The sequence below is a fragment of the uncultured Novosphingobium sp. genome, assembly GCF_964277725.1.
Classification (GTDB): domain Bacteria; phylum Pseudomonadota; class Alphaproteobacteria; order Sphingomonadales; family Sphingomonadaceae; genus Novosphingobium; species Novosphingobium fluoreni.
In genome coordinates, this window is sequence record NZ_CAXYKL010000286.1 from 1 (window position 1) to 43,367 (window position 43,367).

Consider the following 43,367-nt stretch of genomic DNA (forward strand, 5'->3'; position numbering starts at 1 on the left):
GACTTCTTGACGCCAGACGGGACCAGCTCATCGATCAGAACATCAGTGGCGGCATTACGAATGCCGTCCGTCTCAAGCGGCAACGCCTCCCCGCCTGCTTCCTCTGCCAGTCGGTACAGGCGTGACACACCCTCCTGTCCGGCATCGCGAAGTGCGCGAACGGCCTCTTTTACCTGTTGGCCGCGATCAGCGGCATTGCCTGCATCAGGCCCGAACGCGTTACGGAACCGCGTGATTGCGTTCTGAATCTGATCTTGCTGCTGACGGAAGAATCCGCGTGCTTGCTCACCCTCGTTCGTGGCGGACACACGCAGCGAATTTTCGTCATTCTGAATTTGGAAATCTTGCTCAGCTTGGCCGCGTGAGAGGTTGATGTCTTCACTAGCGGCTTCTGCATATCGACCTTGTGGCGTAGTCGGAGGGGGGGTATCTGCGGCCTGGGACAGGCGTTCGGCAATGCCCCCCATAATGGCATCGGTACGCGCGTTCAGGTCGGGTGCAACCGGCGCGTCCTGTTTCGGGCGGGCGGGCTGGGTAGCATCACCCTCAATATCTCGGGGGCGATTGCGGACAGCCTCACGCGCTGCCTGGCGCTCCGCTGGGCTGCGCGTGTCGCGATTCGCTGAGACCCGTGCCCGCGCATAGGCATCTAGAGCCTCACCCTCGCTCACGCCCGCACGCATCGCTAGTTCGTGCGCCTCAGGCGTCAAACGGCCGTCGCGACCAACTGCCACAGCGGCGGGGATGCGGGTGGCAAAAGCCCGCGCTGCTGCAAGCCCGCCGCCAAGCCCTCCTGCTAGGCCGCCGACGATCGCACCTGGCGTACCAGCCACGTCACGGCCACCTTCAGCACCAAGGCCGCTGGTCATGCCCGAAACGGCATCAACAGCCGGGCTTGAGGCCACTTGACGAGCGACGTAGCCCGTCATGCCGCCTGCGCCACCTGCGAGCGAGCCAACGCCAGCTCCAGCCAAGCCAGCGGCAGCGCCACGAGCGCCCGCACTTAGATAGCGCTCTGTATCAGTGATGGGATCAGGCGCGCCGGTCCAGTCGCGGAACGTCTCGCCGAGATCAGTGCTGAGATTACTGCCGGTGAGATAGTTGATGCCAGCATTCAGCGGATTGCCGATGATGCCCAGCAGGTCGCCCACGCCAGCCGCAACGTCACCAACCCCACGATAAAGCGCCTGTCCGGCAGTCTCTGGGGCTGCGGTGGCCTCTGGCGTTTCGTTGACGGTGCGCACGCCAAAATCCCGGCCCTGACGCGCAGCAGCCATGGCAGCATCCAGCCCGGTAACTGCCGCAGGGTCGATACCCTGGGATTGCAGAAACGCATCAATGTCCGCACGCGGGACCTTCTGCCGAATGAGTGCATCAATGCGACCACGAATATCGGCAGGAGACATTTGTGCGGGCTGCAATTGCGCATCGGCGGGCAGTTCTTCGAAGCCCTCCGGGATCGGGTCAATCTGCGCGTCAGCAGGGAGTTCCATGTAGCCCTGCATCAGCGAGCGACCACGCGCTTGCCGTTAGGCAGCTGGTAGACCGGTCGCCCCTGGTAGGTGCCAACGAGCTTGCCGCCTGCGGGGCCACCGGATGCCTTCGCGGGCTGACCTCCGCCTGCACCACTGATGTTGCCACGCAGTCGTGCGATCTGCTTATCAAGCGCAAGAACACGATTATGGCCGTCGATCTTCATCTGCTTGATAGCGGCCTGAAGCTGCGGCAGCGTCATGGCGTTGTTAAGGATTTCCATCGCCTCATGGCGGGCGCTGTCCGACGTAACGGCACCACCAGACGCACCGGAGGCGAGTTTGGCGTATTCGTTTGCAGCCGTGTTGACTGCGACGTTGAATGCCGAGACTGCGGGATCGCCTTTCAGGCTTTTGCGTCCGCCCTGGATCCAGCGATTGAAGACGGGCACGCTTCCACCAACACCCTGCGGTGCAAGGCGCAGCACTTGATCGACGTTGCGCTGGAAGGTGTCCTCAAACCCAACGGTCGCCGTGTACTGCTTCTGAGCCTGAAGCAGAGCAGAGCGGTTAGCTTTGACATCAGCTTGCGCGAGATTGCTATCGCCGCCAGAAATGCCGCGACCGCTCTGGATCTCCGCAGCCCGCTTCAGGATCGCACGACGCCATGCGGACGATTCTTTGCCACTCCCCAGCTGGGGCAGGTCCCCACCAGCCGCAATTTTTTCGGCGTAAAAGTCGACGCTGGCTTGGTCGACGGGGTTGGAAGCGTTAGGCTGAGACGTGAAAACTACGCGCGCGCCCGGCGCGCCAGAACTGACGTTCCCACCGCCACGGACTGCGCCGCCTTTGCCAGTCTGCCCGCTCTCGAACTCGCTCATGGCCTGCGCCAGCCGTGGCAACACGGCGGGGGTAAGCGCGTCATTCGGGTTGACGTTCAGCTTCTTGGCGACATAGCTGATGTAATTGTTGACCTGCGCGTCGGTGTTGTCGCCGCCATCGGCCTTGCGCGGCGCATAACCGTGCGTGCGACGCCCAGCCGGGCCAACGCCCTGAATGATTGACGCGATCGTGTTCTGCCCACGATCAAGATAGCGGGTCTTGAGCAAATTCGACTGCGCGGCCGCGCCGTTCTCGCGGCTGTCGAAGACCGCGTAACCTGCATCATCCGTGCTGACATAGCCAGGGAGCGAGCGCGTGTAGGCGGACCCTCGCAGATTGCCGGGGTTATTGTTACGGACGCTGCGGGGCTGACTGCTTCCACCAGTCGCCCCGGCACCGCCAGATGCTGGACCACCTCCTTTCGATACTTCGATGAGAGATTCCGAGCCGTCCGCGTTCTTCACGGTCCGATATTCAGCGCTTTCGGGGTCGCGATAATCGACCACGAATTGCCCCTTGTCGTCATAATGGCCAATGGCGCGGCCCACGACCTGACCCTTACGGTCGGTCGCGGTGCCATACTCGCCAAGCGTGCGAGCAGCCGTGTCAGGATTAGACGCAGCCACGATGGCATAAGCCATGCCCTTGGCGGCCTTGATCTGGTCAGGATCGCCACTGTCGAGCATCTGTATGATGGCGAGATCGTCGGGATCTGGTTGGTTGCCCGAGGCCTTGTCCGCGTCGATTGAGCGCTGGACGATAGCCTTCGCCAAGTCGGGCCGGTTGTTTGCCAGCGCCTGATTGATCTGGGCAGCCGTCCCGACGACCTGACGCCGCTGCTGATCGGTCAGTCCCTGGGCCGCATCAGCGATGCCCTTCAACTGCGGGTGCTTGGCTGCGAGACGCCAATATGCGTCAGGCGTAGCATTGCTACCCAGCCCTACCATGTCCCGCTTAAGCTCTTCCTGCGCTGCCTGCTGCTGGTCGAACACCGTCTGCTGCTGGCGCGCCTGTTGGGCAAGGATACCCTGACGCTGCTGCTCGCCTTGGATAGCGAGAGCATTCATGCGCAGTTGGTCGTAGCTGGGTAGCTGACCTAGCGCCCCAAGATAGCCATCAAGCTCCATCAGAAGATGGACCCCAGCGCTTTGCTGAGACTAAAGCCGCCGCCCCCTGCGCCGGGAAGGCCCGCAGAAATAGCGCTGTCAAGAAAGGAACCGGCGTTCTGCCAGCCCTGTGCGTTGATACGGCCGCGCGCGAGATAATTGTTCGCTTGCGCCTGCCCAATCTGAGTCGTCAGCCCGGCCGCGTTGTTCGCATTGTTGGCGCCAAAGCTGGCGACAGAGCCCGTTGCTCCCAGGCCAAGGCCAGCGACGCCGCTCAGGTTGGAAAGCTGGTTCTGATAGACGTTCGCCAGCACGTCGGAGCCGAAGTCGGCAAGCCCCCGCTGCGTGTTGCCGCCACGAATGCCACCGGTCGCTGCGGCGTTCTGAAGCAGGGCTTCTTCGCCATTGCGATAGAGCGATTGGTAAAGCGGACCTTGCGGCAACTGGGCAATTGCTTCAGCTTGGCGATCACGGCCAGCCTGCGTGGCGCCCAATTCGCTAAGGCCGCCGAGCCCCAGAAGGGCAGAGAGGTCGCCAATGGCAGCCGTACCCGCTTGGGTGTACGGCATGTAATCGCTACGAGTCTGTTGGAACTGCTGATTGCCGATATCAATGGCGCGGTTCAGGGCGGCCGTCTGCGCCTGCATTGCCTGGTTGGCGGCCTTCTTCTGAGCCCCGCCTCCAAACAATCCGCCAATGAACGAGAAAAGGCCCACTGAGACACCCCGGTTCAGTGACGCCACGGCCGCGTCATTTACTCGCGGGTCTACACTATGTTACGTGGGCTTCTCGTTCACGGGTGTCTTTTGGTGTCTTACCAGAGAACCTCAGTCGCAGTTATTGAGAAAGTTTTGCGCGAGGTACGCATTGCCAGCGCGTAAAGCTGTCAAGGCCAGCTCTTCGCAGGGCTGAATAGCCCTGGATGGAGCACGGCTCCTTTGTCGTTTCAATTCGCTTTCTTGATACGACGGTGTGACACCCAATGCTCCTGAATAGCCATCCAAGCGTGGCGACGAAGGGGTTATCGGCTTTGGTACTGGAAACGTTGTCGTGTCACAGACCACTTGATTGTAGACACGACGGCACGTTGTTGTTTGCTGCTGCTGTGCACTAAGAGCCAATGTCATCACGAGAGCCAACATAACCGCCTCCCTAAGCCACCCGCACCTTCAGCGCGGAAGCCGTGCGGTATATCCCACCAAGCGGGACCCCGCCAGTAGCTGCGGCAGCATCATCCGCAAACTCGCTAATGCCGTCCAGTCGCGGGGCGTATAGGGTTTTGTTCTGAAGCGTCTCGGTGCCCGACCGGGTTGCCAGCGTGCCGGTTAGCGGCAGAACAAGGCTGGTCCCGCCTTGCGCAGTAAGCTGAACGCGAAACCCGCCCTCAACATGCGCAACGGCGTCGCTTACCGATACGGTGAACTTACCGTCTGCATCTTGGACAACGATGCCGTCACCGGGCGTGAAAACCCGCTCGGCAGTGAGCGTCGAGTTAGGCGCGAGAACCAAGAAGGACGCATCCTGTAGGGCTGTCGTAGCTTCGGCATTAACTCCCGTCGCCTCCTGTGTCTCTGCGACTGCCAAGCTCTGCTGTTCGAAAGCGGCAACAAGGCGAGGATTGCCAAGCGCAGCCGCTAAGAGATCGCGCGGAAGGGTAGGCGCAGGCGTCATACCGACAGAGGCCTTGCCGTTACCTCGCACGCAGCAAAGCCGCCTAGTGCCCGTGAGAAGCCTCTGAAGCGAAACCCGCAATAGTTGCGCATCCGGAAGTGCGGGCGCCACTGGATACGCTTCGTACGCTCCCCACGAGCTCCGAGCGTCACAACGCGCTCTTGCGTGAACGTGCGACCATCGCGAGTGATCGACATAAACACGGCCGATCCTTCGCTTTCATCACCCCGGCCCGACAGGCTGACAAGCTCGACCTTATCAAGGATCGCCCCGCGCGCCTCGTTGTAGATCAAGCCCGCATCGAAAGACCATTGGGTCGTCTCGCCAAAATGCGAGCTGATAGAGGCGTCAAGGATGGCGATGGCAGGGCTATTCACATCGCCCACCATAGACTTGCCACCGATTTCAACGGCATTACGCAGCCTGTAACGCTTGCCCGCCCCGGATTGAGCGCGATACCAGATGCTCTCACCTGCGGCTTGCGATGCTTTGGCAAGAAACACCCATGTCTCTTTCGAAAGGTGGACAAACAGCCGCATTTCGTCACGCGATACGCGCCGTTCCAGAACAATGCCTGCTGGGTTCTGCTCGGCCGCCAAGGCATCATCAACCGACCGGGTGCTGATCTTGTCCGCCGTGCCTTGGCCAGCCACGTAGACGCCAAGCGCGTCCCCACGCGACGATCCTACGAAAGCGAACGTGTTGCCGAATAGGCACTTAGCGGATGCCGAGATGCAGCCGGTCTGGATCGTCGCGCCACGAATGGTCTGAAACGGGAACCCGTTGCCGCCTTGGTTGGCGAAAACCTGAATGGTGTTGCTGCCCAGCACGTAGGCCTCGCCACGCAGCTTGACCAAGCCCGTAATGGGGTCAGGATCTGCCTCTGCCGAGCCATATTTGAGCGGCTTAACTTGGTAGGGGTCGTTCAACTCGGTGACGACGACGACTTTGCCGTCCGTCGACATGGTGTAGCCGTCAATCCAAATGGCATCGACGCTAACGCCCAAATCCTCGTCCACGATCTGCGTGAGGTTCGAGCCATCCCAGTAGTAGATTTTACCCGACGATCGGAGGATCAGCCGGTCAAAGCTGTAATCCAGTCCGACCGGGCCAGCGCCGCCAACATCGCCAAGCTGCGCCACAATGCCAGCAGGCGTGACGGTGACCAGCTTCGTACCCATCACCCGGTAGCAGATACCGTTCCATTCAATGCCACCGCGATCAATTCCAGGCCCGGTGCCGATCTGTGAGGCGCCCGGCGCCGTCCGAAGCTGCCCCCGGCTAATGCGGCTGTTTACAATGATAGGTTCGAGGTTGACCGGATAGGCCAACTCAAATTCCGCCTGCTCGTTGGACGTGACGCCGGAGACAATCGACACCTCAGTCATCGGGCGCGGGTGCTCCACGGATACAAGCCGCGTGACCTGCTATCACCGCTACCCAAATTCGTGTTGCCCGGCACTTCCATGACCGGGATGACCGCGTATTGGGATTGCAGCGTCATCAGGCTACGTGACATGGCGCGCTTAGTCTCATCGCTCAGGCTATTGCCGATACCGGGCGCGATGCGCAGGGCAAGATACTGCGCCACCGCATTGATCGTGTCATCAGGCAAACCGCTCGGCTCTTCAGCCAGTCCCACGCCATACGCAGGCTGCGTGTAGCCCAGCTTGTTCCACGGATGCTCCAGCATCAGCGCGTTCAGCTTCCGCAGCGCGACTGTCTGCTCTTCGGGCGTCCGGTCGAACTCGTATCCCGCCAGCCCACAGTCATCAAACGCGAGTTCAATGATGTCGCGCTTCGGACGCCCAGAAGGAATGGAGATTGTGACGGTCATCAGCTGGCCTGCCAGTCGACCTTGACGCCACTGACGGCGGTCGCGTCATAAAGCTTCAGACCGGTCAGCGCGGTCACGATGGCGTTCACACCCGTGACGACCTGCGTGACCAGCGTGAGCGCGCCCGATAGCGGCGTGAGAGCGGGTAGGGCAGCCGTCATGCGGCCGCCCTTGATAGTCACACCCGTGTAGATGCCCGCCGAGCTGGTAGTAAAACTGCCATCCACGACATTGCATATCACCACGTTATCGCCGGTTGCGACACGCGGGGTAAGTTGCATGAACGGCTCGCGGTTCGCCTGCCCAGTCATGTCGATCGGCGGAGTGAACGTCAGCGTAACGCTGCCAGCCGCACCAAGCGATGCCTGCCCGCGCCGCTTGGGCGACCGTGCCTTCAGGTCGTTAAGACTGTCTTCCCCGGTATACATCAGCGCCCCCGGTGAACGCGCTGGACAAGCAGCGCCTTGTTGCTGAGCGTGACCGGCCCGTCAGCGGTCACGTAGATCGTTGCGCCATTGGCTGCGAAGGTCGAGCGGTTGAACGCGGGCAGCGGATAGGTGATCGGCATCGCCACCATAGCCCCATCGGTCAGCGGGAATTTGTGGCTGTCGAGCACGCCGATCGTCCCGCCGATGTCGAATTCAATCAGCAGCGACGAAGCCGTGGTATCCTGCGGCGTCACGGTCATCTTCAACCGAATGTTGATCGCATCGCCATCGCGGCCGGGAATCTTGCTCGTCGCGGGGTTCCAGAACGACCCGACCTCCGCAGGCACCTGCGTTTCGTCCTTGGTGGTAGCCGCATTCGTCCAGATCGTCCGAACGCCAGCCGCCAAAGTCTGCACAGCGCTGTCCGCGTAATTCGCCCAGCCAGGCGTGGCGTACAGAGGATCGGTCTGCGCCTTGATCGCATCCACAGCAGCTGCGCTGGCAGGAGGGGTGATGCCGATGCCGCTCACAGAAAGCCTCCGTTCGCCAGCTGCTGGCGGATGATCGGATACATGGCGTCATGGCCGATCTTTTCAGGGTGCGTGCCGTCCGTGGTGTATCCCGGCGCCTTCCAGATGTTGCCAGACGCCTCGATCGCTGCGCTGTCATCTAGATATAACCCGATCGTGCCGTCCGCGAGTGACGCTGCAGCCTTCGCGTCCATAGAGGCTCGCCAGCTCGGGAAACTGCCACGAGGGGTCTGATTGGTCGTGGTCGCGTAATTGTCCGTGCTGTTCGACTTCACATGCGCGCGAACGACAGCGGTACGCAGGATTCCAGCCGCTTTGAAATAGCCGTTGATCGTGAGGAAATTGGCCCACGTATCATCGGGCGACGCGCCGTTGGTAAAGTCGTTACCGCCGTAGCCATTCACCGCCACGCCACCAGCTGCATACTGAAGGTATGTGCGCCGACGCGTGCTGGCGGAGATGAATTGGTTGCTGGCCTCGCTGCCGACAGCCATATTGATCCACGGGTATTTGGTGCCGCCACCATCGGACAAGGCACGGCGCATATATGCGCCTGCACCGTTCGCGCCATCCCCCGTTGCGTCGTTGTTGGCGTATTCGATCGAAGCGCCGCAAATGATGAACGGCCGCGCCGCGCTGGGGGTGATGGGCTCGCCGAGCAGGACGGGCGGCGCGTAAAGGCTGTCGATCGCCGTCCAGCCAGTTCCGCCGGGCATTGGGCCAGCGACGCCGATCGCCGTCGCGCCAGAGCCATCGCCGCGATTATAGCCCTGCCCGCTGATGACGGGGGAGAACGTCGCGTTGTAGAGGTAATGCGGCGTCACGCCGACAGCATATTCACGGCGTCGGACGATCCACACCAGCGCCCCGGCCGGAATGTCAGGGCAGCCTGTATGCGGATCGGACTGAATATCGACAGCGCCAGCCGCTACTGTGCCCTTGGCCGCGCCTCCATATGTGCTGACGTACGCCACCCCGTTATATTCGATATGCGAGCGGACGAGATAGCTCGGCGCATCCGGCTCTGAGCCGGGCAGACCACGGAACGCGTGATTGCTGATCCGAGCCGTGCCCGCCTTCACGCCTCCTGGGCCGATGAAGGCTCGCGTTCGATGCTCATGGATCGCCGTCCCGGTCGTCACGGCGGAGCCTGTGAACAGGTAATTCACCTCGCCAGCGGTGCCAACGACACGCAGGGGGTTGGGCGGGGGAGGCGCAGGCGTGAATCCAAGCACCTGCCCAGGAGCAAGCGGCCAGCCCGCCGCGATCCCGTAGGATTTGGGGAGCACCATCTTACGACAGGTTCGAATAGACACCAGTCAGGCTGGTGCTGTTGGGGTTGTAGAGACGGACGGACGCGCCTTGACCGATGACGACGCCAGTGGTGCCCGAACTGGTCCGCATCGCCACATCTCGCCACGTCGATCCGTCAGAGCCGAGAGCTTGGAGCGTCACGCTGGTGCCCGTGAACTGCACGTCCCAAATGTAGCTGCCGCCCTGAACGCCGGTCACAGGCGTGGTGCCGGACGTTGCCGCGATCGTCGCGTTGTTGGCGAGGGTGTAGGTCGAAGCGGTTGCGCCACTCTTATCGGCAGCGACCGTCGCGACGTAAAAAGGATCCTTGGGGCTGTCGCCGATACCGCTGCGCATGGGCACCTCAAAAGGTAGGGCGGCACTAAGGCCGCCCGGAAGGTCAGAGCTTGGTCACGCTCGTCGTGTCGTTGGTGTAGGGCGGTCCTGCGTCCGTCACCTCATACGGGCTGTCGACGCCGATCTGCTTCATGAACAGCTTCACCCAGTCGGTGCGGTTCTGGCCTGCTCGCTCCAGCGAGAGAAGGCCGGCCACCTTGTCGTCGGGAACATCGCCGTTCTTGAACGCCTTCTTGAGGTCCTCGATCGACCAGTCGATCAGGTGCGCCCACTGCTGGATCTCGGACTTGCCCGGCCAGCGGTCGACGGCGGGCTCGCCCGGCTGGACGCCATCGGTCAGACCGATGTAACTGTCCTTCGCGGACTCCTTGACCGCTTCCTTTGCGCCTTCCTTGCGGGCCGCGATCTGCTCCTTGTCGGTCAGCGCCAGCCCCTCAGGCGCATTTGCCTCGAGGTTCGCAGGCGTCGTGTCTGCCTTGTTCGTTGCCATATCAGCCTCCATCACGCCTGGTTGAACATTTCAGCGCCCGCGAACTGCGGATTGAGCAGCGCCGTGCCGAAATCCACGTCCCAGCGACATTTGACGCCAAGATCGTTGATTTGCCCCTGGCGGGTATAAGTGATCGCAATCCCCAGCGTCGGGGTGGTTGCGCGCATCACCTCCCAGCCGTCAGCCGGATCGACCGAGAACGAACCCGGCAGCAGGAGCAGGCCAGAGCCTTGGAAGAAGGGGTTCAGTTCTGCGGTGGTGGTGTTCAGCCAGGTCAGCGCTGCACCGTTGGCGGGCGTTGCAGTGACGTTCTGATATTCGCGACCGCCGATGGTGTTGCCGCCGTTCGAGATGATCGCCGGAGCCACGGTCAGCGTGTTGTTCGATGTGTTCACCGCGATGACGCGGAAGGTCTGGAGCTGGCCAGTGTCCTTCTTCGAGATCATGTGGACGCTGTTGACGCCCGCGATCGTGAACGCATCACCCTTCTTGATTGCGGCGATGTTGGCGGCCGTGACGACCAGCTGCGAATAGCGATTGTCACGGTTCGTGACTTCGCCCGCCGATCCCTGAACGGCCGGAGCGCCTGCACCGTCCTGCGTCGCGGCAGGTTCCCAATACTGGTTAGCGCCATTGACAGTGGTCGTTCCGCCAGCAGCCGCAGCCAGACGAATGGGCTGATCGTCCTGATAGACACCGAAGGTCGCGACGTTCGAGTTGATGAGCGCCTTGCTGTAGGCGTCCTGCGAACGGCTCGTGCTTTCCGCACGATTGGCCAGGTTCGACACCATGCCGATGCTGGCGCGGATGCCGACCATGTAGCGGCGGTCGTCCAGCGGCACACCGACTTCGGTCATCGCTGCATTGGCCAGCGCCACGTCATCAAAGCCGGTCGGGGCAACAGTGCGCTTGACGAAGATAGAACCTTCCAGCGCGGCGCGATTGCGCAGTTCGCCGTTGATGTCAGCCGCCAGCTTGACCTTCGCGGCGTTGCCATACTGAGCCAGCGCCGTCTTGTTGCGCAGGTTCTTGGCACTCATGATCTTCGGGCTGGACTTGTGGAAGCCGACCGAGACGGGAACCGAAAGCTCAGTCAGGCCGTCGAAGTTGTTGGTCTGGTCGAAGCCGTCATACGACGATCCGATCATGGGAGCCGGGACCCAGACACGATCGCGGGTGTGAACCATCTCTTCGGGCGTCAGCGGCTCATACTTACGCGCCATCTTGGCGTAAGTCAGCTGGTCCTCGAAACCCTCGATCATGTCGTCGAACATAACCCGCTCTTCGCGGGTGAAACTGGTAGCCATGCAAACCTCCGGATGAGACGAATGGCGGTTGCCCGCCCTTGCACTCGTCTCTCCCGTCTCAGCCGGAGGTCGCTGGTTCGTGCCTGCCCACTATACGCCGCTAGACTGTCGCGACTTAGGGGGTCTTTTCGGTGTCTTTACGCCGATGCTTGACGCTTTTCGCGGCGGTACTGAATCAGCTTCGTGCGATCGCCCGTCCGGTCAGCCTCAGCCTCAAGCTGCTGTTCGTGCTTGTCCGTGGTGCTGGCGCTGATCGCGCTCCCTCGAACCGCCCGATCCGGCTGGGGAGGGCGTGCGCGCTTCGTGACCTTCATGGTTGCCTCCAGTTTGCCGATTTCCTTAGCCAGCTTCAGCGGGTCTTCGATGCCCGCCAGTGACGCCAGGCGCGTGGGGTTCTTGCCCGCCGCGTAGATGACCAGCGCCGGGTTATCCGCGATCTTGGCGATGACCGCCTGCTGGATTTCAGACAGGCTATCGAACGCGGTTGCTTCGGCCTGCTCCTTATCAGCGAACGGCAGTTTTGCCTTGGCGGTGGCATAGCCGGTCTTCACCTGCTCCCACTGCTGCGCCTGCTCGCGCTGTGCGGCCTCCAGCCGCTGGTCCTGCTGGCGGCGCTGTTCCTTGCGCTCTTCCCAGGCGTTAAACTCCTGGTCGAACCGATCGCTGTCATAGTCACAGCCCTCGAACGTCGGCTTCTCGCCGACCTCAATAAGCTGCTCGGCCTGAGGGGCCTTGCGGCTTGCGTGAAGCTGCTTGTCACGCTCACGGATCTGCTGGCGAAGGTGGCGAACGAGGTCCGTTTCCTGCTCGGGCTCAGCCTCGTCGCCAACGAATTGGAGGATTTCCTCTTCCTGCTGATCGTCATCGCCCTCGGCATCGTCCTGCTGCTGATCGTCCCCTTGCTCGACTTCCTGATCCTCGGTCAGATCCAGAATTTCGTCTTCCTGCTGCTGTTCGCTCATGCCTCGGGGTCCTCATGTTCATGGGGGGCGACCAACTCCAAAACACTTGCAAAGACGACTTCGACAGAGCAGCTGCGATAAAGTTCGCTCCGGGTGATCAGTTCAACTGCCACCCCGACAGCCCACGCGCGCCATTGCGTTTCATAGTCGGCGCTCTCCGGAGCCGGGATCATGCCTGGCGCTCCACTTGAAACCGCCAATCCCCCTCAGGTGGCTTGCCAATAGCAATGACGATAAACTCGCCATCTCGAGCGCCCTGAGAAAGAATGGACGAGATGCGATCCGGAATGATCGCGGGGTCTTGACCGCGCTTCAATGTCAGCGGCCACACCTTGATTTCGCTCATGCGGCGTTCGCCTTCTGCAAGGTCGCCTTGTGGTGCGGGACCGTCTTCCAGCCCTCAGCCTTGGCCGCTTCCTCAGCGTCGCGGCTATCGACCACACGCGTCTCATTCGCGAACTCGTTGCCGATCTTGACCGGCCCGTCGTGGATCATGTGGTCGTCGTAAGATCCGATGCGGTAGAGCATCTTGGGGTATTCGCTGTTCATGTCACCTCCTCACCCGTAAGCCGGTGGTCGCTATGCGGCGGGCTGCTGTTCGGCCTGTCGTTGCTCCTGCTCCCACGCCTGTATTTCCGCACCAGTTCGGATGCGCTGCGTGGTCGTGTTTTCCTGATCGTTTGCGACCTCCATCGGCCGCAGTCCGGCATCGACACGCTCACCAGCCGCCTTGGCCTGGTTAAGCGGGATACGGGATGCGATTTCCTGCGCAGCCGCCATGTCCTTAACGGCACCGGCCTTGAGCGCTCCAACCTGAGCTTCAGCCACCATTGCGGCAGGATCGGGCTGCTGCTGTTGATTCTGCTGCGCTTCAGCCATCTCTCGCTGCTCGTCCTCGGTGGGCTCGACCAGCCCGAGATTGAGCGCTCGCTTGCGCTGCCATTTCTGGAAGTCGCCAAGGCCCTCGCCATCCATATTCATGGATGCGGTAATAAGAGCAGCCTGAGCACCCTCCATGTCCTGCGCGCCAACGGCCATCTCAGCGAAGCCAAGCATTTGCTTGACCGTGCGGTCACGCCGGGTGGCGGTCGCCTCCGTGACGGTGGCGATGACCTTGTATTTGCCAGTGGCGAAGTCGTTGCGGGTCTTCAGCTCAGGGCCGTCGTAATATGGCTCTTGGAGGATCGCGGTGCCGTCGTCGCCATCCTCGGTCATCGTCTCGACCTCGCGGCCTTCCTCGACGTAGATTTCCCGCGCCATCGCCAGATACAGCTCACCCTCGCGCTGGACGGACTGCCGGTTATTGTCGAGCAGGACGCCGGACTTCGCATCTACGCGTGCAGCCGCAATATCCATCGCATCGGCGGACGTGTTGGCGCGGACTTCCTCAGCGCCGTCGTTGTCGTCCTCGGTCACGTCGCGGTTTGCGATCTCAAGCAGCGCTGCGAGCGTCTGAGGAACCTGGGGCGGCTCGACCTTACCAATCGGGCCGGCCGCCACGATGCCGCCCGTGTTCGGGTCGATGAGCGGCTGCACCAGCGCATAGGGGTGACGGTCAATGTGCGAGCGCGCCCATTGCTCAGCAAGGGCAGGGGGCATCTGCTCAGCCGCGAAGATCGGGCGCTCATGAGGTGCCAGCGCCTGGATTTCCGCCAGCCGCGACACCATCGCCGCATACAGCCGGGCGCTATCAATCTTGGCGCTGGTCAGCAGGCCCGTGAACCACTCGACGCCATCAACATAGGCGCGGTTGCCATAGACCGGTACGATCGGGATGTTGCCGCCCGCGATATGGCCGCGATCCTCCAGCACCTCGGCACCGGACAACACATATTTGCGACAGCGACGACGGGTGGCTTTGCGCTTCCGCTCGGTCCAGCCCAACGCCAGCAGATCCGCGCGATCCTCTGCGCTGATTTCCTTCTGCCAGTGGCGCTGTTCCTCGCCAGTCGCCTCAAGCTCGAAAATCAGGACGTATTCGTCCTTCTCCTCAATCTCGTAGTACTCGCAGACGGCAATGAAATCCGCCTGAAACCAGCCCATCCATGAGCGGTTCGGCACGCCGTTCGGCCAATCGACCATCTTAGCGTCTTCGTACTCTTCCTCGAACGCCTCACGGGTCATCTTGCGGATGACGAAGGCATAGCGCGCGTCCGACTTGTCATACTGAACCGCGCCCGGATCGAAGAACACGGACTGGTCCGCGTCCACGATCGTATCGGCGGGGTTGATACGCTGCTCGTCGCTGTCCTTGTCGAGCGGGTCAGCCCATTCGTTGCAGAGGCGATAGGCACCGAATCCACCCGTGCACGCCTCGCTGAATGCATTGTCGCGGCCCTGCTGCGCCTTGAAGTGCTGGCTGTCTGCACGGTGCATCCCGTCCAGCGTGTCAGCCGTGTCGTTGTCGCTCGATCCGCCAGCCGGGCGGAAGTCAGGAACGATGCGATTCTGCCGATAGTCCGTCTCAGCCTTCCGGATCGCCCGGTTGAGCTTGTGCACGTCGAGCTTGATGACCTGCTCGAACTGGTCCCCGAACGCGCCTTCCCATAGCGCGCCGGGAATGTTGGCGATGCGCCGCGCAAGCAGCGCCAACTCACGCACCGGAAACTGCGGCAGCACCGCCTCGTCGAAGCGCTGCATAGCGCGAGCGTGCACCTTGTCGTGCTCGTTGCCCTCAGGGGGTTCGCTCGGCTCTTCCTGCATCAGCGGGAAGATACGGCATCCCCCCTATGTACCGCGCGGTGTCTTTTGGTGTCCTATCGTCGGGCTATAGAGGGAATCGAAACCTTGGCGGGCGGCTCCTGACGCGGCCGTACGATCGCCGGGAACAGCTCAGCCAATGCCCAAATCAGCGCATCGGCTCGGTTGGGGCTGTCACCGCCCATGTACCCATAAGTGCTGAACGCCGTGAGCTCTTCTTCCATCTCCACGAACTGTCCGACGTGTCGCACCTTCCCCTGCTCGTAAAGCGAAGAGAACGGCTCAGCGCGAACCACCTTGCCGCGTGATGCTGTGACCTGCTTGAAAGGCGTCCGAGAGCGTGCGGCCTGGACAGTCGCATTGACCATTGCCCCACCGTAGTTGATCTCGCCAACTACCACGTCCGCCTGATGGCGATCGTACGCCGTCGTCGCCACACGCCCCCATGTCAGTGGCCCGGCTTTCACCGTGCAGTCCTCTAGCACATAGGCATTCCCATCTGTGCCAAGGCCCGCAACGACGATGCCGATCGCGTCGTTGTCAGCATTCGCCTCATCGCCAGATCCGCTGGGATCGACCGCTACGACCACGCGAACCATGTCTGGCACAACGCCATCACGAACCCGCCAGGTCTCTATCACCTCGTCTGTGAACAGCGCGCCCGGCGTGGCGTCCGCGAACTCCCCGTCAAGGAAACGCTTTCGCATTTTGGCGGACATTCCCTCAAGGGTTTCGAGGTAATCGTCTGCAATGTTCTCCCTGTTGTCCTTGGGATTGATGCGAAACCAAGCGTAATCGTCAGGCTTGGCCAAAGGTTCTTTTGTTTCAGGATCAACCTTCTGAATGAACTGTCGGAATGACCAATGCGCTTTGGAGGGCGGGTTTTCATCGTAGTATATGCGTGGCTTCAGCGGTCGAGCTGTCAAATGCTCTCCAACTTGCTCCACACTTTGCGCTAAGCGGGTCGTTACGAGATTAATACTGGGCAGGGGAATTTGGGAACACTCATTCAGGTAAAGGGTGACGAACTCCATGCCCAATATCTTTTCGGCACGTTCTTTGTCATCTAGCCCGCCAAACCAAATCTGAGCGCCGTTCTCAAACGTCGCGTACCAGTCGGTCTTGTCCATTTTAAACGTAACGCCGGGAAAAGCGATCTGCATGACTTTCGGGAAAGTGTCATTGATAATCGACGCTTTCACAGAGTTAAAGCGATACCGAAATATTCCATGCCGCGAGTTAGGCGCTTTCAACGCGCGTAGAACCACATTGCGGACAAGCAGGAATGTTTTGCCCGACCGCGAACCGCCAAGTAGCATGATATGCTTTGCTGGACCTGCACAGACCACCTGCGCTTCCGCCTGCTTTGCCGTCAGCCTAAATGTCGTCGTCATGAGCCTGCATCGGAATGAGAGCAACACCGCCCTTGTGCGTCACATCTGTCTTGTCGCGCCAGTCGTCAGGGAAGCGGGCAGCCATTGATTTTCCGTACACGGAAGCATTGAATTTCGGGTCAGCCAATCCGTCTTGGCCAGCATCCTCCCACCATCTCTGCGCCAGATCCCTCGCACGCGTCATGGCGTCCAGAAATTCAGGATGAGCCTCCTCCCAGTTGTGGAGCGTCTGGCGAACCACACCGATCTCTGATGCGATCCATGCCCGTGATTTGCCCGCACGACCCCACTCAAGCACTTTTGCGCAGTACGTGGGATCATACGCTGTCGGGCGCCCAACTTCACCCATTAGCCCGCTCCTTACGCCGCATCTTCTTCAACCGCTGCTTGACGCTTTCAGGCGTCCGCCCGAGCTTGTCCGCCACCTGGGGAATGCTTGACCGAAGCCGCAAGCGTTGCAGCGTGCGGTCCTCCTGCGCCGTCCAGCGACGCCGATTGTCCTTCCGGCTGTTCAGCGCTGTCAGCATGTTGATGTCCTCATCGCTTAGCAGACCAGCCCGGCTGAGCTTGTCCGCGAATACATGGGCTACCGTTCGCATGTTCATCACCTCACCCCTCCCTGCTGTCGCGCTCAAGGGCGCGGCCACGACGGAGACAAGTTACGGCAAGCCTTATCGACGAATTTCCCTCAACGGTGGCTTTTGAATAGTGGTTCGGCGCGCAGTCACCACCATTCCACCGCTTCATGCCCTGCGGTATGCTCAGGTCGTCGCTCATGCTGCGTCTCCAGGAAGCCAGCGAATGTCATTGACTGCGGAATGGCGTGCATCGCGCTTGACCCGGCCATCCTTTTCCAAGCGGCGTAGGGCGCGATTGGCTCGTGGCGTATCCCATCCCATTTTTTTTGCGATGTGGTGCGTGCGAGCGCCTGTCCCCAGCATCTGCATGATCTTGTCGTCTGTCGTGCTCACGCCCCCGCCTCCTCGCTGGTGGGGAGGGCTTTGGCGAGGGTCTTGCGAATGCAGGCGCACGTTGCCTCGGTGCCATCGAACGTCTCCAGCATGTCGAGAGCCTGTTGAAGTCTCATTGCCATGTCTGGGGCCGCAGCGATGAGCCGAGCATTCGCATCGCGATTGGGGCCGCCACAGGCCGCGATATTCTTTCGGACCTTCGGTTGGTCGGGAGCAACAACAATTCGACCTGTCGTGGTGCCGGGATGGTCGATCCAGGGACCCGGAATGTGGTTAGCCTTCACAGTCACTCTCCCATCATCTTGAGGTAAAATCCGACCGTCTCGGGCGAGAGGCCGTAGTGCTTGGCTGCAGCTTCGGGGCGCTGCATGGCGGCAAGGCGGATGTCCTTGCGCTTCATCGTGTCCAGGATGAGCTTCATGAGGCTCACGACCGCACCCCCGATTGGGTCCGCACCGCACTGGCAGCCGCGCTGGAGGGGTAGGGGGTCATCACGCCGCGATGCCCTTCTCAGAGCGTTTCTTCTCGGCTTCCTCAGCCTCGATCGCGTCGAGCACGTCAGCGCTAATCCCTATGGCAAGGTAGTCGGCGCGCGTCGGCTTGCGGCATGGACGGTTCGGATCCAGCGACATGGGCGCCGGGCGTCCGGTCGTGACATCCGCAGCCTTGGAATACCGGCCGACCGAGAATTTCTTGCAGATGGCGTCCACTTCGTCGGAGGTCGGGCGCTCGCCACCAGGTGCTGGCAGAACATTCGGAGCATTGTCCGCCCCTTCCCAAACCCGATTTGCCGCCGTGCGATTATGCGAGGCGCGCAGCCGATCAACTTCCTTGATGATCGCCGGGACGATCTTGGACGGGTGATCAGCCGTCGACATTGCCGCTTTGGCACCAGCGCGCAGCAGGTCGACCGGGATGTCAGCCAAGGCGATCGTGGCGCTTTCGAGCCAGATGTCCTGTGCGTCGCCAGTCATGCCGACCGGCGCGACTAGGCTGAAGCACGGCGTGATGATCGAAATAAATTCCTGCTCACTGGGCAGCACGGCGTGCGAGCCAGCGTTCAGCGGCGTCGAGCGTCGTACTTCTTCCGCCCGACGAGCCACCTGACCCACCGTTTCCGCCCATACGCTGGGACGTTCCGTTTCGTGATGGTACTCGGTCATTCGAGTTTTCCTTGATCGATGGGTAGATGGCCCCGTGTCCTCGCCTGGTCGCTGCTTCGAGCAGGCGGCCGGGCGGCCAGTCGGGTTCGGTGTTGCGGGCGATGTCTTCGAGGAAGCCCTTGTGGGCGGTGGCCGTGTTGGTCAGGCGCTTGCGCTTCCGGTTTTGCAGGAAGTCGGCCCAAACGGATGGGTCAGCCCAATCGGGACGCGGAAAGGCATCGGAACGAGCGCGAGCGGGGGCGGCCGCAGGCGCGCCCTCTCTCTCTTCTTTCTTCTTATATTCTTTATCTTCTTGTTCTGTGTCTTGCGTCTGTCTTGCGTCTGTCTCATCCGGTGTCTCGCCGGTTGTCTCGCCAGCATCGCTATAAGACTGAAATCTGTCGTAATTACAGATGGTTATGACCAGCACGCCGGTCTCGCTAACTGTCTCGACCATGGTCTCGGATTTGAGACGTTTCAAAAGCCGTTCTACCCAACCTTTGTCGCGGTCCATGGCGTCGGCGAGGTCGCGAACAGACATAGCCAGTTGCCCACGGTTGAGGCTCAAGGCCTTGCCCTTGTAACGGACGCGGGTCGGCTTCCAGGCGGCGCGCAGGACCATATAGGCGAAGGCCATGGCCTCTGCGTCATTGCGGAACGCTGGGTGCCCGATCAGGCTGCGGTGGAAGCGGGCGTAACCGATCATGCCGCCACCTCAACCGCATAGCGCTTCCACGTCTTGCGCAGAGCATTGACCCATTCCATCGCCGCAAGGCGCGCAGCGGCGCTATCAGCGTTGTCAGCGATCCATTGATAGGTATCGGCCATGTCCCGCAGCCAGCACTGCGCGAAGGCGACGGGCGGCTCCCCGTGCTGGTCTAGCCGGGCGTCAATGATAGCCGTGGTGTGGTCGAATTTCTCCGGCGTAAAGGCGTCCTCATCGGCATGACGTGCAACCGACAGGCGCGCGGTCATGATGATGGCCCAGGCCCCGAAGTGGGCAGCGTCGCCCTTCTCACGCAGCGCGTGAATTTCAGGCTGGACCCGCCAGTTATACGCCGGGACACTCATTTCTTCGCAGTCCGCTTCTTGCGCGTGCGAGGCGGATAGAGCGTAATTACGACGCCAGGGTGAGTGGCCTCGACCAGCTTCTTCTTCAGATTGAAGATGCGTGTGGTGACACCCTTAACGTCTTCGACGACACGCAGGTCATCTTGCCGCCAAGCGAAGTCGGCGAGGTATTTGCAGATCAGGTCGCCATTGATCCGCACATCAAACCGAGGCTGCAATTCGAGATCGCTGATGCGACCGGCCGCAACCAAGGCGTGCAGATCGTCACACCGCCGGGCTTCAATCTTGCTGTCATGCAAGTGCCCGGTGCCGCATTCGGTCTTAACCGCGCGATATTTGGCGCGTGCAGCGATCACAGCAGCGCGTACTGCATGCCGAGGGCAGACAGGTATGTCTCAAGGATCGCCTGCTCTTCCTGAACGTCCTCACGCTTTTTCTTGCGGATGGCTATCACCTTGCGGATGATCTTCGGGTCGTAACCGCGCGCCTTGCCCTCAGCGAACACATCCTTGATGTCGTCCGAGATGCCCTTCTTCTCTTCTTCCAGCCGCTCAGCACGCTCGATCAGAAGGCGCAGCTCATCGGCTGCGACGTTGGAAACGTTCGACATTACAGGCTCCCTGTGGCGACGCCGCCCAGCGTGAAGGCTGGCTCGGCTTTGGATTTGTGATGGATCTCGACCAGCTTGCTGCCGGAATTAAGCAGGGCCATCTGCCGCTCGAATGGGCTCAGTTCCCGGAGGCGACGGCGCTCTTGAGCCGCCATGTCGCGCTCGATGATGCCACGCGCTTCGTCAGCCGGAATGCCACCGCGACGCATACGACGGTACTCATCGCGACGCTCTTCAGGGAGCCATGCAAAGCGCTTCGCCAGACGCTGGGCAGCCTGTTGCTTTGCCCAGGTCGACCAGTCGCGATCAGTGGTTTTGTGCCAATCACTGAACTGCTTGGCGGCGCGCTTGCAATGCGCTTCCAGCATCTCGGGCTTTTCTTGGAACGCCCGCTTTTTGGCTTCGCTGACCGCTTGGCGTGCAGCCGGGTCCGCATAGCGATCTGTCATGATCTTCGACCGCAGCGCGCGGAACTCAGGGTCTTCCATCTTCGCGGCGAGGCCAGCGTGCCAGCGCGCTTTGTACGCCGGATCCGCGTAACGGCGCTTCGTGCCACAGGACCGGCAAAAACCGCTCTTGTTCTTAGGACCGAGCGGCGCGGTGCAATCGGTGCAAAAGCCGTTCATGCCTCAGCGCTCCGGTAACCCTTCGACCACTGACGCGAATATTCGGTGCCGAGCGGGTAAGGGTTCGACTGGAAAGGCTGGCCCTTGAAAGCGGCAACAGCGCCATCAAGGCGGGCCTGCTGGAAGGCGGGCTTCATGACCGCCACCCCATGCTGACGGTGCGCCCGGCCTCGACCTCACGGCGCAAAGCGTCAGTGGTGGCGCGCTGACGATCGCGGTTGATGCCCTGGCGAGCGCGCAGAATACGTGATGCATCCGATGCGGACGGCTCACGTGTGAAGAAGCGGAAGGGGTTCATGCCGCAGTCCCCCGCACCGAAGGCGACAGCGAGCGCAGCAGGCCGTCGATGGCGTCGCGTGCGTCTTCCAATGTCGCGCGATTATCCCGCACTTCCTTGGCACTGATCTCGCCGTCGTCTTCCAGCGCCTGGGCAATGGCAAATGCGGCCTTGACGACAGCCGACTGCACGTTGCGGCTACCGCGCTTGTTCGGGCGGCTGTCGTGACAGAGGCGGTCGAGCGCTCCATCAAAGCGCCCATTATACTCGCGGCGCAGACGGGCGTACGTGATCAGATCCATCGTCGCTGACCCGGCGCAATACTTTGCAGCCTGATCCGCGCTCTTGTTCATGACGGCGCCCATGTCGTCATAGGTCAACCCGTCTTCGCGGCGGATGACCATCAAGGCATCGCCAACAGTGTCCAAAATGGACGAAGCGGAAAACACGACGCGTTCCCGCTCGGTCTGTATACGGTTTGGCATTAGTTGGCCTCCCCATGAGTGAAATCGATGACAGGATCATTGGCGGACGGCGGGATGGCGCGGGCGATCGCGAGGATCAGCGCGCACGCCACGACCAGCCAGCCGGTGAGGAAAAGAGCGATGTCCATGTCTCAGCCTTTCCAGTGAGTGTCAGAGCAGCCGCACAGGACCGCGCCGCAGCGGGCGCAGGTCGGGGCTGGCGGGGCCTGATCGCACGTATCAATGGCCCAGGGCGTGAAGCGTGTGCCGGTCAGCGCTTTGCGGAAGCGGATCGGGCTCATGCGGCGCGGCCTTGGGCTTCAAGCTCGGCAAGCTTTTCAGAAGCGCGCGTGAGCGTGTCGACGCGAAGGCTTTTACCAGCCACCAGCTCCCCGAGCCGAAGCCCATTGCCAAGCAGCTTGCGGGATAGCGTGCTTGGGCTGACGGCCTCTCTCTCGCAGTACGAGTGAGCACGCGCTATGAACTGTGCTACGTCGGTCATGACCCAAATATGTAGAAAACTACACACTGGGTCAAGTATATATCTACACTCGCATTACACCCCTTTAACGGTGCACATGCGAGCCATGTCGTACGATTATGACGCCCTGCGCGAGCGCATCAAAGCGCGCATCGAAAGCACGGACGGCCTGAGCGTCCGAAGCGTGTCCCTGAGCGCTGGGGCAAGCGACTCTTTATTGAATAAATTTCTGACCAAGCAGACAAATTCCCTCAAACTTTCGTTTTTGGGGCGTGTCGCTGATATCCTTGAGATTACCCTTGAGGAGCTGGTTGCCGGTAAGCCGCTTACCTCACGGCTTACATGCGAGGAAATTGACGCCCTGGCAGCATCGGCAGCCGATGAGATTCAGCCGTCAATGTCGATCGCGGAGATTCGCTCCACTGTGACAGCAGCATTGCGTGACCGGCTAGAGCTCGTTCTAGTTGATCGCGAAGAGGCTGGTCATGAGGTGCCAGAGAAACTGACTGGCAAAGCTGGTCAACCAAAGCCGCCCACCAGCGCAGCCGTTTAGGCAACACCGCGCAGTCGACTGGGCAAGGGCTACAGCCACCCTTGCATGCAGGCCTATTAAGCATCAGCGGCTGACCGCTAGCCATAATCTCTCCTTGGGGACAAGCGCGCTCGCCCGATTCGGTTTGCGTTCTCATAATGTTCCGAATTTTCCAACATTCCTACAGATATTTATGCAGATCAGTCATTTTGTAGCTATCATTTTGTAGGTCCGTTTTCGGACCGATTAAGTAGAATCGATTGAACGCATGGCAATGTGTAAAAAAATACATATGCCTATTGACGTGTAGAAAACTACATAGCATTATCCCCTCCATCAACGGAGGTGGACATGCCCCAGGATAAAACTCTCGAAGCGCCAGACGGTCGGGCCACTAAGGTCCTAACGTTCAGTTCGTCATCCAACATCACCATCAGCGTTCCGGTGGCTCCGGTTGGCTTGAGCGAGGATGGCACCGAGGCTGAGCGTAAGCTGGTTGAGGCGCCGTTAGGTTCACACGCACTCTTCTGCCAAGCCCGCATGTGCGGCGACTGGTATGCGGAATTTACGGCTGGCAAGCGTATCGCTTGTGCTGTTGCTGAAACGCAGCCTGCTGCCATTCGGCTTGCAGCTTACAATCTGAGCGCTTCGGCATGACCGCCCTCACCACAATCACCGAAGCACTGTGGGATGGCGTGTCACGCTATGCCGAGATCGCTGACCTGTCGGACAAGCACTGGCATGTCCGGGTCCGCGACGGGATGCCTTTCGAGGTCCGCCGCTGGGGCTGTGGCGTCGACTGCGTGGCTATGGGTGGCGCGCATCATTTCAGCACGCTGGACGCTGCCAATCAGGCTGCTGCTCGCTGGGTGGGGGAGGGGCTGTGATGGCGACCGCAGTCTTCACCCTGACGCGCTCTTTGCCCGCGCTGGTCATGGATTTGGCCACCACTAAGCAGCGCCGGGCCACCCTGGACGCCGACATGTACGGCACCGACCCGACCAACGCGCAACTGTCGCTGGCTGACGAACTGGACGCCCGTGTCGAGGCACTGGAGCGCGAGTTCGACGCCGCTTTTTACAACATCGCCGGGGTGTCTTGGCACCTCGCAGAAGGAGCGCGGTCGTGATCCGCGCCGCCATCACCCTCGCCACCGGAAAGGACGCATGATGTTGAACTGGTTTCGCAAATCGTCTGACGCTGCCGTCGATCCCCGTGATGCGCGGATCAAGGAGCTAGAGGAAGACAACCGCTTCCTGCTGGACCGCGCAAAGACTGCCGAGGCCCTGCTTCAGACGCGTAACAGCCAGATCGCAGCGCTGGAGCAGATCAACGCGGATCAGTCTGCGCAGAACCGAAAGCTGTTCCAGCGCAACATGGAACTCGCCACGCAACTGGCGTCGTTCATCGCGCGTCGCAAAGGTGCTGGCGGTCGCTTCGTCAGCACGAAGCAGAAGCCGCAGGTGCTCGGCACGGTGGTGTCGGCATGAGCACGGTGGAGAACGTCGCGGACGTGCTGGATGCCGCTGCTGACATGATCGTCGAGTGCGGTTGGACGCAAGGCGCCTTCGAGGACAATGGTTGCTTCTGTCTGGATGGCGCAATCATGCGCGCGAAAGGCGTTTACGACACGTTGCTCGAGCTTGACTATGTTCGTCGGACAACCGGTTGGCCCAGCGCCATCATGTGGAACGACGCCCCCGAGCGCACCCAAGAAGAGGTCGTAGCCAAGCTTCGCGAAGCCGCCGCTCTTGCCCGCCAGGAGCAGGCAGCATGAGCATCGCCCGCACCATTCAGATCAATGATCTGACGCCAGACGAGTTAGCGATGCTGTTCACCGAAATGGACAGCGAGGATCAGGCCCGGTTCTTCGCGACTGTCTGGATAATAGCCAAGGACTGGCCCGGCGCAGGCTGGTGTCAGCAGTCGTGCGGCATCGTGCAGGCGAGCACTAGCGATGCCCGCGAAGCCATCCGCACGCTCGCCTCTCACCTTCCCGCCGATGATCTGGCGTGGATCGCAGCCGCAGGAGCAGACGCATGACCCTCGAACAGCAGCTTTCCACCCTGCTTGCCAAGCATGACCTGCTGAGCGTCGGCATTGATGCCATGACGGTCGGTGAAGACGTGCTGGTCCAAGCTAACGCCCAATGCATGGTCAAGGGTACTAGGACTGCCTTTGCAGAATCAAAGCGTGGCGGTGATGCCAGCGTCTTACTGGCTCAGGTTATCTCTCAAGCCAATGCAGCGCGCTTCGTGCCCGCCGAGGCTGAGCAGCTTTCTGGGCTAGCAGCATGATCGCCTCGAACCGCTCCTACGAGTCCGTGAGCAACGCGACCAAGCGCGGGTTCCTTCTGCCGGTCGTGGACGAACACGGCCGCCCGTGGACCGCGCGGCGTGTCATTGCCGAAGTCGCCACCGCTGTCCTGCTGTTCGGGGGGCTTGCTGTCCTTTGGTGTGTGCTGTGAAAAGGGAAGCAGTCTGCGCTTGGTGCAGCGCGTCCTTCATCGCTCGCAAAGACACCAGCAAGTTTTGCTCGAAGCACTGTGCGGCTTCTCGCCAAAACCAAGGTTATCGTGACGCCGGAGAACCTGAAGCCCGCTTCTGGGAAAAGGTCCAAGTGGCAGGTGACGATGACTGCTGGCCGTGGACGGCTGGTAAATTTCCGGCAGGCTACGGCATCATTCGTTACCGGGGCTATCACACAGGGGCGCATCGGGTCGCGTATCTGATTGCTAATGGCAATCTGCCTGAGGGCAAGCTGATTTGCCACCGGTGCGGCAACCCAGCGTGCTGCAATCCAGCTCATCTCTATGCGGGAAGTCACGCCGACAACACCAACGATGCGATCGCGCATGGGACATACAAGACGGTGTTCCAGCCAGGCGCGATGCACCCGAATTGGAAAGGTGCCAGCCATGATCGAGCCTAACGCGGACGATGTCTTCCGGGCGTCTGTGGTCGGAGCAGGGGAGGTTGCAGCTCTTTTTGATGCATCTCCCTGGCTCACAAAATTTGAGCTTTTTCATAGAAAAAAGGGCACGATCGCGACGCCGGAGTTCAACGCCGTCACCAATGGCGTGCCCGCTGACATGCGCATCTTCTGCGGCGTCATGCTTGAGCCCGTCGTGGTCGAGATCGCTTGCCGCCTGTGGGGTTATGAGCGCGTCGAGACGCCCAAGCGGCTGACCAACGGCAAGGGGCTTGGTGGCCATCCTGACCAGCTTGTACGCTGTTCTGAGCGCGGTGTGGGCGTGCTGGAGATCAAGACGGCTGACTGGCTGGTGGCAAAGGGCTGGGGGGACGAACCCCCGCTCAACTATCAGCTCCAAGCGCAGACCTATGCCGGCCTGGCTGGCGTCGAGTGGTGCGAGATCGTCACGCTGGTCAGTGGCAACGATCCCCGCCGCTTCCCGCTCCCGTTCAAGCCGAAGGTCTATGCCGAGATCGAGCGCCGCGTTGCCGAATTCTGGGCTGACGTGGAAGCCGATCGCGCGCCGCCCATCGATTATGCGCGGGACGGCAAGACGCTGGTCGAAGCGTTGGGTCAGCCGACCGACGAGGTGGCGGACCTTCGCGAGAGCCTGGATGCCGAGCAGGAGGCGATGGATTTCCTTGAGGCCAAGCGTCGTCGTGACGAAGCTGAAGCCGACATGGAAGTCGCCAAAACCCGGCTGATCGAGCGCATCGGCAAGGCTGGTGTTGCGCTGCTGCCCGGCCACCGTCTGACCGCAAACCGGACCAAGGACACGCCCGATCGCGAGGCGAAGCCGGGCGAAATCATCAAGGGGCGCCGTGGGTATCGGCGCTTCGATCTGAAGGAGATTGCGAAGTGAAACATGAGCTCAACGCGCATGGCCTTGGCTGTCTCACCATCATCATCATGGCTGGACTGGCTTTTTACGCCGTCCTCCACATCATTGGAGTCGCAAAGTAATGGCCACGCAACTCGCCACCCGCGACAATAACCCCGTCGCGATCATCCGCCAGAACCTCACGGCAATGGCACCCTCGTTTCGCGCTGCGCTCCCAGCCCATATCTCGGTCGAGAAGTTCACGCGCGTCGCTCAGACCGCCATCACCGGCAACCCTGACTTGCTGGAGGCTGATCGCTCGACGCTGTTCGCGGCATGCGTTCGACTGGCTCAGGATGGCTTGCTGCCCGATGGACGGGAAGCCGCGCTGGTCATTTTCAACGCCAAGGATCGGGCAACCGGCGGATGGACCAAGAAGGTCCAAGCCATGCCGATGATCGCTGGCATCCTCAAGAAGCTGCGCCAGTCTGGCGAGGTCGCGAAGATCAGTGCGCAGGTCGTCTACGAGAATGACGAATTTGTCGTCAGCTACGGCTTTGACGAGGATGTGACGCACAACCCACCCCGCCTTGACCAGCCGCGAGGGAAGCCGATCGGCGCATATGCCACGGCCATCCTCAAGGACGGCTCCAAGCTGCTGGAGGTGATGGGACTGGAGGAAATCGACAAGGTTCGCAACGTCAGCCGGTCGAAGGATAAGGGGCCCTGGGTCGACTGGTGGTCTGAGATGGCGCGCAAGACCGTGATGCGCCGCCTCGCCAAACGGCTGCCCATGTCGAGCGATCGCGATCAGGACATCTTCGAGCGCGATGAGACGATGGCTGTCGAGCATCAGCTGCATTCGCCAGTCCGAGAAATCCAGCCTGAGCCTGCACAGAACCTGTCGCGTCTGGATGCGCTCGAACAGGCCATCGACACCACCCCCCTTGACCCCAACGCTGGTGAGAAGCGCGGGGATGAGGACATGGGGGAGAACCTCAATGCCTAACCACGTCATCAACGAGTTGATCTTCCGCGACGTCGATGCAGCCGCACAGCAAGCCATCATCGCTGCGGCATGCGACGCGGAAGGCAATGTCGACTTTTCCGTGCTGGTCCCGTCTCCGCTGAATGTCTGGCAGGGTAATGTTGGCAGTCAGCACGAAAAGGCTTTCGGCAACACCGGCTTGGCTTGGAACCGCGCCAACTGGGGCACCAAGTGGAACGCATACAGCCATAAGCCGACGATCCAGACCGCTGATAGCCTTACGTTGATCTTCGAGACAGCTTGGTCGGCACCTTACCCATGGCTCGCTGCGGTCATGAACAAGCTGTCGCTGCCATTCGACCATAATTGGCTGGATGAAGGCGCAGAGTGGTCAGTCAGCGGTAGGTTCTGGTTTGAACCGCAATGGGGTCCTGAGTGGAAGGAAGAGAAGTCTTCTGAAGAGGATCATCGCCGCCTTCACAAGCTGCACTGGGGCGTCGAGCAATTCGAGGATGAGGCATGACCCACCTCTGCGCCGCCCGCCCGCCAATCCCCCCGCATGAATGTCCGGACTGCTGCGCCATCTTCGCGCCGGTCGAGAAGAAATGGAGTGATGCCCGTGGCTGACATACCCGAAAGCACGAAGAGCGGCCTTGAAATCGCTCATGATATCATCGCTACCGATCTGGCGGATGCTGAAGAGCATTGCGACCCTGATTGGATCGACCAAAGCAAGACGGCTCTTGATGCCATCATCAAATGTCTTGCCACCCGCGCCGCCCCGCCCGCGATGGATCGGGAGGCGGTAGCTCAGATTATCGATCCAACAAGCTTCTGTGACGTGCCCTACACCGATGATCCGATCATGATCGACATGGTAAAAACGTGGCAGGATACCGCGCTCGCAAAAGCCGACGCCATCCTCTCCACCCTCTCCGCAGACGCGATCCGCCAGGGGGAGGTGTTCATCCGCATGGTCAGTCGTCTGACGCACTCGGGTGACGATGGGTGGACGCCAGACGACGCAGATGATGCCACCCAGACACTAGATGGTCTGATTGCTAAGGCGCGGACCACCATAAGCGGTCACATGGTCGATTGCGCGTGGCATGTCGACCAGTATCCGCACGAATGCACCTGCGCTCTCGCCACCCCCGCCTCTCACGCCAGCGATGGGGGGAAGGCATGAGCCGGATCGTCGTGCGCTATTCGTGCGGAGCCGCGTCGGCTGTTGCTGCGAAGCTGACTCTAGCCAAGGGCGGTGACGTCGTGATCCACTATAGCGACACGCGGTCAGAGCACCCCGACAATGAGCGGTTCCTCGCAGATTGTGAGCGCTGGTTCGGTGCGCCTGTCACTCGCCTACACTCAGAGCGGTATCACGACGTCTGGGACGTGTGGACCCGCCGCAAGATGCTGGTGTCAGGGGCGTCGGGCTTCGCGCCCTGCACCGAAGAGCTAAAGCGGATGACGGCGGAGATGGCGCAACGCCCCGGCGACGTGATCGTAATGGGGTACACCGCCGAAGAGCAGCACCGCTTTGACCGGGTGCGTAAGCGCAACCCAGGAGAGCAGATCGTGGCGCCGCTTATCGACGCGAAGCTGACCAAGGCTGACTGCCTGGCAATCATCGAGCGCGCCGGGATCGAACTTCCCGCCATGTATAAGCTCGGGTTTCGCAACAATAACTGCATCGGCTGCCCCCGCGGCGGGATGGGTTATTGGAACCATATCCGCCGCCATTTTCCCGACGTTTTCGACCGCATGGCGCGGCTGGAGCGTGAATTGGGCCACGCGATGTTACCTGATGGGAAAACCGGCCGACGCGTCTTCCTTGACGAATTGGCCCCGGACCGTGGCCATCACCCGAGCGAGCCCGATATCGAGTGCTCGGTGATGTGCGCCCTTGCCGAACAGGAGATGGCCGCATGACCACCCAGACGCCGGATGCTGTGCGCGAGGCGGCAAATGTCGCAGCTTTCCACGCAATTTACGGCAATGGTGCCGATCCTTTTACCCGCCCGGAAGCCTTCGGTTATGCCAGCGAGGTGGCTGGCGCCATCCTCTCCGCCCTCGACAGCCGCGCGGGCGATGCGGGGGAGGAAATCGAGAACGGTTGCACCGCCGACGACGCCGTTGATTTTGTATTCAACCGGCTTGCGAGCAAGCTGGGGCTTGCCGAGTGGCAGGTGGTCGAGGGCAGCGAGGAATGGGAAGGTGATGTCTCCGCCACGTTGCACCGCCTACTTGTTGATGCCGGTATCATTGATGCCGAAACCGGCGCTGTAGCGACTCTCGCCACCCCCGCGCCCGCTGTCGATGCGGTCCCGGCGGGGGAGGTTGGAGAAGGTATTAAGCTGGCCAGCGATTGGCTTCGCGCCAACATCAACAATCCGATGATCCCACATTGGTGCGATGCCATGTTAGACAGTCTTGGCGTGACGAATGGGGTTGCCGATCTTCTCGCCGCCCTCTCGCACGGGGAGGGGCGGAAGTGAGGGGCTATCGAGCAGATCGGGTCACTGCGTCCGTGGCGGCCTGGTTCTTCGGGGTTGCGCTGTCCGGCGCCATCGGCGTCCCGTTCTGGCGGACTCAACCTTACGGTGACGGCTTCGACGTTTCTCTGACCGCAGCAGTCGCGATGTGGTTCCTGATCGGAGCCATAGCCAGGCCATACCGCGTCACCAACGTTGTGGTCGATCGAACCGGCATCACTGTCGTTGAACGGCCCGCATGACCGCCTCCGGTTTCGCGATGAGCGAGAAGCGGGCGGTTCGGTACGACGACGCCGGGTTCAGGGTCATACGGGCAGGCACGGAGCATGTTGCCACCGAATACCGCGCGCCGGACGGTCGCACGACGCAGATGGCGGGTGAGGGGGAAGACGTTCGCGAGATGTTGAGGGGAGGGAGGGATGGGTAGTGCATTGCTGACTGCGGAAGAAGCAGCCGCCCGCTTGGGCATCTGTGAACGGACCCTGCGCGAGCTGCGGAAAAAGGGTGACATAGGCTATGTCGCTGTGACGCCGAGCCGCTTCCGCTACACCGAAGAAGATTGCGACGCGTTCATTGAATCGCGGCGCCGGAAAGATGAGACATGTCCCTCCGCAAAGACCCCCGCTCGCCGTATTGGCAATACGACTTCCAGTTCAAGAAACGGCGGTTTCATGGCTCGACTGGCTGCACAGCGAAGCGGGACGCGCAGCGCTACGAAGACGAGGTAAGGCGGAAAGCGGCGCTTGGCGAGGATGAGCGGCCGGGCATCACGCTTGACGACGCGGCAGAGCGGTTCTGGCTGGACAAGGCTAGGCGGGACAAGAACGCCAATGACACGCAACGGATGCTCGGCAACGTCGTCGGCATGATCGGACCGAAGCGTATGGTGTCGTCCATCCGCAATCGCGACTTTGACGCGTTCATTGAGAAGCGGCTGAAGACCGGCGTGTCGAACGCGACCGTCAACCGGGAGGTCCAGCTTGCCCGCCGCATGTGGCGCTTCATCCTGTTGCGCGGGTACGATCTGCCAGTGCCAGGCACGGACAAGGCGGTCGACTTTGCAACGCTGATGCTGCCCGAGCCAAAGGAGCGCGTGCGCAGCCTGTCGGTGGAGGATGAGGCCAAGCTGCTTGCGGCACTCGGTGACGATCTGCGGGCCATGGTTGAGTTTGCCATTCTGTCTGGCCAGCGACGCGGTGCTCTGACCGGGCTGCGCTGGGACCGGATCGACTTCGCTGGCGCGCGTGCGGAGGTGCACACGAAAGGCGACCAGTGGCACAGCTTCCCGCTGACCGATCGCATGGTCGAGATCCTGCTGATGCAGCCGCGCGTCGATGGGTGCCCGTTCGTCTTTACCTACAAGTGCACCCGGCCGTCGCCAGCGCGCAAGGACAGGGCAGGGCGGCATAAGGGCGTTCGCTACCCGTACAGCGAAGAGGGCTGGTATCGCGAATGGAAGCGGGCCTTGAACGCGGCCGGTATCGAGGACTTCCGGTTTCATGACCTTCGCCATACCAGTGCTACGCGTGTCATGCGCGCAACCGGCAATCTCAAGGTCGTGCAGCGGATGCTCGGTCACACGGATATTTCGACCACGGCACGTTACGCCCACGTCAACGAAGACGATGTGCGCGCGGGCATGTCTGCCGCGAACTTACGGAATAGTAACGGAGTGGTATTGCCAGAGAGTGGCGAAAACGCTAGTATTTCAGACGATTTAAAGGGTGGTTGTTGACTGCTTTGGGAGCAGGATGTCGCAGGTTCGAATCCTGTCTCCCCGACCAGAATGGCTGTTTTCCGCCATTCTTGCGCTGACGAAAGCGTCGCCAGCCATCTGAAACCGGAACAGACCGGAGACAGGTGGAAATCATGGGAAATCGAAACCACGGAATAGTCCCGGAGCGGGTTGGCGATGACCTTCCCGAGTCGTGGAATGACACCCTCGCTCGTGCGGCCAAGCACGAGGATATCGCGCTTAGCCTTAGCCAGCATTTTGATCGCGTAAGCGTCACGAAAGCTGCCGCCCACTTCGCGGTTGCCGATGCACTGCGATGCCGGGCGTGGAAGAAGTGATGGCTCTCGTCTATCATGGTACGCCGCTGACGCCGCGCGAGGCCCTTCTGGCGGCTGGCCCGCGCGCATATTGCGTGAGCTATTTCCGACCCGACAGCGTGTCAGACGTGGAAGCGCAGGCGCCCTTCATCATGTACGACAATGGCGCGTTCTCTTTCTGGATGCAGGCACTCCGCGCCGGTGCTGACCCAATGGATGCAGGCCGCAACGATTGGAGAGACTATTATGCCTGGCTGGAAGATCGCCTGTTTGTTGCTGGTCGCTGGGCCATCATACCTGATCGGCCTGCGGCTCCTTCTCAGATCAATGACGGCTTTCTCAACGACTGGCCGTTTGGAAAGTCACGTGGAGCCCCGGTTTGGCATATGGACGGCCCTCTGGAACGTCTCGTTCGTCTGTGTGATCGCTATGATCGCGTTTGCCTTGGCTGGGTAGGCGACCCGAAGAAAGAGCCGGTCGGCTGCGATGCGTATCGCCGTCGCATGGATGATGTCGCGGCGTTGATGGGTAACGCTTGGCACCCGCTGCATATGTTGCGTGGTGTCGCGGTCGGTGGAGACTATCCTTTCGCGAGCTGTGACAGCACCAGCCTTGCGCAGAACCACCACAGATACCGCCTCCGCCTGTTCGCCGGGACGCCCGACGAATGGAGCGGTGTGCGCGCCTACGCCGACAGTCTTGAGAGGAAAGCAGCATGACCGACCTGACCGAGCGGCTGCGGAAGCTGCTGAATGATGCGACGCCGGGCGATTTGTCGACTGCCCAGCGCCACACCGAAAACGAAACCGTCGAATGCCCACTATGCCAAGAAGGCGAAGTGGAGGCGTCGGACTATTGCAATATTGATGGCAGGGCGCTGGGCGTCCAGTTCTATGGCATCGGCAAGGAGTTCGGGGCGCATGAGCGGCTATGGTCTGAAACCCTTGCCGCCCTCCCCGACCTTCTCACCACCCTCGAAACCCTCACGCAGGAAAACGCGCGGCTGAGGGAGGCGGGCTGGCGGGATATCGAGAGCGCGCCGAGAGACGGAACACGGATCATGCTTTGGCTACGCGAGCCGTGGGCATGCGTTGAAGTTGCCCGCTGGTACGAGTCTTGGGGTATCTGGCTGACCGATCGCTATTTCCCAAACGAGACAGACGATATGGGCGGCATTGGTGCCGATGTCCCCACCCACTGGATGCCGTTGCCGCCAGCCCCCGCCCGCAAAGCCCTCGGAGGCGGCGATGGGTGAGGATGGCTTTTACGACGATAGCGGGCGCTGGTGGCCCGCGAATGCCGAATGGTGCGACCGCTGCCAAGGTATGGGGACCGAGCAATGTGACTGTGGTGGCGACTTCTGCTGCTGCGGCGCATACGACAGCCTGCCTTGTCGCCAGTGCGATGGCGAAGGCTACTGGATACCAACCGCTCGCGATCTAGAAGCCCGGAAGCGGACGGCGGAATGGATGGCCAAGGTCTGGGCTGAAACCTCTGACAAGGAGCCCCACCCATGACCAACACCGACGCGAAGATCATGCGGGAGGCGGGGAGCGAGAAGCCATACTACTGGTATTGGCGCATCCTGCAGGATGTAGGCGATGAGCGGATGCCTGTCGCAAGCGGCTTCTGCCTAGATCGCAATACCATGCTCCGTGAGATGAGCCATTACGCGGCGCTTTATGTCGAGGATGGGCCGATCGAACTTCAAACCCGAGCAGGCAAGAACCGTTGGCGGAGGCATAACCCATGACCGACCCCACCGAAATCGCGCGCGTCGCGGCTGGGATGACGAGGGCGCAGAGGGCTATTGTTGGAGGCGAATGCCGAGACATTGGCAATCCAAAGACCTGGTTCTTGGTCTGGCCTGAGTATCGCGAGAAGCGCAATCAGCGGACTTTTGCGGCCCTTACAAGAGTGGGCGTGATCGAGCAGACGCGGTTCGGTCCTACGTCCTTGACCGAAACTGGCCTCGCCGTCCGCGACTACATCCTGCGGGAGAAGAGCGGTGGGTAGCATCATGGTAAACGGGGTCCGCATGGATCATGTGCGCCGCTGCCATTGCGGACGGAAGCCAAAGATCAGGACCGGCTATGAAGGGTATGACGATGGCACCGGGCCATTCATCATCCTGTGCGATCACGGCAGCCCGTTGGCGGATCAGCCGACAGACTGCCTTCACCTGACCCTCTCCAGAAGCTGGACCAAGACGCGCGCAACGACGAACTGGAACCGCTTGATAAGGGAACACGGCCATGACTGACGTGAAGGTCGAGCAGTGCGACGAAGACGAGGCTCACTACCTAGTTGGCAAGCTGGCGATGGATTTGGGTATTAATCTGACTGGGGATGCAGTCCGCGACTTGTTCTATGCGTCCTTCGCCCGCCACCGCCAAGCAGCCGAGAAGGCGCAACAGGAGCGGGATGCGGCGTATATCGAGGGCAAGGGCGGTGTCATCCCCGGCGCTACGGTATTCGTCTCGCTTATCACAGGCGAGAACATGCCGTGCATGAGTGGCGACGCCCGCGACAAGCTGAACCCGCACAAGCGCCGCCAGTTCGATGACGCAACCCGCGATCTCGCCACCGCCATCAGGAGCCAGGGCCATGAATAAGCTGGTAACGCTGAGTTTCGAGCAAGCTTTGCATCGCTTCACCAATCGGATGATTGAGCGGTCAACCGGGAGCGAAGCTGAAACCCGAGAACACGCCCGGCAAGAGGCGGGGTATTACGATGACATCGGTTGGTTGCGCACCGAGCCAGAAGCTTGTGCAGATGACGCCATGTCGTATTGGGGGGAAGGCTGATGACCATGAATAAACTGCTTGCGCTCGCGGATCGCGTGGAAAAGCTCACCGGGCCGGATCGGTCTATCGACGGCATGATCGCGGAGGCCACTGGCGAATATCCCTGCTGGGCTCCCATGCAGAATGTGCGGCAACCAGAGCTTTTTACAGATGGCAAGCCGGGTACGAGAGCGCGGGAATGGCTTGCTCCTAAGTTCACCGCCTCCCTCGACGCCGCCATGACGCTGGTGCCGGAGGGGTGGGGATGGACAGTAGGCGATAAGTCGCCTGATCCGTCGCTCGCATGGTGTGAAATTGACCACCTGCCATGGCACGAAGGCTACGGATGGGCGGTAGAGCGGAAGCTTATTGTGCAAGCCGCCACGCCCGCCCTAGCCCTGATCTGTGCCGCCCTCCGCGCCCGCGCGCATGGGGGAGGGGAGGGGTGATGGAAGCGTTTATCGGAATCTCTATCGTTCTCATGGTGGTGTCGTTCGTTTTTGCTCTGATATCTTTGCCATTTTGGTTCGGGTCAGCGTTGTCGCTTGCAGTTCGCAAAACGAAGGCGAGTGACGAATATACGCGCTTGGTCATTGATCTTCTGGCGATGGGCAAAGATTGGAAATGCGATGCGTTCTATGCGACCCATCCCTGCGGCGTCAGGCTCTGGATCGCGAGCGGGCGTAGTCATCTGAAATATGAGGATGGTAAAGGCCGCAAATTGAGCCGCCTTGATCGCTACCGCCTATGGCATGCCGTTGATGGCATCATGTCGGGGCGACTGAGCAACGATGCGCATGAGCTGGCTGAGGCAATCGTCAGGAGATACAATAAGGAGAAGCCAGCATGACCGATAACCCGCTGGTCGAGGCTGTGGGCGAGGCCATCTTCAACGTCGATGTTGGCAATACGAGCAGTGATGACGAACGCCATTATCATGTCACGCTGTACAATCATCAGACGAAAGAAGATGAGGTGATCGCGACTTATGATTATAGCTATGGCGTAGCCAACTCACTCGAATTGCACGTAAAGCACAAGAAGGAGCAGCGCGCTCTTGCCGCCCTCCGCGCGATCGAGGACGCGGGGTATGAGATAGTCGCGAAAGCCGGTAAGACCGCACAATGACCAGCCGCCCTCTTGTGATCGTCCAAGCCGACGAGGTTGCCGTGATGACGGCACCCTTGGCTATGGCCGCAGCGGCAAGGGGCTACGACGTATACGACGTGTCGCTTTCCCATCCGCGCACTTTCGATACCGAGGGGCGAGCACCGATCCTTATTTACGGTTCCGTCGCCTTGTTGCACCATTGGGCGGCAAAAACGGAAGCGTTGCGCAACTGGACTTTCTGGGATGAAGCGGCCCTATCGCCGGACACGTGGGCGAGCCGTCTGGGCAATCTATATCTGAACGCCGATGGCAGGCGGACGATAGCTTGCGAGGTCCCGGCAGGCTGGTACGCGCGCCCGATGCGCAATGCCAAGGCTTTCACAGGTGGTCTTTCCATCCCGGATAATGTCGCATCGGATACGCCGGTATGGGCCGCGCCGGCCAAGCGAATTGACGCCGAGGTGCGTGTCTTCATCGTTGGCGGCAAGCCTGTCGCGGCATCGACCTATCAGGTCGCCGGTCAGCATGTCCGCGTGACGACCGACGCTCATGTTGATGCAGCGGTACAGGCTGCAACTCACGCGCTGCGGGTATGGACGCCATTGCGTCACTGCGTTGCCGATTTAGCTCTGTCGGACGGCGTTTGGCGAATCATTGAGTTCAACTGCCTCAACACCTCTGCTTGGTATGCTGTCGATCCGGGTGTTGTGCTGGATGCTTTTGTGGAAGCTGAAGGTTGAGGGTGACACCGTAGCGCCACCCTCCTAGCCCGATGCCGAAGTAGAGCGGGGACGGCTTAACGTCGATGCGACGCGAAACCTCTGTAGTGGAATACTGAGAATCGCATGCCCCGGCGCTTAGGTCAACCTTGGGTTACTCCACCGGCTTAGTCGTAGCCGCCACAATGATCGGCGCGATCTTGCGCGTCAGGCCAGGCGCCACCAGCGTCCCCACGATGATGGCCGCTTGCGGGTTCTCCTTCACCACGCGCACGATGGATTTCAGGGCTTTGCCGAGGTTCATTGGTTCGTTCCTTTCTGTGCAGTCTGCTCAACGATCGCCGCGTTCTTCTCCGCCAGCTCGCCACCGCCCTTGGTGGCGGCATAGGCCCACGACACCACGTCCTTGATGAAGGCACCGACCACCAGCGTGCCGAGCGTCTTGAAATACTCGTTCTCGCGAAGGGCGGGGACAGCGGCGGTCATCACAAAAACCATGACGGTCAGCAGGAACACGCCAATGCCGATCCAGCCGCGTGCGTCGGGGAGGGGGAGGCGGTTCACATCACACCCCCATCCCGAAGCGCGCGCTCAAACGCCTGCGCATAATCCTCAATGTCGTCCGCCTTGTCCTGGATGTTCACCAGATAGCGGGCGTTGATATACTGCGCGCGGGTCGCCACGCCTTTCATCGGCAGACGCTGCGCCATCGTCTTGCCCTGCGCGTCGTACCAGCCTTCCTCCATGCCCCGGCGTAGCGCGAAGGCGGCGATGTCCGGCCGCATTGCAAGATCAGGGTTCGCCAGGATCTCGCCCGGCTTGATCATCCCGGCCGCAGCAGCTTCCGCGTCGAGCCGCGCGTAATTCTTCTGCCATGTCGTCTGGACGTAGCCCCGGCCGTACCAAGGCCAGTAGCGCAGGTTGCTCTTGCGCCACGCCTCCGACAGGTTGAACGCCTCTCGCACCGGCTGCATCGTCTTGGCGGTTTCGTGCCAGGCCGTCGCCAGCATGTACGCCTGATGGGAAAGCGGCGCGCTGTCGATCGCGTTTAGGATGTGCTCAAAGCCGTCGACTTGAGATTGGGTCAGTGGCCCGAGGCGGGCGCGAACGGTTTTATAGAAGGCGGCGCGGTTCATTCCTTCGCTCCTGTAACGCGGTCCAGCGACGCCACGGCAGCCGCGACCAATGGGCTTGCAGGCTGACCGTCCACCCGGATGGCACTGACCTGCACTTGGATAAGCTGCTTCTTCAGGCTCTCGATCGTGGCCTGCTGCTCTTGGACGCAGGTGTTCAGACGCTGCACTTCGGCCTGCATCTTCTCCTGCCCTTCCATACACGCTTCATGGCGCGCATCGGCCGCTGCGATCTCGCGCGTAAACCGGGCGGTGGCGTCCTCAAGGAGCTGGCCCATCCGCTCCTCTACCTTGGACTGGCGATTGGCGAGCGCCTCCAAGACGGCAGGCAGGCCTTTCCACCAGCCGATGAGGCTGATGGCGACCAGTACCCAAATGCCAGCGCCGCCAGGCGTCCAGCCCTTGGAGATGAGGGGAAGCAATTCCTCCATCACTTACGACCGCGTTTTTCCAAATGCTGCGCCAGACGGACGCAAAAGATCGCGGCAAACGCCATAAAGATGAGTGATCCTAAGCCAGACACCCGGTCCTCCCAAAGCATAGATGCAGGCCAGTTGCGCGAGGAACGTCAAGTCCAGCGCGCGGTCATACACCCCCCATTCGATCAGCCCAAAATCGCGGACGGTGTGGAAACATTGCTGGATCGCCAGCAGCGAGAAGATTGACCAGCCCCACCAGAAGCGGCGGAATGACCAGTCCAGCCGCCAGCCGCTGACCAGCACGAAAGCCCCAGCAGGGCATCAGTGATTGACCACAGATGCTCGCTTTCCAGCGGCAGCCCAATCGACCAGAGAAGCGATGCAGGAGGCCATGGGGACCATGCCAGCAGATAGAGCGCCCAAGCCCCCGCAATGGCCGTCATGACGCTGGTAGCCGCCCTGCGATGCTTGGGAGGAGCGTGCAAGGCAAAGGCATAAGCCAGAGCCACCAGCGCCATGAACAGCCACCTCATTACGGCAGCCGAGGCTTCGGGGGAGGGGTGTCGCCGCCACCACCGCCACTCAGGGGCTGGACCTGCCGCGCATCGTAGTTGTCGAGCACAGCCTTCAGTTCGCCCCAGCTTTGCGGGTCCGGCGCACTGCCCAAGGCGGCCTCAAGCATCTTGCGGAAATCGCCGCTTTTATGTGCACTCTGCTGATCGGGGTGCATTCTCATTCTCCTGCCGGGGTAGCGCCCGACTGCGCATCAGGTGGGACGGGCGCATCGGTGCCGGTGTCCTCGGGATCTTCAGCCCGGCTCAAAAGCGATGCGATGCCCGCCGCGATCTCCGTGTTGGGTGCCCGCACAAGCGCTTGGGCCAGCAGGCCCCGCCAGTCTGAGCTTTCCGAGAGAACTTGTTCTGCCTTGGCCATATTACGATCCTGCCATCAGTTTTGCGTTGACGAGCGCGGTGCGAATTTGCCCGATCGCGGTTCGCGCCTCTGCGTCCACGGTCGTGCCGCCAGTCGGGAGCGTGAAGCTCGCAGCCTGGATCGCACCGATGATGCCGAGAGGGGTGAACCGGCCAAAAACCGCGCCGTAGATGTTCACGTTCTTGGTGCCCGTGACGCCAGCGGGGTTATTCAGGATCAGCGTCAGGCCATTGCCGGAGACGGCGCGCAGGACCACGGCACCGACATCCTGAATGAACAGGCGCTGGCCTTCATAGAAGCCGTAATTCGTAGGCACGGTCGCCTGAACTGACCCGCTGGTGACGTTGATCGTCATGCTGCCGGGATCGGGATCCACCGAGCCAGCAGACTGCGTAATCCACCCCGCTACGCCGCCAATCGGCATCGTGTCGTTGACGCCAGACGACCCGGCGTTCACGACGAAATGGCCCTTCGGATAGGTGCCAGTCGATGGCGCAGTCACGCGCGCCGAGGTCAGGTAGCAGATGCGGCTATCCGACTGCTGCCAGCAGCGAAGCGTCGCTGCCGTCACGTCCGAGCGGCTGGCGATGCTGTAGATCACCACCGAATGGTCCGGCCCCATGTTCGACCAGTCGATCACCGAACGATCGGCAATATCGCAGCCCAGATTGATGCCGGTCCGCGTTTGGCTCAGCGGTGCGCCGGGACGGAACTCGCATTGCTGGAGGACCAGCACGCTGGACGGGTTCGAGCGGTCATAGTCGAGGAACGACCCCAGCTCGGTCACGTCAACGCTGTTGCGGTCAACAATGCCCTTCAGAAAGACCGCTGCGCCGCCCGTGTCGACCGAATAGCGAGAGCTAATCTGTCCCTCGAAATGGCAGCCGTCGAACTCGGTCCCGCCGCCCATGATCGAGCCTACGGGGTCACAGAAATGCACATGCGACCGGGCCGCCGCGATCCAGCCGCAACGGTCGAAATGGATCGAATGACCGGCCGACAGGATGACGGTATGCGCGTCGCCTACCTGGTCGTTATAGAACTCGCAGTTGGTAACGCGGATGTCGGTATTGGCGTTGCGCGGCGTCAGGTTGGTGACGCCGGGGACCACCAGCTGGACGTTCGGGGCGTTGGTGTCAGAACCCCAGATCGCCGCGATGCCGGACGATCCACCACCTGGCCGGAAGCGGCAATTGTGCCACTCCGCGCTCTCCGCTGCGATCGAGACAAGCGTAGCCTTGCCGTAATTGCCCTGAATTTCGAGGTCGCGGAACTTGTTGTTGTTGCAGTTGTCGCTCGTCGTGGTGCGTGCCAGGACGATGCCGGCATAGGCCTGATATTCGTCGCCAGCAACCAGCGATAGACTGCGCACGGTGGCCGTGTTGCGACCCACCATGTTCAGGATGATGGCACCCGAGCCGTTGGGCCACAGCTGCGTTGCACCGCGACCGGCGCCCTCGACGGTGATGCGCTTCTCGAAGTCCGGCACCTGCTTCATGAGGCTGAACGCGCCCCGGAAAATGCCCATCGGGATCGTCAGCTTGCCGCCGCGCGGGTTGGCCTCCAGATCGGCAATCGCGGACGCCCAGGCCGTGGTCCAGTCGGGCTTGCCGTCAGCATTCAGCGTGACGAAGCGCACATAGTCGCGCAGGCTCACCACCTCCGCCGCAGAGGTCCGCTTCAGCGCGCCCGTCGTCAGCGGTACGCCATTCAGCGCCACCACATCCTTGTCATCGGCCGTCGCGGTGAAGTTGCCGCTCACATAGGCGTACGTGACCGGACCGGATGGCGTCAGGAGGATGTAGCTGCCGTTCGTGACGGGGGCGTTCTTCATAGCCGCCAGCGTCGGGTAGGTGCTGTTGGCGGGGCCAGTGGGTCCAACAAAGTCAGCAGGCGTGCCGATGATCACATTGTCTTGCCGACGTGTAACGCCAGCAAACCGGAATTCGAGCGCGTAAACCCCATCGACCACGCTGAACGCAAACGCGCCCAGAACGTCCGTCGTAATCGGGTTTGCCTGTCCACTGTCCAGCGTGGCAAGCGATCCGTCTTTATTGAAAACATAGACCAGAACGCCGGGGATGGGGCGGCCATAGTCGTCGTTTACGGTGTCACGGTATGATGCCACCGCTGCCTCCATCGTTGTAAAGATCTGCCGTAGTCGTCGCTACGACGGTGCTGCCCTTGGCGTCCGTCACCGTCAGCGTAATTCCTGCTGTGACGTAATCGCCGGGGCTGACACGCGCACGGAAGTAAGCGCCGCTGATGTTGCCGTTCACGACTGCGACCGCTGAATTGTCGCTTACCCAAGCGTAAACGTACGGCTCAACGCCTCCCGTAACCTTGGCGATCAGCGTGTTCGTGTAGACATCAACCGGCCTGTTCTGTGCGGCAGCGCCCGACGCAGACGCAGGCGTGATGGTCACGCTCATAGGTGCAGCGGATTGCCCAACCTGTACCAGAGCATTTGACTGGTCGCGAAACATTGGCACCGTGATCTCGATGAGGCCTGCCCCCGTACGGAAATACGGCGTTACGTCGACCAAGCCCGAGGATGTGCGGAACTTAGCCATTGGCTTTCAGCCACAAATCGCCAGGCTGGCTGGTCGGGTCAGTCGTGTTTTCAGGACCGAAAACACGGATGGCGGGGTAGCTGGCTGACGCTGCATAAGCATGGCCGCCAGCTCCAGAACGGGTGATGTTGCCGCTGATGGTGCCGCCAGCAGCGGGGAGAGGATCGGGAATGCCGGTAGCGGCCTTCAACGCCGCTTGATTGGCCAGCGTCAGCAGATTGCGGCCATATTCGGTAGTCGACAGCGCAGCGATCGCGGTCAAGTCGCTATCGAGCGGCTGATACTGGACGTTTGCGAGGAACAGCGACGGGTCATAGCTGATGAGATTGCCATCAGCGTCCCGTACCCGCAGCGAGTAATCCTGTTCCGCGAAGAAAACGTAGACCGGGGTTCCGCCATCCACGATCACGCCACCGAGGGTCCGCAGCGGCTGGCTGAGCGGCACAGTCATGGCCGGGTCGCGATACAGCTGGAGCGGCTGGTCTTCTGGGTCAGCGTTTGCCACGCCGATGTAGATGTACCCGGCATCAAGCAGAGTGCCGCGAAGGTTCAGCCACAGCGGGCGTGGGTTGGCGAGCTTAGTCATTCTGATTGCCTCCGCGCTGCGCCGTCAGGTTGATGCTGGTCGGGACAAAGCGGCCGCTCTTGCCTGCTTCGACGAACTGGCGGACAAACTCCTGCGCTTGCTGGTCGATCTTACGGGCAGATGCGGGCGTGCCGTCGTAGCGCAGGATGCCGTCGAGCGTACGGCGGGTGGCGGCAATCTCCTTGCCCTTCGCAGCGGCGCCGGCCACGGCATTCAGCGCCGTGCCGAGGCCAGGAATATGGCCACCAAACCGGAGGGTGCCCGCCTTCAAATAGTTGATGATCTTCGTCGCGGTGCCGCTAGGGTTGACTGTCCCGCTGATCGGGATCGTGGCGTTGCCGATGATCCGGCGCAGCTTCATCAAACCATTGAACTGCTCTTGATCCAGCAGCTCGCGCAGCTTGAGAGGCCCGAAGCGTTCGATCGCACTGTTCAGCTTGGCACCGCTAACCACATCGCCGATCTGGCCATTGCCGTGGTTGACGTTGCGTGAGATCGCGCTGTCGAAAATGTCTGCGAGGCCCTGATGCTGGATCGCAGCCCACGCCTGCCTCGAAGAAGGCGTATTGCTCGACAGCAGTAGCGACTTCACGCGACGGAGGTTGGATACACCGTCCTTACCCGCGCCCAATACCTGCGCAATGGCGCGCTCAGGCATCAACACATCGGTTTCGGTCCCACGCTTCACCGCAATCAGGTTGTCGATGATGTCCTTGGCGTTGAACGTCTGGCGCTGCTGGCGATGGGCCGCTCGGGCGGCCTGAAGCGTCTGACCAATGCCACCCTCTTGCCCGCTGGCGCCCTCAAGAGCAGCCTCAAGCGCATCATCGATAGCTGGCTTGATCGCTTGCGAAGCGCGCGAAGGGTCGCTCATGTAGAGGCGGTTGACGGCCTTACGCAGGTCCTCCGCATTGGCGGCGGTCAGCTGCTTGACGGGACCGCGAAACGAGACGGCCGACCCGTCGTCTAGCGTGACGCGGGTAATGCCTGCTTCGTTGATAGGCGCAGCTTCACCGATCAGGCCGTAGCGCGCCATTTCCTGCTCGATCGACTTCTTGACGCCAGACGGGACCAGCTCATCGATCAGAACATCAGTGGCGGCATTACGAATGCCGTCCGTCTCAAGCGGCAACGCCTCCCCGCCTGCTTCCTCTGCCAGTCGGTACAGGCGTGACA

The 43,367-nt window shown here is 61.2% G+C and carries 71 protein-coding genes and 1 pseudogene; 30 read left to right on the forward strand and 42 right to left on the reverse strand.

The window, feature by feature from the left end:
- From ACHWRX_RS15740 to ACHWRX_RS15890, 31 genes are all read right to left on the reverse strand, one after another.
- Positions 1-1,493: hypothetical protein (locus ACHWRX_RS15740; RefSeq protein ID WP_394659888.1), on the reverse strand; the 1,493-nt coding region annotated here is incomplete at its 3' end.
- 11 nt (positions 1,494-1,504) lie between these two features.
- A complete protein-coding gene (locus ACHWRX_RS15745; protein WP_394659889.1) occupies positions 1,505-3,421 on the reverse strand; it encodes a hypothetical protein in 1,917 nt (638 codons plus the stop codon).
- A gap of 59 nt (positions 3,422-3,480) precedes the next feature.
- A complete protein-coding gene (locus ACHWRX_RS15750) occupies positions 3,481-4,203 on the reverse strand; it encodes a hypothetical protein (protein ID WP_394659890.1) in 723 nt (240 codons plus the stop codon).
- A gap of 409 nt (positions 4,204-4,612) precedes the next feature.
- The gene (locus ACHWRX_RS15755) at positions 4,613-4,969 is read right to left on the reverse strand and encodes a hypothetical protein (RefSeq protein ID WP_394659891.1); all 357 of its coding nucleotides are present in this window, start codon (positions 4,967-4,969) and stop codon (positions 4,613-4,615) included.
- Positions 4,970-5,127: 158 nt separating this feature from the next.
- The gene (locus ACHWRX_RS15760) at positions 5,128-6,519 is read right to left on the reverse strand and encodes a packaged DNA stabilization protein (RefSeq protein WP_394659892.1); all 1,392 of its coding nucleotides are present in this window, start codon (positions 6,517-6,519) and stop codon (positions 5,128-5,130) included.
- On the reverse strand, positions 6,516-6,968 hold the full coding sequence (locus tag ACHWRX_RS15765) for a hypothetical protein (protein ID WP_394659893.1): 453 nt from the start codon (positions 6,966-6,968) through the stop codon (positions 6,516-6,518). The genes ACHWRX_RS15760 and ACHWRX_RS15765 overlap by 4 nt, the downstream gene beginning before the upstream one ends.
- Entirely contained in the window at positions 6,968-7,396 is a 429-nt protein-coding gene (locus tag ACHWRX_RS15770) for a hypothetical protein (protein ID WP_394659894.1), read from the reverse strand. Before ACHWRX_RS15770 ends, ACHWRX_RS15765 begins: the two co-directional genes overlap by 1 nt.
- A complete protein-coding gene (locus ACHWRX_RS15775; RefSeq protein WP_394659895.1) occupies positions 7,396-7,926 on the reverse strand; it encodes a hypothetical protein in 531 nt (176 codons plus the stop codon). The genes ACHWRX_RS15770 and ACHWRX_RS15775 overlap by 1 nt, the downstream gene beginning before the upstream one ends.
- Entirely contained in the window at positions 7,923-9,218 is a 1,296-nt protein-coding gene (locus ACHWRX_RS15780; protein ID WP_394659896.1) for a hypothetical protein, read from the reverse strand. Before ACHWRX_RS15780 ends, ACHWRX_RS15775 begins: the two co-directional genes overlap by 4 nt.
- A 1-nt stretch (position 9,219) precedes the next feature.
- A complete protein-coding gene (locus ACHWRX_RS15785; protein ID WP_394659897.1) occupies positions 9,220-9,576 on the reverse strand; it encodes a hypothetical protein in 357 nt (118 codons plus the stop codon).
- A 43-nt stretch (positions 9,577-9,619) separates the two neighbouring features.
- Positions 9,620-10,066 carry a hypothetical protein gene (locus ACHWRX_RS15790; RefSeq protein WP_394659898.1) on the reverse strand — a complete coding sequence of 149 codons (447 nt, stop codon included), beginning with the start codon at positions 10,064-10,066 and terminating at the stop codon, positions 9,620-9,622.
- An 11-nt stretch (positions 10,067-10,077) separates the two neighbouring features.
- Positions 10,078-11,373: a P22 phage major capsid protein family protein gene (locus ACHWRX_RS15795; RefSeq protein WP_394659899.1), complete on the reverse strand. Its 1,296-nt coding sequence runs from the start codon at positions 11,371-11,373 to the stop codon at positions 10,078-10,080.
- Positions 11,374-11,510: 137 nt separating this feature from the next.
- Entirely contained in the window at positions 11,511-12,335 is an 825-nt protein-coding gene (locus ACHWRX_RS15800) for a hypothetical protein (protein ID WP_394659900.1), read from the reverse strand.
- Between the two features lie 169 nt (positions 12,336-12,504).
- On the reverse strand, positions 12,505-12,681 hold the full coding sequence (locus tag ACHWRX_RS15805) for a hypothetical protein (protein ID WP_394659901.1): 177 nt from the start codon (positions 12,679-12,681) through the stop codon (positions 12,505-12,507).
- Positions 12,678-12,884, reverse strand: coding sequence for a hypothetical protein (locus ACHWRX_RS15810; protein ID WP_394659902.1), 207 nt, complete (start codon positions 12,882-12,884; stop codon positions 12,678-12,680). Before ACHWRX_RS15810 ends, ACHWRX_RS15805 begins: the two co-directional genes overlap by 4 nt.
- A 30-nt stretch (positions 12,885-12,914) precedes the next feature.
- Positions 12,915-14,990, reverse strand: coding sequence for a portal protein (locus ACHWRX_RS15815; protein ID WP_394659903.1), 2,076 nt, complete (start codon positions 14,988-14,990; stop codon positions 12,915-12,917).
- 101 nt (positions 14,991-15,091) lie between these two features.
- Entirely contained in the window at positions 15,092-16,429 is a 1,338-nt protein-coding gene (locus tag ACHWRX_RS15820) for a phage terminase large subunit (protein WP_394659904.1), read from the reverse strand.
- Positions 16,413-16,778, reverse strand: coding sequence for a hypothetical protein (locus tag ACHWRX_RS15825; protein WP_394659905.1), 366 nt, complete (start codon positions 16,776-16,778; stop codon positions 16,413-16,415). The genes ACHWRX_RS15820 and ACHWRX_RS15825 overlap by 17 nt, the downstream gene beginning before the upstream one ends.
- Positions 16,771-17,034, reverse strand: a complete 264-nt coding sequence (locus ACHWRX_RS15830) for a hypothetical protein (RefSeq protein WP_394659906.1) — start codon at positions 17,032-17,034, stop codon at positions 16,771-16,773. The genes ACHWRX_RS15825 and ACHWRX_RS15830 overlap by 8 nt, the downstream gene beginning before the upstream one ends.
- A gap of 168 nt (positions 17,035-17,202) precedes the next feature.
- Positions 17,203-17,400 (reverse strand): hypothetical protein, encoded by a 198-nt coding sequence (locus tag ACHWRX_RS15835; protein ID WP_394659907.1) that lies wholly within the window; start codon positions 17,398-17,400, stop codon positions 17,203-17,205.
- Between the two features lie 286 nt (positions 17,401-17,686).
- Positions 17,687-17,830 carry a hypothetical protein gene (locus ACHWRX_RS15840; protein WP_394659908.1) on the reverse strand — a complete coding sequence of 48 codons (144 nt, stop codon included), beginning with the start codon at positions 17,828-17,830 and terminating at the stop codon, positions 17,687-17,689.
- 61 nt (positions 17,831-17,891) lie between these two features.
- Positions 17,892-18,503, reverse strand: coding sequence for a hypothetical protein (locus tag ACHWRX_RS15845; protein ID WP_394659909.1), 612 nt, complete (start codon positions 18,501-18,503; stop codon positions 17,892-17,894).
- Positions 18,430-19,248, reverse strand: a complete 819-nt coding sequence (locus ACHWRX_RS15850; protein ID WP_394659910.1) for a hypothetical protein — start codon at positions 19,246-19,248, stop codon at positions 18,430-18,432. The genes ACHWRX_RS15845 and ACHWRX_RS15850 overlap by 74 nt, the downstream gene beginning before the upstream one ends.
- Positions 19,245-19,613: a hypothetical protein gene (locus ACHWRX_RS15855; RefSeq protein ID WP_394659911.1), complete on the reverse strand. Its 369-nt coding sequence runs from the start codon at positions 19,611-19,613 to the stop codon at positions 19,245-19,247. The genes ACHWRX_RS15850 and ACHWRX_RS15855 overlap by 4 nt, the downstream gene beginning before the upstream one ends.
- Entirely contained in the window at positions 19,610-19,969 is a 360-nt protein-coding gene (locus tag ACHWRX_RS15860; protein ID WP_394659912.1) for a DUF1064 domain-containing protein, read from the reverse strand. The genes ACHWRX_RS15855 and ACHWRX_RS15860 overlap by 4 nt, the downstream gene beginning before the upstream one ends.
- A complete protein-coding gene (locus ACHWRX_RS15865) occupies positions 19,966-20,223 on the reverse strand; it encodes a DUF2312 domain-containing protein (RefSeq protein ID WP_285139498.1) in 258 nt (85 codons plus the stop codon). Before ACHWRX_RS15865 ends, ACHWRX_RS15860 begins: the two co-directional genes overlap by 4 nt.
- Entirely contained in the window at positions 20,223-20,591 is a 369-nt protein-coding gene (locus ACHWRX_RS15870) for a hypothetical protein (protein ID WP_394659913.1), read from the reverse strand. The genes ACHWRX_RS15865 and ACHWRX_RS15870 overlap by 1 nt, the downstream gene beginning before the upstream one ends.
- A gap of 254 nt (positions 20,592-20,845) precedes the next feature.
- Positions 20,846-20,986, reverse strand: a complete 141-nt coding sequence (locus tag ACHWRX_RS15875; RefSeq protein ID WP_394659914.1) for a hypothetical protein — start codon at positions 20,984-20,986, stop codon at positions 20,846-20,848.
- Positions 20,983-21,147 (reverse strand): hypothetical protein, encoded by a 165-nt coding sequence (locus ACHWRX_RS15880; protein ID WP_394659915.1) that lies wholly within the window; start codon positions 21,145-21,147, stop codon positions 20,983-20,985. Before ACHWRX_RS15880 ends, ACHWRX_RS15875 begins: the two co-directional genes overlap by 4 nt.
- Positions 21,144-21,575 (reverse strand): hypothetical protein, encoded by a 432-nt coding sequence (locus ACHWRX_RS15885; protein WP_394659916.1) that lies wholly within the window; start codon positions 21,573-21,575, stop codon positions 21,144-21,146. The genes ACHWRX_RS15880 and ACHWRX_RS15885 overlap by 4 nt, the downstream gene beginning before the upstream one ends.
- A 35-nt stretch (positions 21,576-21,610) precedes the next feature.
- Positions 21,611-21,739 carry a hypothetical protein gene (locus tag ACHWRX_RS15890; protein ID WP_394659917.1) on the reverse strand — a complete coding sequence of 43 codons (129 nt, stop codon included), beginning with the start codon at positions 21,737-21,739 and terminating at the stop codon, positions 21,611-21,613.
- A 438-nt stretch (positions 21,740-22,177) separates the two neighbouring features.
- Between ACHWRX_RS15890 and ACHWRX_RS15895 the strand changes: the two genes are divergently transcribed.
- The 30 genes and pseudogenes from ACHWRX_RS15895 to ACHWRX_RS16040 all read left to right on the forward strand — a co-directional run bounded on the left by ACHWRX_RS15895 (position 22,178) and on the right by ACHWRX_RS16040 (position 36,568).
- Complete coding sequence (locus tag ACHWRX_RS15895) at positions 22,178-22,624, forward strand: hypothetical protein (RefSeq protein WP_394659918.1); 447 nt, start codon at positions 22,178-22,180, stop codon at positions 22,622-22,624.
- Between the two features lie 330 nt (positions 22,625-22,954).
- Positions 22,955-23,260, forward strand: a complete 306-nt coding sequence (locus ACHWRX_RS15900) for a hypothetical protein (protein WP_394659919.1) — start codon at positions 22,955-22,957, stop codon at positions 23,258-23,260.
- Positions 23,257-23,490, forward strand: coding sequence for a hypothetical protein (locus ACHWRX_RS15905; protein WP_394659920.1), 234 nt, complete (start codon positions 23,257-23,259; stop codon positions 23,488-23,490). Before ACHWRX_RS15900 ends, ACHWRX_RS15905 begins: the two co-directional genes overlap by 4 nt.
- Positions 23,490-23,732 carry a hypothetical protein gene (locus ACHWRX_RS15910; RefSeq protein WP_394659921.1) on the forward strand — a complete coding sequence of 81 codons (243 nt, stop codon included), beginning with the start codon at positions 23,490-23,492 and terminating at the stop codon, positions 23,730-23,732. Before ACHWRX_RS15905 ends, ACHWRX_RS15910 begins: the two co-directional genes overlap by 1 nt.
- 40 nt (positions 23,733-23,772) lie before the next feature.
- A complete protein-coding gene (locus tag ACHWRX_RS15915; protein ID WP_394659922.1) occupies positions 23,773-24,093 on the forward strand; it encodes a hypothetical protein in 321 nt (106 codons plus the stop codon).
- Positions 24,090-24,380: a hypothetical protein gene (locus ACHWRX_RS15920; protein WP_394659923.1), complete on the forward strand. Its 291-nt coding sequence runs from the start codon at positions 24,090-24,092 to the stop codon at positions 24,378-24,380. Before ACHWRX_RS15915 ends, ACHWRX_RS15920 begins: the two co-directional genes overlap by 4 nt.
- Positions 24,377-24,646 (forward strand): hypothetical protein, encoded by a 270-nt coding sequence (locus tag ACHWRX_RS15925; RefSeq protein WP_394659924.1) that lies wholly within the window; start codon positions 24,377-24,379, stop codon positions 24,644-24,646. Before ACHWRX_RS15920 ends, ACHWRX_RS15925 begins: the two co-directional genes overlap by 4 nt.
- Positions 24,643-24,900 carry a hypothetical protein gene (locus tag ACHWRX_RS15930; protein WP_394659925.1) on the forward strand — a complete coding sequence of 86 codons (258 nt, stop codon included), beginning with the start codon at positions 24,643-24,645 and terminating at the stop codon, positions 24,898-24,900. The genes ACHWRX_RS15925 and ACHWRX_RS15930 overlap by 4 nt, the downstream gene beginning before the upstream one ends.
- Entirely contained in the window at positions 24,897-25,070 is a 174-nt protein-coding gene (locus tag ACHWRX_RS15935) for a hypothetical protein (protein WP_394659926.1), read from the forward strand. The genes ACHWRX_RS15930 and ACHWRX_RS15935 overlap by 4 nt, the downstream gene beginning before the upstream one ends.
- 152 nt (positions 25,071-25,222) lie before the next feature.
- On the forward strand, positions 25,223-25,534 hold the full coding sequence (locus ACHWRX_RS15940; protein ID WP_394659927.1) for an HNH endonuclease signature motif containing protein: 312 nt from the start codon (positions 25,223-25,225) through the stop codon (positions 25,532-25,534).
- On the forward strand, positions 25,521-26,438 hold the full coding sequence (locus ACHWRX_RS15945) for a YqaJ viral recombinase family protein (RefSeq protein ID WP_394659928.1): 918 nt from the start codon (positions 25,521-25,523) through the stop codon (positions 26,436-26,438). The genes ACHWRX_RS15940 and ACHWRX_RS15945 overlap by 14 nt, the downstream gene beginning before the upstream one ends.
- Before the next feature lie 100 nt (positions 26,439-26,538).
- Positions 26,539-27,405, forward strand: a complete 867-nt coding sequence (locus tag ACHWRX_RS15950; RefSeq protein ID WP_394659929.1) for a recombinase RecT — start codon at positions 26,539-26,541, stop codon at positions 27,403-27,405.
- Positions 27,398-27,907, forward strand: coding sequence for a hypothetical protein (locus tag ACHWRX_RS15955; RefSeq protein WP_394659930.1), 510 nt, complete (start codon positions 27,398-27,400; stop codon positions 27,905-27,907). The genes ACHWRX_RS15950 and ACHWRX_RS15955 overlap by 8 nt, the downstream gene beginning before the upstream one ends.
- Positions 27,908-28,003: 96 nt before the next feature.
- The gene (locus ACHWRX_RS15960; RefSeq protein WP_394659931.1) at positions 28,004-28,573 is read left to right on the forward strand and encodes a hypothetical protein; all 570 of its coding nucleotides are present in this window, start codon (positions 28,004-28,006) and stop codon (positions 28,571-28,573) included.
- On the forward strand, positions 28,570-29,316 hold the full coding sequence (locus ACHWRX_RS15965; protein ID WP_394659932.1) for a hypothetical protein: 747 nt from the start codon (positions 28,570-28,572) through the stop codon (positions 29,314-29,316). Before ACHWRX_RS15960 ends, ACHWRX_RS15965 begins: the two co-directional genes overlap by 4 nt.
- Positions 29,313-29,882, forward strand: a complete 570-nt coding sequence (locus ACHWRX_RS15970) for a hypothetical protein (protein ID WP_394659933.1) — start codon at positions 29,313-29,315, stop codon at positions 29,880-29,882. Before ACHWRX_RS15965 ends, ACHWRX_RS15970 begins: the two co-directional genes overlap by 4 nt.
- 32 nt (positions 29,883-29,914) lie before the next feature.
- On the forward strand, positions 29,915-30,121 hold the full coding sequence (locus ACHWRX_RS15975) for a hypothetical protein (protein ID WP_394659934.1): 207 nt from the start codon (positions 29,915-29,917) through the stop codon (positions 30,119-30,121).
- The gene (locus tag ACHWRX_RS15980) at positions 30,118-30,306 is read left to right on the forward strand and encodes a hypothetical protein (RefSeq protein ID WP_394659935.1); all 189 of its coding nucleotides are present in this window, start codon (positions 30,118-30,120) and stop codon (positions 30,304-30,306) included. The genes ACHWRX_RS15975 and ACHWRX_RS15980 overlap by 4 nt, the downstream gene beginning before the upstream one ends.
- A pseudogene (locus ACHWRX_RS15985) lies at positions 30,299-30,454 on the forward strand (helix-turn-helix domain-containing protein); the annotation flags it as partial. The gene ACHWRX_RS15980 and the pseudogene ACHWRX_RS15985, both read left to right, overlap by 8 nt.
- A 26-nt stretch (positions 30,455-30,480) precedes the next feature.
- The gene (locus tag ACHWRX_RS15990; protein ID WP_394659936.1) at positions 30,481-31,614 is read left to right on the forward strand and encodes a tyrosine-type recombinase/integrase; all 1,134 of its coding nucleotides are present in this window, start codon (positions 30,481-30,483) and stop codon (positions 31,612-31,614) included.
- A gap of 325 nt (positions 31,615-31,939) precedes the next feature.
- Entirely contained in the window at positions 31,940-32,650 is a 711-nt protein-coding gene (locus ACHWRX_RS15995; protein WP_394659937.1) for a hypothetical protein, read from the forward strand.
- Positions 32,647-33,186, forward strand: a complete 540-nt coding sequence (locus ACHWRX_RS16000; RefSeq protein ID WP_394659938.1) for a hypothetical protein — start codon at positions 32,647-32,649, stop codon at positions 33,184-33,186. Before ACHWRX_RS15995 ends, ACHWRX_RS16000 begins: the two co-directional genes overlap by 4 nt.
- 258 nt (positions 33,187-33,444) lie before the next feature.
- Entirely contained in the window at positions 33,445-33,684 is a 240-nt protein-coding gene (locus ACHWRX_RS16005) for a hypothetical protein (protein WP_394659939.1), read from the forward strand.
- On the forward strand, positions 33,681-33,947 hold the full coding sequence (locus ACHWRX_RS16010; RefSeq protein WP_394659940.1) for a hypothetical protein: 267 nt from the start codon (positions 33,681-33,683) through the stop codon (positions 33,945-33,947). Before ACHWRX_RS16005 ends, ACHWRX_RS16010 begins: the two co-directional genes overlap by 4 nt.
- 239 nt (positions 33,948-34,186) lie before the next feature.
- Entirely contained in the window at positions 34,187-34,546 is a 360-nt protein-coding gene (locus ACHWRX_RS16015) for a hypothetical protein (protein WP_394659941.1), read from the forward strand.
- Positions 34,539-34,739, forward strand: a complete 201-nt coding sequence (locus ACHWRX_RS16020; RefSeq protein WP_394659942.1) for a hypothetical protein — start codon at positions 34,539-34,541, stop codon at positions 34,737-34,739. The genes ACHWRX_RS16015 and ACHWRX_RS16020 overlap by 8 nt, the downstream gene beginning before the upstream one ends.
- A gap of 5 nt (positions 34,740-34,744) precedes the next feature.
- The gene (locus ACHWRX_RS16025) at positions 34,745-35,167 is read left to right on the forward strand and encodes a hypothetical protein (RefSeq protein ID WP_394659943.1); all 423 of its coding nucleotides are present in this window, start codon (positions 34,745-34,747) and stop codon (positions 35,165-35,167) included.
- A complete protein-coding gene (locus tag ACHWRX_RS16030) occupies positions 35,167-35,568 on the forward strand; it encodes a hypothetical protein (protein ID WP_394659944.1) in 402 nt (133 codons plus the stop codon). Before ACHWRX_RS16025 ends, ACHWRX_RS16030 begins: the two co-directional genes overlap by 1 nt.
- A complete protein-coding gene (locus ACHWRX_RS16035; protein ID WP_394659945.1) occupies positions 35,565-35,846 on the forward strand; it encodes a hypothetical protein in 282 nt (93 codons plus the stop codon). The genes ACHWRX_RS16030 and ACHWRX_RS16035 overlap by 4 nt, the downstream gene beginning before the upstream one ends.
- Positions 35,843-36,568, forward strand: coding sequence for an ATP-grasp domain-containing protein (locus ACHWRX_RS16040; protein WP_394659946.1), 726 nt, complete (start codon positions 35,843-35,845; stop codon positions 36,566-36,568). The genes ACHWRX_RS16035 and ACHWRX_RS16040 overlap by 4 nt, the downstream gene beginning before the upstream one ends.
- 133 nt (positions 36,569-36,701) lie before the next feature.
- Here the strand turns inward: ACHWRX_RS16040 and ACHWRX_RS16045 are convergent, their stop codons facing one another.
- The 11 genes from ACHWRX_RS16045 to ACHWRX_RS16095 form a co-directional block, all read right to left on the reverse strand.
- On the reverse strand, positions 36,702-36,851 hold the full coding sequence (locus ACHWRX_RS16045; protein ID WP_394659947.1) for a hypothetical protein: 150 nt from the start codon (positions 36,849-36,851) through the stop codon (positions 36,702-36,704).
- Positions 36,848-37,111: a hypothetical protein gene (locus ACHWRX_RS16050; RefSeq protein WP_394659948.1), complete on the reverse strand. Its 264-nt coding sequence runs from the start codon at positions 37,109-37,111 to the stop codon at positions 36,848-36,850. Before ACHWRX_RS16050 ends, ACHWRX_RS16045 begins: the two co-directional genes overlap by 4 nt.
- Entirely contained in the window at positions 37,108-37,683 is a 576-nt protein-coding gene (locus ACHWRX_RS16055) for a hypothetical protein (RefSeq protein ID WP_394659949.1), read from the reverse strand. The genes ACHWRX_RS16050 and ACHWRX_RS16055 overlap by 4 nt, the downstream gene beginning before the upstream one ends.
- Positions 37,680-38,114, reverse strand: a complete 435-nt coding sequence (locus tag ACHWRX_RS16060; protein WP_394659950.1) for a hypothetical protein — start codon at positions 38,112-38,114, stop codon at positions 37,680-37,682. Before ACHWRX_RS16060 ends, ACHWRX_RS16055 begins: the two co-directional genes overlap by 4 nt.
- On the reverse strand, positions 38,115-38,402 hold the full coding sequence (locus ACHWRX_RS16065) for a hypothetical protein (RefSeq protein ID WP_394659951.1): 288 nt from the start codon (positions 38,400-38,402) through the stop codon (positions 38,115-38,117). It abuts the gene before it with no gap.
- 229 nt (positions 38,403-38,631) lie between these two features.
- Entirely contained in the window at positions 38,632-38,829 is a 198-nt protein-coding gene (locus tag ACHWRX_RS16070) for a hypothetical protein (protein ID WP_394659952.1), read from the reverse strand.
- Between the two features lie 2 nt (positions 38,830-38,831).
- Entirely contained in the window at positions 38,832-39,032 is a 201-nt protein-coding gene (locus ACHWRX_RS16075) for a hypothetical protein (RefSeq protein ID WP_394659953.1), read from the reverse strand.
- A 1-nt stretch (position 39,033) separates the two neighbouring features.
- A complete protein-coding gene (locus tag ACHWRX_RS16080) occupies positions 39,034-41,160 on the reverse strand; it encodes a carboxypeptidase-like regulatory domain-containing protein (RefSeq protein WP_394659954.1) in 2,127 nt (708 codons plus the stop codon).
- Complete coding sequence (locus ACHWRX_RS16085) at positions 41,144-41,605, reverse strand: hypothetical protein (protein WP_394659955.1); 462 nt, start codon at positions 41,603-41,605, stop codon at positions 41,144-41,146. Before ACHWRX_RS16085 ends, ACHWRX_RS16080 begins: the two co-directional genes overlap by 17 nt.
- Positions 41,598-42,191: a hypothetical protein gene (locus ACHWRX_RS16090; protein ID WP_394659956.1), complete on the reverse strand. Its 594-nt coding sequence runs from the start codon at positions 42,189-42,191 to the stop codon at positions 41,598-41,600. Before ACHWRX_RS16090 ends, ACHWRX_RS16085 begins: the two co-directional genes overlap by 8 nt.
- Positions 42,184-43,367, reverse strand: a 1,184-nt coding sequence (locus tag ACHWRX_RS16095; protein WP_394659957.1) for a hypothetical protein, incomplete at its 5' end; no start/stop codon positions are given. The genes ACHWRX_RS16095 and ACHWRX_RS16090, both read right to left, overlap by 8 nt.

Bases quoted from the DNA above. Each gene is read 5' to 3' on its own strand.
- ACHWRX_RS15955 (WP_394659930.1), top strand. From the start codon at position 27,398: ATGCCTAACCACGTCATCAACGAGTTGATCTTCCGCGACGTCGATGCA.
- ACHWRX_RS15810 (WP_394659902.1), bottom strand. From the start codon at position 12,884: ATGAACAGCGAATACCCCAAGATGCTCTACCGCATCGGATCTTACGAC.
- ACHWRX_RS15800 (WP_394659900.1), bottom strand. From the start codon at position 12,335: ATGAGCGAACAGCAGCAGGAAGACGAAATTCTGGATCTGACCGAGGAT.
- ACHWRX_RS16000 (WP_394659938.1), top strand. From the start codon at position 32,647: ATGACCGACCTGACCGAGCGGCTGCGGAAGCTGCTGAATGATGCGACG.
- ACHWRX_RS16025 (WP_394659943.1), top strand. From the start codon at position 34,745: ATGAATAAACTGCTTGCGCTCGCGGATCGCGTGGAAAAGCTCACCGGG.
- ACHWRX_RS15890 (WP_394659917.1), bottom strand. From the start codon at position 21,739: ATGGACATCGCTCTTTTCCTCACCGGCTGGCTGGTCGTGGCGTGCGCG.
- ACHWRX_RS15965 (WP_394659932.1), top strand. From the start codon at position 28,570: ATGAGCCGGATCGTCGTGCGCTATTCGTGCGGAGCCGCGTCGGCTGTT.
- ACHWRX_RS15970 (WP_394659933.1), top strand. From the start codon at position 29,313: ATGACCACCCAGACGCCGGATGCTGTGCGCGAGGCGGCAAATGTCGCA.
- ACHWRX_RS15870 (WP_394659913.1), bottom strand. From the start codon at position 20,591: ATGCTGGAAGCGCATTGCAAGCGCGCCGCCAAGCAGTTCAGTGATTGG.
- ACHWRX_RS16010 (WP_394659940.1), top strand. From the start codon at position 33,681: ATGACCGACCCCACCGAAATCGCGCGCGTCGCGGCTGGGATGACGAGG.
- ACHWRX_RS15930 (WP_394659925.1), top strand. From the start codon at position 24,643: ATGACCCTCGAACAGCAGCTTTCCACCCTGCTTGCCAAGCATGACCTG.
- ACHWRX_RS16040 (WP_394659946.1), top strand. From the start codon at position 35,843: ATGACCAGCCGCCCTCTTGTGATCGTCCAAGCCGACGAGGTTGCCGTG.
- ACHWRX_RS15935 (WP_394659926.1), top strand. From the start codon at position 24,897: ATGATCGCCTCGAACCGCTCCTACGAGTCCGTGAGCAACGCGACCAAG.
- ACHWRX_RS16030 (WP_394659944.1), top strand. From the start codon at position 35,167: ATGGAAGCGTTTATCGGAATCTCTATCGTTCTCATGGTGGTGTCGTTC.
- ACHWRX_RS15805 (WP_394659901.1), bottom strand. From the start codon at position 12,681: ATGAGCGAAATCAAGGTGTGGCCGCTGACATTGAAGCGCGGTCAAGAC.
- ACHWRX_RS15770 (WP_394659894.1), bottom strand. From the start codon at position 7,396: ATGTATACCGGGGAAGACAGTCTTAACGACCTGAAGGCACGGTCGCCC.
- ACHWRX_RS15855 (WP_394659911.1), bottom strand. From the start codon at position 19,613: ATGAGTGTCCCGGCGTATAACTGGCGGGTCCAGCCTGAAATTCACGCG.
- ACHWRX_RS15780 (WP_394659896.1), bottom strand. From the start codon at position 9,218: ATGGTGCTCCCCAAATCCTACGGGATCGCGGCGGGCTGGCCGCTTGCT.
- ACHWRX_RS15990 (WP_394659936.1), top strand. From the start codon at position 30,481: ATGTCCCTCCGCAAAGACCCCCGCTCGCCGTATTGGCAATACGACTTC.
- ACHWRX_RS15785 (WP_394659897.1), bottom strand. From the start codon at position 9,576: ATGCGCAGCGGTATCGGCGACAGCCCCAAGGATCCTTTTTACGTCGCG.
- ACHWRX_RS16055 (WP_394659949.1), bottom strand. From the start codon at position 37,683: ATGAACCGCGCCGCCTTCTATAAAACCGTTCGCGCCCGCCTCGGGCCA.
- ACHWRX_RS16085 (WP_394659955.1), bottom strand. From the start codon at position 41,605: ATGGCTAAGTTCCGCACATCCTCGGGCTTGGTCGACGTAACGCCGTAT.
- ACHWRX_RS15910 (WP_394659921.1), top strand. From the start codon at position 23,490: ATGGCGACCGCAGTCTTCACCCTGACGCGCTCTTTGCCCGCGCTGGTC.
- ACHWRX_RS15865 (WP_285139498.1), bottom strand. From the start codon at position 20,223: ATGTCGAACGTTTCCAACGTCGCAGCCGATGAGCTGCGCCTTCTGATC.
- ACHWRX_RS16015 (WP_394659941.1), top strand. From the start codon at position 34,187: ATGACTGACGTGAAGGTCGAGCAGTGCGACGAAGACGAGGCTCACTAC.
- ACHWRX_RS16075 (WP_394659953.1), bottom strand. From the start codon at position 39,032: ATGGCCAAGGCAGAACAAGTTCTCTCGGAAAGCTCAGACTGGCGGGGC.
- ACHWRX_RS16020 (WP_394659942.1), top strand. From the start codon at position 34,539: ATGAATAAGCTGGTAACGCTGAGTTTCGAGCAAGCTTTGCATCGCTTC.
- ACHWRX_RS15950 (WP_394659929.1), top strand. From the start codon at position 26,539: ATGGCCACGCAACTCGCCACCCGCGACAATAACCCCGTCGCGATCATC.
- ACHWRX_RS15820 (WP_394659904.1), bottom strand. From the start codon at position 16,429: ATGACGACGACATTTAGGCTGACGGCAAAGCAGGCGGAAGCGCAGGTG.
- ACHWRX_RS15875 (WP_394659914.1), bottom strand. From the start codon at position 20,986: ATGAAGCCCGCCTTCCAGCAGGCCCGCCTTGATGGCGCTGTTGCCGCT.
- ACHWRX_RS15925 (WP_394659924.1), top strand. From the start codon at position 24,377: ATGAGCATCGCCCGCACCATTCAGATCAATGATCTGACGCCAGACGAG.
- ACHWRX_RS15850 (WP_394659910.1), bottom strand. From the start codon at position 19,248: ATGATCGGTTACGCCCGCTTCCACCGCAGCCTGATCGGGCACCCAGCG.
- ACHWRX_RS15945 (WP_394659928.1), top strand. From the start codon at position 25,521: ATGATCGAGCCTAACGCGGACGATGTCTTCCGGGCGTCTGTGGTCGGA.
- ACHWRX_RS15980 (WP_394659935.1), top strand. From the start codon at position 30,118: ATGACCGCCTCCGGTTTCGCGATGAGCGAGAAGCGGGCGGTTCGGTAC.
- ACHWRX_RS16005 (WP_394659939.1), top strand. From the start codon at position 33,445: ATGACCAACACCGACGCGAAGATCATGCGGGAGGCGGGGAGCGAGAAG.
- ACHWRX_RS16045 (WP_394659947.1), bottom strand. From the start codon at position 36,851: ATGAACCTCGGCAAAGCCCTGAAATCCATCGTGCGCGTGGTGAAGGAG.
- ACHWRX_RS15905 (WP_394659920.1), top strand. From the start codon at position 23,257: ATGACCGCCCTCACCACAATCACCGAAGCACTGTGGGATGGCGTGTCA.
- ACHWRX_RS16090 (WP_394659956.1), bottom strand. From the start codon at position 42,191: ATGACTAAGCTCGCCAACCCACGCCCGCTGTGGCTGAACCTTCGCGGC.
- ACHWRX_RS15760 (WP_394659892.1), bottom strand. From the start codon at position 6,519: ATGACTGAGGTGTCGATTGTCTCCGGCGTCACGTCCAACGAGCAGGCG.
- ACHWRX_RS15915 (WP_394659922.1), top strand. From the start codon at position 23,773: ATGTTGAACTGGTTTCGCAAATCGTCTGACGCTGCCGTCGATCCCCGT.
- ACHWRX_RS15900 (WP_394659919.1), top strand. From the start codon at position 22,955: ATGCCCCAGGATAAAACTCTCGAAGCGCCAGACGGTCGGGCCACTAAG.
- ACHWRX_RS15880 (WP_394659915.1), bottom strand. From the start codon at position 21,147: ATGAACCCCTTCCGCTTCTTCACACGTGAGCCGTCCGCATCGGATGCA.
- ACHWRX_RS15825 (WP_394659905.1), bottom strand. From the start codon at position 16,778: ATGGGTGAAGTTGGGCGCCCGACAGCGTATGATCCCACGTACTGCGCA.
- ACHWRX_RS15895 (WP_394659918.1), top strand. From the start codon at position 22,178: ATGTCGTACGATTATGACGCCCTGCGCGAGCGCATCAAAGCGCGCATC.
- ACHWRX_RS15765 (WP_394659893.1), bottom strand. From the start codon at position 6,968: ATGACCGTCACAATCTCCATTCCTTCTGGGCGTCCGAAGCGCGACATC.
- ACHWRX_RS15920 (WP_394659923.1), top strand. From the start codon at position 24,090: ATGAGCACGGTGGAGAACGTCGCGGACGTGCTGGATGCCGCTGCTGAC.
- ACHWRX_RS16035 (WP_394659945.1), top strand. From the start codon at position 35,565: ATGACCGATAACCCGCTGGTCGAGGCTGTGGGCGAGGCCATCTTCAAC.
- ACHWRX_RS15790 (WP_394659898.1), bottom strand. From the start codon at position 10,066: ATGGCAACGAACAAGGCAGACACGACGCCTGCGAACCTCGAGGCAAAT.
- ACHWRX_RS15795 (WP_394659899.1), bottom strand. From the start codon at position 11,373: ATGGCTACCAGTTTCACCCGCGAAGAGCGGGTTATGTTCGACGACATG.
- ACHWRX_RS15745 (WP_394659889.1), bottom strand. From the start codon at position 3,421: ATGAATGCTCTCGCTATCCAAGGCGAGCAGCAGCGTCAGGGTATCCTT.
- ACHWRX_RS16070 (WP_394659952.1), bottom strand. From the start codon at position 38,829: ATGCACCCCGATCAGCAGAGTGCACATAAAAGCGGCGATTTCCGCAAG.
- ACHWRX_RS15830 (WP_394659906.1), bottom strand. From the start codon at position 17,034: ATGAACATGCGAACGGTAGCCCATGTATTCGCGGACAAGCTCAGCCGG.